Origin of the sequence: Bradyrhizobium sp. CCBAU 45389 (assembly GCF_028128625.1) — a bacterium.
Classification (GTDB): domain Bacteria; phylum Pseudomonadota; class Alphaproteobacteria; order Rhizobiales; family Xanthobacteraceae; genus Bradyrhizobium; species Bradyrhizobium liaoningense_B.
Genome location: NZ_LBIY01000074.1, coordinates 1 through 57,671, shown reverse-complemented (window position 1 = coordinate 57,671; position 57,671 = coordinate 1). Strand labels below are relative to the sequence as shown.

At 64.5% G+C, this 57,671-nt stretch carries 44 protein-coding genes (1 of these 44 running past the window's edge); 23 read left to right on the top strand and 21 right to left on the bottom strand.

Going from position 1 to position 57,671, the window contains the following annotated elements:
• The 7 genes from XH79_RS09340 to XH79_RS09310 form a co-directional block, all read right to left on the bottom strand.
• Nucleotides 1-1,103 carry the 5' portion of a tripartite tricarboxylate transporter permease gene (locus XH79_RS09340; RefSeq protein ID WP_212340516.1) on the bottom strand. It extends 406 nt beyond the left edge of the window, so only the first 1,103 of its 1,509 coding nucleotides appear in the window; its start codon is at nt 1,101-1,103; its stop codon lies beyond the left edge, outside the window.
• A gap of 4 nt (nt 1,104-1,107) precedes the next feature.
• On the bottom strand, nt 1,108-1,593 hold the full coding sequence (locus XH79_RS09335) for a tripartite tricarboxylate transporter TctB family protein (RefSeq protein WP_271581488.1): 486 nt from the start codon (nt 1,591-1,593) through the stop codon (nt 1,108-1,110).
• A gap of 148 nt (nt 1,594-1,741) precedes the next feature.
• The gene (locus tag XH79_RS09330; protein WP_271581487.1) at nt 1,742-2,716 is read right to left on the bottom strand and encodes a tripartite tricarboxylate transporter substrate binding protein; all 975 of its coding nucleotides are present in this window, start codon (nt 2,714-2,716) and stop codon (nt 1,742-1,744) included.
• 194 nt (nt 2,717-2,910) lie between these two features.
• Nucleotides 2,911-5,778, bottom strand: a complete 2,868-nt coding sequence (locus XH79_RS09325; RefSeq protein ID WP_271581486.1) for a PAS-domain containing protein — start codon at nt 5,776-5,778, stop codon at nt 2,911-2,913.
• 206 nt (nt 5,779-5,984) lie between these two features.
• A complete protein-coding gene (locus XH79_RS09320) occupies nt 5,985-6,860 on the bottom strand; it encodes an acyl-CoA acyltransferase (protein ID WP_212340523.1) in 876 nt (291 codons plus the stop codon).
• A 115-nt stretch (nt 6,861-6,975) separates the two neighbouring features.
• Nucleotides 6,976-7,956 carry an amino acid--[acyl-carrier-protein] ligase gene (locus XH79_RS09315; protein WP_271581485.1) on the bottom strand — a complete coding sequence of 327 codons (981 nt, stop codon included), beginning with the start codon at nt 7,954-7,956 and terminating at the stop codon, nt 6,976-6,978.
• A gap of 56 nt (nt 7,957-8,012) precedes the next feature.
• Entirely contained in the window at nt 8,013-9,230 is a 1,218-nt protein-coding gene (locus XH79_RS09310) for an acyl-CoA dehydrogenase family protein (protein WP_212340527.1), read from the bottom strand.
• A 360-nt stretch (nt 9,231-9,590) separates the two neighbouring features.
• On the opposite strand from XH79_RS09310, the gene XH79_RS09305 reads away from it, so the two are divergent.
• The 3 genes from XH79_RS09305 (at nt 9,591) to mtnA (ending at nt 12,144) form a co-directional block, all read left to right on the top strand.
• Nucleotides 9,591-9,863: a phosphopantetheine-binding protein gene (locus tag XH79_RS09305; RefSeq protein ID WP_271581484.1), complete on the top strand. Its 273-nt coding sequence runs from the start codon at nt 9,591-9,593 to the stop codon at nt 9,861-9,863.
• A gap of 280 nt (nt 9,864-10,143) precedes the next feature.
• A complete protein-coding gene (locus XH79_RS09300; RefSeq protein ID WP_212340530.1) occupies nt 10,144-11,019 on the top strand; it encodes an S-methyl-5'-thioadenosine phosphorylase in 876 nt (291 codons plus the stop codon).
• A gap of 18 nt (nt 11,020-11,037) precedes the next feature.
• On the top strand, nt 11,038-12,144 hold the full coding sequence (gene mtnA / locus XH79_RS09295; protein WP_271581483.1) for an S-methyl-5-thioribose-1-phosphate isomerase: 1,107 nt from the start codon (nt 11,038-11,040) through the stop codon (nt 12,142-12,144).
• 135 nt (nt 12,145-12,279) lie between these two features.
• On the opposite strand, the gene XH79_RS09290 is transcribed toward mtnA, so the two are convergent.
• A complete protein-coding gene (locus tag XH79_RS09290; RefSeq protein WP_271581482.1) occupies nt 12,280-12,915 on the bottom strand; it encodes an HAD-IA family hydrolase in 636 nt (211 codons plus the stop codon).
• A 104-nt stretch (nt 12,916-13,019) separates the two neighbouring features.
• Here XH79_RS09290 and XH79_RS09285 point away from each other — a divergent pair, with 104 nt between their 5' ends.
• A complete protein-coding gene (locus XH79_RS09285) occupies nt 13,020-13,775 on the top strand; it encodes a S1 family peptidase (RefSeq protein ID WP_271581481.1) in 756 nt (251 codons plus the stop codon).
• 125 nt (nt 13,776-13,900) lie between these two features.
• A complete protein-coding gene (locus tag XH79_RS09280) occupies nt 13,901-15,403 on the top strand; it encodes a flavin-containing monooxygenase (RefSeq protein ID WP_271581480.1) in 1,503 nt (500 codons plus the stop codon).
• A gap of 341 nt (nt 15,404-15,744) precedes the next feature.
• Here XH79_RS09280 and XH79_RS09275 read toward each other — a convergent pair whose 3' ends face one another.
• Nucleotides 15,745-16,671, bottom strand: coding sequence for a response regulator (locus XH79_RS09275; RefSeq protein ID WP_442869939.1), 927 nt, complete (start codon nt 16,669-16,671; stop codon nt 15,745-15,747).
• Nucleotides 16,655-20,026 (bottom strand): hybrid sensor histidine kinase/response regulator, encoded by a 3,372-nt coding sequence (locus XH79_RS09270; protein WP_271581478.1) that lies wholly within the window; start codon nt 20,024-20,026, stop codon nt 16,655-16,657. The genes XH79_RS09275 and XH79_RS09270 overlap by 17 nt, the downstream gene beginning before the upstream one ends.
• A 171-nt stretch (nt 20,027-20,197) precedes the next feature.
• On the opposite strand from XH79_RS09270, the gene urtA reads away from it, so the two are divergent.
• The 9 genes from urtA (at nt 20,198) to XH79_RS09225 (ending at nt 31,416) form a co-directional block, all read left to right on the top strand.
• Nucleotides 20,198-21,457: an urea ABC transporter substrate-binding protein gene (urtA, locus tag XH79_RS09265; RefSeq protein ID WP_271581477.1), complete on the top strand. Its 1,260-nt coding sequence runs from the start codon at nt 20,198-20,200 to the stop codon at nt 21,455-21,457.
• Nucleotides 21,458-21,587: 130 nt separating this feature from the next.
• Nucleotides 21,588-22,514 carry an urea ABC transporter permease subunit UrtB gene (gene urtB, locus XH79_RS09260; protein ID WP_018644389.1) on the top strand — a complete coding sequence of 309 codons (927 nt, stop codon included), beginning with the start codon at nt 21,588-21,590 and terminating at the stop codon, nt 22,512-22,514.
• Nucleotides 22,515-22,531: 17 nt separating this feature from the next.
• Nucleotides 22,532-23,674 (top strand): urea ABC transporter permease subunit UrtC, encoded by a 1,143-nt coding sequence (gene urtC / locus XH79_RS09255; RefSeq protein ID WP_271581476.1) that lies wholly within the window; start codon nt 22,532-22,534, stop codon nt 23,672-23,674.
• Nucleotides 23,675-23,792: 118 nt separating this feature from the next.
• Nucleotides 23,793-24,548 carry an urea ABC transporter ATP-binding protein UrtD gene (gene urtD, locus XH79_RS09250; RefSeq protein WP_271581475.1) on the top strand — a complete coding sequence of 252 codons (756 nt, stop codon included), beginning with the start codon at nt 23,793-23,795 and terminating at the stop codon, nt 24,546-24,548.
• 10 nt (nt 24,549-24,558) lie between these two features.
• The gene (urtE, locus tag XH79_RS09245; RefSeq protein ID WP_271581474.1) at nt 24,559-25,248 is read left to right on the top strand and encodes an urea ABC transporter ATP-binding subunit UrtE; all 690 of its coding nucleotides are present in this window, start codon (nt 24,559-24,561) and stop codon (nt 25,246-25,248) included.
• 28 nt (nt 25,249-25,276) lie between these two features.
• A complete protein-coding gene (gene fmdA / locus XH79_RS09240; protein ID WP_018644393.1) occupies nt 25,277-26,506 on the top strand; it encodes a formamidase in 1,230 nt (409 codons plus the stop codon).
• 96 nt (nt 26,507-26,602) lie between these two features.
• Nucleotides 26,603-26,980 (top strand): FmdB family zinc ribbon protein, encoded by a 378-nt coding sequence (locus XH79_RS09235; RefSeq protein ID WP_271581473.1) that lies wholly within the window; start codon nt 26,603-26,605, stop codon nt 26,978-26,980.
• A gap of 44 nt (nt 26,981-27,024) precedes the next feature.
• On the top strand, nt 27,025-28,065 hold the full coding sequence (locus XH79_RS09230; RefSeq protein WP_212340548.1) for an aliphatic amidase: 1,041 nt from the start codon (nt 27,025-27,027) through the stop codon (nt 28,063-28,065).
• Nucleotides 28,066-28,341: 276 nt separating this feature from the next.
• Nucleotides 28,342-31,416, top strand: a complete 3,075-nt coding sequence (locus XH79_RS09225; RefSeq protein WP_271581472.1) for an autotransporter outer membrane beta-barrel domain-containing protein — start codon at nt 28,342-28,344, stop codon at nt 31,414-31,416.
• Between the two features lie 196 nt (nt 31,417-31,612).
• Here the strand turns inward: XH79_RS09225 and XH79_RS09220 are convergent, their stop codons facing one another.
• The 4 genes from XH79_RS09220 to XH79_RS09205 all read right to left on the bottom strand — a co-directional run bounded on the left by XH79_RS09220 (nt 31,613) and on the right by XH79_RS09205 (nt 37,873).
• The gene (locus XH79_RS09220; protein ID WP_271581471.1) at nt 31,613-32,434 is read right to left on the bottom strand and encodes an MlaD family protein; all 822 of its coding nucleotides are present in this window, start codon (nt 32,432-32,434) and stop codon (nt 31,613-31,615) included.
• Nucleotides 32,435-32,587: 153 nt separating this feature from the next.
• Nucleotides 32,588-34,804, bottom strand: a complete 2,217-nt coding sequence (locus XH79_RS09215; protein WP_271581470.1) for an acetate--CoA ligase family protein — start codon at nt 34,802-34,804, stop codon at nt 32,588-32,590.
• A gap of 140 nt (nt 34,805-34,944) precedes the next feature.
• Nucleotides 34,945-35,514, bottom strand: a complete 570-nt coding sequence (locus tag XH79_RS09210; protein ID WP_271581469.1) for a class GN sortase — start codon at nt 35,512-35,514, stop codon at nt 34,945-34,947.
• Between the two features lie 94 nt (nt 35,515-35,608).
• Nucleotides 35,609-37,873: a marine proteobacterial sortase target protein gene (locus tag XH79_RS09205; protein WP_271581468.1), complete on the bottom strand. Its 2,265-nt coding sequence runs from the start codon at nt 37,871-37,873 to the stop codon at nt 35,609-35,611.
• 186 nt (nt 37,874-38,059) lie between these two features.
• Here XH79_RS09205 and XH79_RS09200 point away from each other — a divergent pair, with 186 nt between their 5' ends.
• A complete protein-coding gene (locus XH79_RS09200; protein ID WP_212340561.1) occupies nt 38,060-38,821 on the top strand; it encodes a helix-turn-helix transcriptional regulator in 762 nt (253 codons plus the stop codon).
• A 77-nt stretch (nt 38,822-38,898) separates the two neighbouring features.
• Here XH79_RS09200 and XH79_RS09195 read toward each other — a convergent pair whose 3' ends face one another.
• Nucleotides 38,899-40,122 carry an ABC transporter substrate-binding protein gene (locus XH79_RS09195; RefSeq protein WP_271581467.1) on the bottom strand — a complete coding sequence of 408 codons (1,224 nt, stop codon included), beginning with the start codon at nt 40,120-40,122 and terminating at the stop codon, nt 38,899-38,901.
• Between the two features lie 73 nt (nt 40,123-40,195).
• Nucleotides 40,196-41,746: an acyl-CoA synthetase gene (locus XH79_RS09190; RefSeq protein WP_271581466.1), complete on the bottom strand. Its 1,551-nt coding sequence runs from the start codon at nt 41,744-41,746 to the stop codon at nt 40,196-40,198.
• A 266-nt stretch (nt 41,747-42,012) separates the two neighbouring features.
• Here XH79_RS09190 and XH79_RS09185 point away from each other — a divergent pair, with 266 nt between their 5' ends.
• The 8 genes from XH79_RS09185 to XH79_RS09150 all read left to right on the top strand — a co-directional run bounded on the left by XH79_RS09185 (nt 42,013) and on the right by XH79_RS09150 (nt 51,820).
• Nucleotides 42,013-43,149 (top strand): acyl-CoA dehydrogenase family protein, encoded by a 1,137-nt coding sequence (locus tag XH79_RS09185; protein ID WP_271581465.1) that lies wholly within the window; start codon nt 42,013-42,015, stop codon nt 43,147-43,149.
• 12 nt (nt 43,150-43,161) lie between these two features.
• The gene (locus XH79_RS09180; RefSeq protein WP_271581464.1) at nt 43,162-44,325 is read left to right on the top strand and encodes an acyl-CoA dehydrogenase family protein; all 1,164 of its coding nucleotides are present in this window, start codon (nt 43,162-43,164) and stop codon (nt 44,323-44,325) included.
• On the top strand, nt 44,325-44,981 hold the full coding sequence (locus XH79_RS09175) for a glutathione S-transferase family protein (RefSeq protein ID WP_271581463.1): 657 nt from the start codon (nt 44,325-44,327) through the stop codon (nt 44,979-44,981). The genes XH79_RS09180 and XH79_RS09175 overlap by 1 nt, the downstream gene beginning before the upstream one ends.
• A 205-nt stretch (nt 44,982-45,186) precedes the next feature.
• Nucleotides 45,187-45,987, top strand: a complete 801-nt coding sequence (locus XH79_RS09170) for a helix-turn-helix domain-containing protein (RefSeq protein WP_271581462.1) — start codon at nt 45,187-45,189, stop codon at nt 45,985-45,987.
• A 206-nt stretch (nt 45,988-46,193) separates the two neighbouring features.
• A complete protein-coding gene (locus XH79_RS09165) occupies nt 46,194-47,060 on the top strand; it encodes a 3-keto-5-aminohexanoate cleavage protein (protein ID WP_271581461.1) in 867 nt (288 codons plus the stop codon).
• Nucleotides 47,061-47,174: 114 nt separating this feature from the next.
• The gene (locus XH79_RS09160) at nt 47,175-48,791 is read left to right on the top strand and encodes an acyl-CoA carboxylase subunit beta (protein ID WP_271581460.1); all 1,617 of its coding nucleotides are present in this window, start codon (nt 47,175-47,177) and stop codon (nt 48,789-48,791) included.
• Nucleotides 48,788-50,764, top strand: a complete 1,977-nt coding sequence (locus XH79_RS09155) for an acetyl-CoA carboxylase biotin carboxylase subunit (protein WP_271581459.1) — start codon at nt 48,788-48,790, stop codon at nt 50,762-50,764. The genes XH79_RS09160 and XH79_RS09155 overlap by 4 nt, the downstream gene beginning before the upstream one ends.
• 258 nt (nt 50,765-51,022) lie before the next feature.
• On the top strand, nt 51,023-51,820 hold the full coding sequence (locus XH79_RS09150; protein WP_271581458.1) for a hypothetical protein: 798 nt from the start codon (nt 51,023-51,025) through the stop codon (nt 51,818-51,820).
• Between the two features lie 114 nt (nt 51,821-51,934).
• Here XH79_RS09150 and XH79_RS09145 read toward each other — a convergent pair whose 3' ends face one another.
• From XH79_RS09145 to XH79_RS09125, 5 genes are read right to left on the bottom strand one after another with little or no spacing between them, the layout of a single operon-like run.
• The gene (locus tag XH79_RS09145; protein ID WP_212340571.1) at nt 51,935-52,930 is read right to left on the bottom strand and encodes an ABC transporter ATP-binding protein; all 996 of its coding nucleotides are present in this window, start codon (nt 52,928-52,930) and stop codon (nt 51,935-51,937) included.
• Nucleotides 52,927-53,934 (bottom strand): ABC transporter ATP-binding protein, encoded by a 1,008-nt coding sequence (locus XH79_RS09140; protein ID WP_271581457.1) that lies wholly within the window; start codon nt 53,932-53,934, stop codon nt 52,927-52,929. The genes XH79_RS09145 and XH79_RS09140 overlap by 4 nt, the downstream gene beginning before the upstream one ends.
• Nucleotides 53,934-54,827 (bottom strand): ABC transporter permease, encoded by an 894-nt coding sequence (locus tag XH79_RS09135; RefSeq protein WP_271581456.1) that lies wholly within the window; start codon nt 54,825-54,827, stop codon nt 53,934-53,936. Before XH79_RS09135 ends, XH79_RS09140 begins: the two co-directional genes overlap by 1 nt.
• A 9-nt stretch (nt 54,828-54,836) precedes the next feature.
• On the bottom strand, nt 54,837-55,784 hold the full coding sequence (locus tag XH79_RS09130; protein ID WP_212340577.1) for an ABC transporter permease: 948 nt from the start codon (nt 55,782-55,784) through the stop codon (nt 54,837-54,839).
• Between the two features lie 42 nt (nt 55,785-55,826).
• Nucleotides 55,827-57,425, bottom strand: a complete 1,599-nt coding sequence (locus tag XH79_RS09125) for an ABC transporter substrate-binding protein (protein ID WP_212340579.1) — start codon at nt 57,423-57,425, stop codon at nt 55,827-55,829.
• Between the last annotated feature and the right edge of the window lie 246 nt (nt 57,426-57,671).

Here is a 57,671-nt window from a genome sequence, read left to right as displayed (position 1 = left end):
ATCACATTGCCGATATACATGCTGGCGACGATACCCCAGAACAGGCCGGGGTTTTGCGTGATCAGCAGCGGGCCCGGCTGCAGGCCGTGGATGACGAAGGCTCCGAGCAGCAGCGCCATCACCACGTTCGGCGGAATGCCGAGCGTCATCAGCGGAATGAACGCGCCGCCGGCCGCCGCGTTGTTCGCGGACTCCGGTCCCGCGACGCCCTCGATTGCGCCATGGCCAAACCGCTCCGGCGTTTTCGACAGTCGCTTCTCCAGCGCATAGGACGCAAACGAGGCCACCACCGCGCCGCCGCCCGGCAGAATGCCGAGCAGGAAGCCGAGCAGCGTGCCGCGCGCCACGGGGCCGGCGCTCGCCTGCCAGTCCTCTTTGTTAGGCAGAAGCTGGGTGATCTTGGCGTTGATGATGTCGCGCTTGATCGCCTGTTCGGTGTTGAGCAGCACCTCGGCGACGCCGAACAGGCCCATCACGACGGGCACGAGGCCGATGCCGTCGATCAGCTCCATGCGGCCGAAGGTGAGGCGCGGCTGCGCCGTGATGCTGTCGAGCCCGATCAGGCCGAGCACGACGCCGATGCAGGCCATCAGCAGCGCCTTCGGCATCGAACCTTGGGTCAGGAAGGTGAGCACGACGAGGCCGAGCACCATCAGGCTGAAATACTCGGCCGGGCCGAACGCGATCGCGATGCTGGCTAGCTTTGGGGCCACCAGCATCAGGGCGACCAGCGCGAACGTGCCGGCGATGAAGGAGCCGAAGGCGGAGATGCCGAGCGCAGGGCCAGCGCGGCCTCGCTTCGCCATCTGGTGGCCGTCAATACAGGTGACGACGGAGGCCGCCTCGCCTGGTATGTTGACCAGGATCGAGGTGGTCGAGCCGCCATACATCGAGCCGTAGTAAATGCCGGCCATCATGATGATGCCCGATTCCGGCGTGCCCGACAGCGTCACGGGCAACAGCAGTGACATCGCCGAGATCGGCCCGATGCCCGGCAGCACGCCGACCAGCGTGCCGATGAAGACACCGATGAAGCAGTAGAGCAGGTTGATCCCGGTCAGCGCGACGCCGAACCCATGCGCGACATTGGCAAGCGTGTCCATGCGGTCAACCGATCCCGAACAGGCCCGAGGGCAGCTGAATCAACAGCAGGCGCTTGAGCACCCACCACATCCCTGATGGCACCATCACGGCGATCGGGACCGCCAGCGTCCAGCGCACGGGATCGATCAGGCGCAACAGCAGCAGCATCAGCGGGATCGACGACAACAGGAATCCCAGCGGCTCGAGCGCGAAGGAGAACGCGGTGAGGCAGGCAATGACGAGGAGCGGCTTGCTCCAGCGCACGTTCTCCCAGCGCGAGGCCAGGGTCGGGCCGCCCTCGGTGATCGCCGAGATGATGATGGACCCCGCGAACATGCACATCAGGATGCCGGTGTAGAACAGCACATAGCCGGAGCCGGGATCGTTGATGGTGCCGAGCTTGAGCTTCAGTCCCTGCCAGATCACGAAGCCGCCGAGTGCGAGCCCGATCAGCCCGCCCCAGAGCTCGGAATTGGAGAGGCGGAGTTTGATGTTGGTTTGGTCGTTCATTCAAAGCACCTCTCGATCACCGTCACCCTGAGGTGGCCGCTTCTTCAGCGGCCCTCGAAGGGCGGCGGTGCCCCGATCCATCCTTCGAGGCGAGCCGCAAGCGCGGCTCGCACCTCAGGATGACGCCAGCGCGTGTGGCAGCAGAACTTTACTTCTTCGCCAGCCCAAGCGTGTCGATCACCTTGCGCTCGGACTCCGTGACCTCGACGACGAACTTCTTGTAGTCGTCGGTGTTCTTGTAGTTCGGCACCATGTCGTATTTGGCGAGCGTGGCGATCACCGCGGGATCCTCGACCGCCTTCTTGAAGGCGTCGTGCAGCTTGGCGACGATCTTTGGATCCATGCCCTTCGGCCCCGCGATGCCGAACGGGGAATCATAGATCATGGGATAGCCGAGCTCCTTCAGCGTCGGCACATCGGGGTAGTTCGGCGACCGCGCGCCGGTCCACACCATCAGCAGCTTGAGCTTGCCGGCGTCGACCAGCGGCCGCCAGCCCGTCGAATCCGCCTGCAGCATCGTGTGCTGTCCCAGCACGGCAGCGTTGGTCTCGGCGCCGCCCTTGAACGGCACCTGCGTCAGCTTGATGCCGGACATCGCCGCGATCTGCTCCATGCCGATATGGAGCGAGGTGCCGGTGCCGGGCGTCGCATAGGTCACCTTGCCCGGGTTCGCCTTCGCGAACTCGACCACGTCCTTCCAGGACTTGAACTGCGACTCCGCGTTGGTGGTCACGCCGAACGTATAGCCGGTGAGGTGGACGATATAGGTGAAGTCCTTCGCCGGATCCCATGACACCTCCTGCATCAGGGGGAGGCGGAACACGGTGATCGGAATCTGCGAGATGGTGTAGCCGTCCGGCTTCGCTGCGGCGGCCATGGTCGCCGGTCCCACCGTGCCGCCGCCGCCGGCCTTGTTGTCGATCACGATCGGCTGCCCCAGCACCTTCGAGGCGCTGTCGGCGATCGCGCGCATCGAGATGTCGGTCGAGCCGCCGGCCGGCCACGGCACGATCAGCGTGATGGGTTTGCTCGGATACTCCTGCGCGCCGGCCGCGGTCGCGAGCAACGCGCCCACAACATGCATGGCGGCAAAGGCAATCGTCTTCAGCCCGTATCCCGACATCGAAACACCTCCCTCGCAGCGGTCTCGTTGGAACGCCGTTTCTCGTTGTTATGAGGGGATTGTCCTCGAAATCATGAGAGAAGAAAAGCGCATTGAACGGATCGCTCGCATGGGCGAGGCAGCGATCCCGGCGGAAACGAGGTGTGCGACAATTGGTCGTTTGGAGGTGTGCCGAGAGGCGGAATTTGAGGAGGCTACGCCACGCGCCGGACCGCGTTCAGCGTCTCGATGGTACGGCCGACCTCCGCCGCGGGGCACGGCTTGCCGAAATAATAGCCCTGCACCGCGGTGCAGCCGCATTCGCGCACGAAATCGAGCTGCTCCTCGGTCTCCACACCCTCTGCCGTGGTCTCGACCCCGAGCACGGAGCCGAGGCTTGCGATGGTGCGGACGATGGCAACGCTCTCCGGGCTTTCGCCGAGCGTGCCGACGAAGGAGCGGTCGATCTTGATGCGGTCGAACGGAAATTTGCGCAAATAGCTCAGCGAGGAATAGCCGACGCCGAAATCGTCGAGGCTGACGCGGACGCCGAGGGCGCGGAGCTGGTGCAGGATCTCGATCGTCGCCTCGCTGTCATCGAGCAGCGCCGTCTCGGTGACCTCGAGCTCGAGCCGCTGCGGCGGAAGGCCGGCTTCCGCGAGCGCGCTCGTGACCAGCGGCACCAGCCCGCGCGAGCGGAATTGCACCGGTGACAGGTTCACTGCGACGGTGACGTCGGGCCATGACGCCGCGGTGGCGCAGGCGGTGCGCAGCACCCACTCGCCGATCGGAACGATCAGCCCGTTCTCTTCCGCGATCGGAATGAACTCGGCGGGCGAGACCAGGCCGCGCGAGGGATGTCTCCAGCGCAGCAGCGCCTCGAAGCCGGTGAGCTCGGACGAATCGAGCCGCAGTTGCGGCTGGAACACCAGATGGAATTGGCTGGACTCCAGCGCACGGCGCAGGTCGTGCTCCAGCGCGTGCCGGCTGCGCGCCTCTTCCTCCATCTCGGGCTCGAACAGCTGGTAGGCGCCGCGCCCCTTGGCCTTGGCCTGGTACAGCGCAAGGTCGGCGCATTTCATCAGCTCGTCGGCGTCCAAGCCGTGATCGGGCGCGATCGCGATGCCGACGGAGACGCCGACATGGATCGCCTGGCTTTCCAGCGGCGGCGGGTGGCCGATGATCTCGACCAGGCGGCGGGCGAGCTTTTCGGCCGATTGCGGCTGCGGGCCGCGCTGAAGTACGGCGAACTCGTCGCCGCCGAGGCGCGCGACGGTGTCATGCTCGCCGACATTCTCCTTCAGGCGCGCCGCGACCCAGCGCAGCAGCCGGTCGCCGGCGGCGTGGCCGAGGCGGTCATTGACGGTCTTGAAATTGTCGAGGTCGAAGCACAGCACCGCCATTGCCCCGCCGGCGATTGCGACTTGGTTCAGGCCTTCACCCATCTTCTCGCGGAACAGCGTGCGATTGGGCAGATCCGTGAGGGAGTCGTGCCGCGCCATATGCGCGACGCGGGCCTGGGCCTTGTGGCGCTCGGTGACGTCCTCATAGGTGACGACCCAGCCGCCATGCTCCATCCGCTTGTGATTGAGCTTGATGATGCGGCCGTCGCTCAAATGGCGGTGCAGCGTGTGCTCGCCTTCGCGCAGCCGCTCGACATAATCGGCATAGAGCTTGGCCCCGGTCATGTTCGGATGCATGCCGAGCGCGCAACTGTGCTCCATGATCTCGCGCATCGAGATGCCCGGCTTCACCACGTCGGGCGACAGGCCGTACATCTCGATATAGCGGCGGTTACAGACGATCACGCGCAGGCTCGAATCGAGCATGCACAGGCCCTGGCTCATATTGTTCAGGGCCGCATCGAAGCGCCGATACTGCTCGCTCAGCTCCTCGACTGCATGCTCGCGCTCGGTGATGTCCTCGTAGGTGGCGACGAAGCCGCCTTCGGCCAGCGCGCAGTAGCGGACCGAGATCACGGTGTCGTTCGACATGCGCCGGCGCATCGGCGAGCAGTCGCGGCTCGCGATCCGCGCGCGAGCGGATTCCAGGATCTGCTGCGGGCTGTATTCCGAGGCGAACGCGCCGTTCGCGATCGATCGCTCGATCAGCTCGCCGAGATGCGTGCCGGGCCTCGTTTCCTCCGGCGAGAGCAGATAGATCTTGCGATAGGTGGTGTTGCAGACGCGCAAGCGCATGTCGCTGTCGTAGAAGGCGAGCCCGTGCGCCATGTTCTCCAGCGCCGCGTCGAGGATGAAATTCTGCTGCCGCAGCGTCTCCTCGTATTGCAGCCGTTCGGTGACGTCTTCGTGCACCGTCACCCAGCCTCCGTCGGGGAGGAAGCGCGAGACCGCCTGCACCATCCGCCCGTCGTAGCGCATCACCAGCAGGGTCTTCGCCTTCCGGGCACGCACGTCCTGGAGCCTGGTGACGTGGAATTCCTCCGCCGACATGCCCGCCATGTTGCCGCGCGAGAGCCAGTGTTCGATGGCCGTGCTGTGCGCGACGCCGGGCTTCACGATGTCGGAGTCGAGATTGTAGAGCTTCAGGAAGCGCTCGTTGCAGACGACGACGCGGCTGTCGGCGTCATACATGATGAGGCCGTGCGACATGTTGGCGAGCGCATGCTGGCTGCGTTCGGTCTGCACGTGCAATTCTGCTTCGAGCCGGGCGAGGCGGCTGACGTCGTCGCAGATCGTCATCCAGCCGCCGCCGGGAAGCGGCTTGAGCTCCAGCGACATGACGAGGCCGCTCGCCAGCCGCTGCTCGGTCCGGAACGGCTTGCCGCCCGCGATCTGCGCGATCCGCGCCGAATAGAGCGCATCGAGCTCGCTTTCCGGGAAGTTGCCGCGGCTCGCACTGTGCGCGAGCACCTGGCGGTAGCTCGTGCCGATGCGCACGATTTCGGCGGACAGATCGAACAGCGAGAGGTAGCGCCGGTTGACCAGCACGATCCGGTTGTCGGCATCGTAGACGCAGACGCCTTGCTCCATGCGATCGAGCGCAAGCTGGCTCAGCGCGACCAGGGCCTCCGGGCTCTGCTCGCGGGGTGCACCAAGCTCGTTGTCGCAGGTCGATGTCATGGGGTCGGCATGATCTCGGCGGGCAATAGACTTAACGCAACGTAATTCCGCTGCCGAGGGTAGCGAAGAGGCGGGAAAATTCCCTTAAGCGCAGTAGTTTACGGAGGGTGACCGGCGATGAAGAGAACTTGCTTGGTCCGCGAGAGTGCTGAGGCGCTTGCAAGCCAGAGTTGGCCGAGCGCGCAACAATTTCCGCCGCAGTGCCCCTACGGCCCGTAAAGCACGAGCTCGGTATCCGTGAGATCGGCGAGCTGCGGCCGGTGCGGGCCCTTGAAATATTTGCGGCCGCGCCGCTCGGTATAAATACCGGCGAGGCCCGGAATCGGGCCGTTGGCATCGACGGCCACCGAGATCTTGCCGAGCCGCAGCAGCAGCCGGCCGATGCGGCCGGCGCATTCGGCATACTCGGCGGGGCTGCGGCAGTAGATCAGCTTCATTGCGGGCGGCGCGATGAAGCCGCGGCGAATGCGCACCGGTTGCAGGATGAAGGGGAACGTTCCCTTCGGCGTGCGGCAGACGAGGCTGAGGCAATTGTAACGCGCATGCCGCGTCAGGAGCTCGGTCTCGTCCTGGGAGAGCCCGTCGATCGTCTTGGCGTGCTGCGAGATCACCTCGATCTTGCTCCAGCGTGGGGCGCGCGCCAGCGCCGGCACCGAGAAGAAGATGCCGCGGCAATAATTGCGAAAACCCTGGGCCTCGATGATCGGCCAGGTCCACGGCGCCGGGCTGATGTTGAGATAGGTGACGTCCTTGTGCCGCTGCGCGACCTTGGTCAGAAACGGAGCGTAGTTGCGGTAGGCCGGATCGACATACCAGCTCGACAGATTGCACTGGATGGCGGTCTCCTCGCCGTGCTTTCGCGTCGTGTAGATCAGCAGCAGCACGCCGACGGGCTCGCCGTCATTGTCGAGCATGTAGCCGAAGCGCGGATAGCCCTCCGGCACGGGCCGGAAGGCCTGCCGGCGCAGCCCCTGCATCCAGTATTCGCGTGAACGGCCGACGAAGCCGCGCGTCAGCAAGTCCGCGATCTTCTCGACGTCGGACTCGGTGATCTCGCGGCAACGGACCTTGGTATGGATCACGCTCGTCTTGCCCGTGGAAATGGTCGGCCTCGTTGGTCTATCGTTTCTGCATGATCTTTCCGGAAAGCCGCTTCGCGCTTTGCGCTAACGCGGCCCTTCGGGTTCGGATCATGCTCTAGCGCCAGCCCTCGCCATGGGCTTCAGTCGCGCGATGCGGCTGCAGGCCCAGCATGTCCCGCACCTTGGCGGGCCAGGCGGAAAGGTCGGTGCCGTGGGTGTGGAACATGGCGACGGCCAGGCGGTCCATGCCGAAGGCGACGCAGCCGGTGTGGGCCGGCTCGCAATTGGCGTCCTGGATGCCCCAGGTCGCGCCGAAATGCTCGCGGTGATAGTTGAAGCTCATGCAGGCGGTCGGCTGCTCCTCCGAGCGCAGCGGGATCAGCAGCTCGAACTTGAGCTGCTGCTGCTTCTGGCTCACCGCCTTCATCTGGCCGACGCGGCCGAAGAAGGGATCGCTGGCATAATCGACGCGGAAGGTCAGGCCGAGGTCGCGGGCGATCGCCTGCGCGCGCACCATCCAGCGTTCGCGGAAATCGGCGACGTCGTCGGGCGTGCCGATGCAGACATATTCGCGCATCCGGAACGATTGCAGCCGGTCGAGATGTTTCGACGGCTCGCGGCGGAAGCAGTCGGCGGCGACGTCGAAGCGCAGGCCGCCCTTCGGCAACTGGCCGCGGCTCGCCGCGATCGGGTAGACGGGATAGCAGGCCGCCGGCGACAGCACGAGGTCGGCCGGGGACAGTGACGTGGTCCAGTCGCCGCCCGTATCGAAGCGGCTCACCGCGGCGTTGATCTCGCGCTCGGTGCCGTGCAGGCCGCAGACGCAGCCGAGCAGGTTCGGGAAGCTCTTGAGATAGCCTGACTTCTCCAGCTGCGCGCGGCTCATCACCGGCGGGAAGCGCAAGGCTTCGGTGCCGGCTTCACGGTGGCTGGTGATCAGCGCGGCGAGTTTCTCGACGATGCCCTCATAGAGCGCGGTGCGGGCGTAGACGCCATCCGAGCCCATGCGGTGGAACAGCTTGTCGGCGAGGTGATCGAGCGGATCAACGATCTCAGGCGCGGTTTCGGGCGAATTGGGGAGGACGGCAATATTCATGGGTCGATGTCCTGCTATCTCGAAATTGTTCTTGTTGCTCTGGTCGGGAAGGCACGTCAGTCATGAAGGCTCGACGGCACGCCGCTCATCAGCGTCGAGGTGGCGGCGTTGGCCAGAATACGGTCGTTGTTGATCATGATCGGCGACGACAGCACGTCGCGGAGGTGACGGCCCATGGTGAACTCGCCGTCGTTGCGGTAGCCGGAAAGGCCCGCGGTGCGCATCGCATGCATCACGGTCTCGACCGCGAGCTCGGAGGCCTGCACTTTCAGCAGCGTGATCGACGACTGGAAGTCGAGCGAGCCGAGCGCCCGCTCGTCATGCTCGACACGGGAGAAGGCATCGATGTTGGCCGAAATCAGCGCTCGCAGCTTGGCGAGCGACATCTTCGCGGCGGTGAAATGTGCAGCCGCCGGCGGCATCTGCCCGCCGGAGGTGCGGGCAGCCTTGCGGATGAAGGCCTGCGCACGCGTTACCGCTGCGGCCGCAATGCCGGCCCAGGCCGACGACCAGCACAGATGCGCGAACGGCGTCATGGTCTGCGCGTGAATCTTGTCGTAGGCTTCCGGGAAGACGCGGTCGGCGGGGCAATCGACCTTCAGCTCGAAACCGGTCGAGCAGGTGCCGCGCATGCCGAGCGTTTCCCAGCCCTGCGTCTGTTTCAGTGAATAATCGTCCTTGGCGAGCGCCAGCAACACCTGGTCGGAGGCGGCGGCGTCCGTGGCGCGGCGGGCGATGGTGACGAGGCCGTCGGCCTCGGCGCCATAGGAGATCACGGTGGCATCGCGCATCAGCGAGACGGTGTCGCCGGCATGGTCGACGGCGGCGGCGCTGGCGCGGATGTTGCCGCCGTTCTGGCCTTCGGTGGTGGAGGAGGCGAGCAGCCACTGGTCGCGCGCGACCCGGCGCATCATGGTTTCCATCCAGGGAATGCCGTGGCCGTGCCTGACGACACAGGCGACCTTGGTCTGGTGCATCGCGTAGATCATCGCGGTCGAGGCGCAGGCGCGCCCGAGCGTGTAGCAGATGTCGGTGACGTCGTGGATGGAGGCGCCAAAGCCGCCGAATTCGACCGGGATCATCACGCCAAGCAGTTTTTGCTCGCGCGCAACCTCGAAAGCCTTGTGCGGGAAGCGGGCGTCGCGATCGACCGCGTCTGCGTCGGCCGCAGCCGCTGCGGCGGTCCGGACGGCGCGCTCGATGAGGGAGGGACCCTGCTCGAGGAAGCTGGCTTGCGTTTCGTCGACAGTAAGGACTGCTTCACGCACGTTCATACTCGTCCGCCTCCGGTTCGTCGTTCAAGACCGCCGGCATCATTCGCGATGCCGTGTAAAGCGATCCTCCGACCATCTTTGCTTGTGAGACGAGGCTACGGATTTAATTCAAATTCGTCGATGAAATAGAGGGTAAACGAAGTCCAATTCCGAATGGACAGTTAAGGTCCGGTTTTTCGCATCCCCCGGATTTCCGCGCTCGCGTTAGTGAACTGGAAGAGGCATGAATTTCAGACAATCTGAGTCATCGTTTACTAAGAAACGCGAAGTAATGGTGACGCCCATTGCGGGATCGGCCGTGCCTGCCCATCGTACCCGGCAGCCCGGTCCGACCTTTCATAGACAGATGGGAATTTACCGATGCAGGCCTTCGAACCCGAATTGCGCAATCGCATCATCAAGCTGGTGAAGGGCATCCTTGCGCAGAACTCGCTGTCCGCCGACGTCAGCCCGTCGGCCAAGCTCGTCGACGTCGGCCTGACCTCGATGGACATGGTCAATCTCATGCTCGGCGTCGAAGCCGAGTTCGACTTCACCATCCCGCAGTCCGAGATCACGCCGGAGAATTTCCAGTCCGTCGAGACGCTGGAGCGGATGGTCGCGACGCAGCTGCGGCTGGCGACCGCGGCTTAATTGACACGCACAATTGCTTCCCCAACGTCGTCCCGGCGCAGGCCGGGACCCATAACCCCAGGGAGCAGTTTGGCGAAGACTGGTCGTTCGGTACTACGACCGTCCCCACCGATAGATTCCGCGGTATGGGTCCCGGCCTTCGCCGGGACGACACTGAGTGTGTGGCAAGCGCCCGCGCCCCTCACAGCTGCGCCATCACCTCACCACCCCCGTTCCAAAACCGCCGTAAAACTGGCATAGCTTTAACCATGTCGCACGTGGCGAACAGGGTGGAGCGGGTATGACGCAGGCGGTATTGGGCATCATCGGTGGCTCCGGCATCTACGACCTGCCGGGTCTCGAGGGCGCGCGCGAAGAGGTGATCGAGAGCCCCTGGGGCGAGCCATCGGCTCCCTTAAGGCGCGGCTCCATCGCAGGCCTGCCGATCGTGTTCCTGCCGCGGCATGACAAGGGGCACCGGCTGTCGCCATCGGACATCAATTATCGAGCCAACATCGACGTGCTCAAACGGGCTGGGGTCACCGACCTGATCTCGCTCTCGGCCTGCGGCTCTTTCAAGGAGGAACTGCCGCCCGGCACCTTCGTTCTCGTCGACCAGTTCGTCGATCGCACCCACAAGCGCGAGAGCTCGTTCTTTGGCCGCGGCTGCGTCGCGCATGTGTCGATGGCGCATCCGGTCTCGCCGCGGCTGCGCATTCATCTGGCGGCAGCGGCGGAAGCCGAGGGACTCGCGATCGCGCGCGGCGGCACCTATGTCTGCATGGAGGGGCCGCAATTCTCCACCTATGCCGAAAGCATGACTTACAAGACGCTGGGCTATTCGGTCATCGGCATGACCAACATGCCCGAAGCAAAACTCGCGCGCGAAGCCGAGATCTGCTACGCCACAGTCGCGATGGTGACGGATTTCGATTGCTGGCATCCCGACCACGACGCCGTCACCGTGCAGGACATCATCCGCGTGCTGACGTCGAACGCCGACAAGGCCAAGGCGCTGGTGGCGCGGCTGGCGAAGGATTTTCCGCGCGAGCACGAGCCGTGCCCGATCGGTTCGGACCGTGCGCTCGACACCGCGCTGATCACGGCGCCCGAGGCGCGCGATCCCGAGCTCCTGAAGAAGCTCGACGCGGTGGCAGGGCGCGTGCTGCGGGCGTGATACGAAAGGCAGAATGCCATGAAGGTCGACGGCAAGCATTTCCGCAGCATCTGGCGCGAGCGTGACGGCTGGTCGGTCGGCGCGATCGACCAGCGTCGGTTGCCGCATGAGTTCATCGTCGCGCGTCTGACCTCGTGCGAGGACGCGGCGGTGGCCATCCGCGACATGCTGGTGCGCGGCGCGCCGCTGATCGGCGCGACCGCGGCCTACGGTATGGCACTTGCGATGCGCGAGGACGCCTCCGACGCCGGCCTGAAGCGCGCCTACGACACGCTTGTCGTGGCGCGGCCGACCGCGATCAATCTGAAATGGGCGCTGGACGAGATGCGCACCGCGCTCGTTCCGATCGATCCGCTGGAACGGGCGGAAGCAGCCTATGCGCGGGCCGACGAGATCGTCGAGCAGGACGTCGAGATCAACCGTGGCATTGCCGGCAACGGCCTTGCGCTGATTGAGGCGATCGCGGCGAGGAAGCCGGGCGAGGTGGTCAACGTGCTGACCCATTGCAACGCCGGCTGGCTCGCCACCGTCGACTGGGGTACCGCGACCGCGCCGATCTATCTCGCGCATGAGCGCGGCATCAAAGTCCATGTCTGGGTCGACGAGACCCGTCCGCGCAACCAGGGCGCATCTCTCACCGCCTGGGAGCTCGGCCATCACGGCGTGCCGCACACGGTCATCCCCGACAACACCGGCGGGCATCTGATGCAGCACGGCATGGTCGATCTTGCCATCGTCGGCACCGACCGCGTCGCCGCCAATGGCGATGTCTGCAACAAGATCGGCACGTATCTCAAGGCACTGGCCGCGCATGACAACGGCGTGCCGTTCTACGTCGCGCTGCCGTCGCCGACGATCGATTTCGCTGTCCATGACGGCATTCGCGACATTCCGATCGAGCAGCGCAGCGGCGTGGAGGTCACCGACATGACCGGCCGCACCGCGGACGGAAGGCTGGAGACGGTGCGAATCGTGCCCGAGAACTCGCCGGTAGCGAATTATGCGTTCGACGTGACGCCGGCGCGCCTCGTCACGGGTCTCATTACCGAGCGCGGCGTGCTGAAGCCGGATCGAGACTCCCTGGCGGCTGCGTTCCCGGAGCGCACCGCCGCCGCTGCGAAGTAGGCTCTCGTAGGGTGGGCAAAGGCGCGGAAGCGCCGTGCCCACCATCTGCTTGTGGTGGGCACGCTTCCGCCGTCGCTCTTCGAGCTATGGCGGACAAGTCGCTTTGCCCACCCTACGGCTGCGGAATAAATTGCGCTAGCTCAGCTTCAGCCCCGTCGCCGCTTCAAGCTCAGCGATTGCCTGGGCGCCACTCGTCACCTTGATCGTGGTCATGCCCATCTCGCGCGCGGGCTTCAGATTGACGCCGAGGTCATCGAGATAGACGCAAGCCTTCGGATCGACCTTCAGCGTCTCTGTCATCAGCTTGTAAATGCGCGGGTCGGGCTTGCGCAGGCCGATCTTGGCGGATTCGATGACGTGGTCGAACAGCACCATGACTTCGGCGATGTAGAGCGAGCGCCCGGTCATGCTGCCGATGGCGTTCGCCGGCAGATTGTTGGTGATGCAGCCGGTCTTGAATTGCGCCTTGATCCGCTTCAAGGCCTCGACCATTTCGGGCCGCAGATCGCCCTGAAGCAGCGGCAGCACATCGCGGCCGCGCACCTCGGCACCGAGTGCGAGTGATTCCTCGGCGAACAAACGATCGAACGTCTCGATATCGACTTCGGCGCGCTCGAACCTGGCCCAGGCGTTTTCCAGGTGATTGGCGGCGTTGGTGCGCCGGATGATGTCGGCGGGCAGGCCACGCTCGGTCTCGAACCGCGTGAACGCCTCGAACGGCGAGCTCGTCAGCACGCCGCCAAAATCAAAGATCACCGCCTCGATCGCCAATACCCTGCCCTCGTCAATTCCTTTCCAAGAGGGCTAGCATGCGCTATCGGCAAGGGCCAGCCCGAAGCACTCCGCCGCCTCCATCGATGCCGAAGCGTGTTCCCATGAAGAAGCTTGCCGTCCTCATCGCAGCCGCGCTGCTCGCCACCCCCGCTTACGCCATCGTCGGTGGCGGCACGCCGCAGGCCGACGGTGTCGCGCGCGCCGTCGTCACCATCGTCGGCTCGCGCGGCAATTTCTGCACCGGCACGCTGATTGCCCCGAAGGTCGTGCTGACGGTCGCTCACTGCGTCCAGCCCGGTGCCGACTACAAGATCGTCGATCGCGGCGCCGATGGCCAACCGCAATTGCTGAACGTCCGCACCGTCGCGATCCATCCGAGCTTCAACATGCAGGCGATGCAGTCGCATCGCGCCACCGCCGACGTGGCGCTGCTGCAACTGGAAATTCCACTGAAGGGAAAATCGACGGTGCCGGTTGGCATGCCGACTATTCCGATTCAGGTTGGCAGTCGCTTCGTCATTGCCGGTATCGGCGTCACCGTGCGTGGTGACGGCAAGAGCGGCGGCGCCACGCGTGTTGCCGGCCTCATCGCGACAGGTCAGCCCGGCACGTTGCAAATTCGCTTGGTCGATCCCGTAACCAACGGAGTTCGTGACGGAATTGGCGCCTGCACCGGCGATTCCGGCGGTCCTGTGTTCGAGGACAAGCCGAATGGCACGATACTCGTCGGCCTCATCAGTTGGTCCACGGGACCGAACGGTGCCGCCGGCTGCGGCGGCCTGACCGGTGTCACGCCGCTCACGCTCTATCGCGACTGGATCTTGCAGACCGCGCGGAGCTGGGGTGCGGCGCTGTAGTTTGACCGCGACTTGATCTATGTCATTTTGAGGCGGAAGCGCGATGGGCGACCATGCCTGTCGCGGAGGAAACGCGTCGTCCGGTCAAGGACGGCCACAAAAACAAGCAAGGCATAGAAGCAACAATGAATGTCGCTGTACGCAGTCACGCCACCACCAAGCAGGCCTCAGAGCATTTCGACGTGCTGATCGTCGGCGCCGGCATCTCCGGCATCGGCAGCGCCTATCATATCGAAAAGCAGCTGCCGGGTACGAGCTACGTCATCCTCGAAACGCAGGCGACGTTCGGCGGCACCTGGAGCACGCATCGCTATCCCGGCATCCGCTCGGACAGCGACCTCCATACCTTCGGCTACAGCTTCAAACCCTGGGTCGGGCCGCCGATCGCGACCGCCGAGGAGATTCTCTCCTACATGAAAGAGGTGATCGACGACAACGATATCGCTCGCCACATCCGCTACAAGCACCAGATCAATTCCGCGAGCTGGTCGAGCGAGCAGAATCTCTGGACCATCGAGGCGACGACCACCGATACGGGCGAGGCAAGGACCTTCACCGCAAACTTCCTCTGGATGTGCCAGGGCTATTACCGCCATTCGGAAGGCTACACGCCGGAATGGAAAGGCATGGACCGCTTCAAGGGCCGCATCGTCCATCCGCAGACCTGGCCGGACGATATCGACCTCGCCGGCAAGAAGGTCGTTGTGATCGGCTCGGGCGCGACCGCGGCGACGCTGGTGCCGAACATTGCGGACAGCTGCGCGCATGTCACCATGTTGCAGCGTTCGCCGACCTATTTCCGTCTCGGCCGCAACGCTATCGAGATTGCCGAGGAGCTACGCCGGCTTCAGGTCGACGAGGAATGGATCCACGAGATCGTGCGGCGCAAGATTCTGTTCGAGCAGGACGCGTTCACAAAACTCTGTCTGGCCAAGCCCGAGCAGGTGAAGAAAGAACTGATCGGCCAGATCAGTGCGGTGCTCGGTCCCGACTACGACGTCGAGACGCATTTCACCCCGAGCTATCGTCCATGGCGGCAGCGCATCGCCTTCGTGCCGGATGCCGATCTGTTCAAGGGCATTGCCAGCGGCAAGGCCTCCGTCGTCACCGACGAGATCGAATGCTTCGTCGAGAACGGCATCCAGCTCAAATCGGGCAAGCTGCTGGAAGCGGATGTCATCGTCACCGCGACCGGCTTCAATCTCTCGGCGCTCGGCGACATCGCCTTCGAAATCGACGGCAAGCCGCTCGCCTTCGGCGACACCGTCACCTATCGCGGCATGATGTTCACGGGCGTGCCGAACCTGGTCTGGGTGTTCGGCTATTTCCGCGCCAGCTGGACGCTTCGCGTCGACCTCGTCGCCGATTTCGTCTGCCGCCTGCTCGGCCACATGAAGGCCAAGGGCAAGAAGAAGGTCGAGGTGAGCTTGCGCCCCGAAGACCACAACATGCCGATCCTGCCCTGGATCGACCTGGAAAACTTCAACCCCGGCTACATCATGCGCAACATGAATCTGCTGCCCAAGCGCGGCGACAAGCCGGAATGGCAGCACAGCCAGGACTACTGGACCGAGATGAACGAGATTCCGAAAACGGATCTGGATGACACGGCGTTCGTGTACGGGTGAGGGGACGCCGCGCCCTCAAATGTCGTCCCGGCGCAGGCCGGGACCCATAGCCACAGGCAGCCGTTTGGCGAAGATACGTCGTTCGGAACTGCGACTTTCCGGAATAGAGAGATCACGCGGTATGGGTCCCGGCCTTCGCCGGGACGACACCGAATGAGTCGAGACGCCAACCGTCCAATCAATGGTGTCGTCCTGGCGAAAGCCAGGACCCATTACCCCAAGCAGTGGTTGTGACGTGAGCTGGTAACCTCGAGTCTTCGCCAAACCATGCCCTGTGGTAATGGGTCCTGGATCTGCGCTCCGCTTCGCTGCGCGTGTCCAGGACGACGGCTGTGGCGGCGTCACGAATTTCTTTGCGTCGCATTCGTCGCAATCGCCGCCGCTGCCGTCCGGTTCTCGACGCCGAGCTTGGCGTAGATCTGCTCCAGATGCTTGTCGACCGTGCGCGGGCTGAGGCCCAAAATCTGCGCGATGTCGCGGTTGGTCTTGCCCTTGCTGAGCCAGGCCAGCACCTCGCCTTCGCGCGTGGTGAGGCCGAGCTCGCTGGTGAATTCCGGCGGCAGCGCCGTGCCGGCTTCCTTGGAGAGCCGCAGCAGGAATTCGTTCGGCGCGGTCTCGCCCATGTAGTAGAAGCGGAGCTGCGGATTGTCGGGCAGGGAGGCGGCTTGCGATTTCGCGCTGCCCTTGCTTTTGACCTGCTCCAGCCATTGCAGCAGAGACGGCGGCAGGACGAAGTCGTCGGCCTGCGCGCCGTGGTGATCGGCCAGGAGCTTCTGTGCCTGCGGCGTTGCCCAGAGCAAATGGCCCTGCCGGTTGACTGCGAACAGGAAGCGGCCGGAGACGTCGAGCGCGGCGCGCGCGCTCTGGGTCAGCCTTGCATTGCCGAGATGAACCCGGATGCGCGCCAGCATCTCCTCGATCACGATCGGCTTGGTCACATAGTCGACGCCGCCGGCGTCCAGCCCGCGCACGATGTGCTCGGTTTCGGCAAGGCCCGTCATGAAGATCACGGGAACATTGGCGAGGCCCGCATCGCGCTTGAGGCGGCGGCAGGTCTCGAACCCGTCGATGCCCGGCATCACGGCATCGAGCAGCACGATGTCGGGCGTGATCTGGTCGACGATGCGCATCGCGCTCGCGCCGTCGAGCGCCACCATGACCGTCATGCCGGCGCCGTCCAGCGCATCGGTGAGCAGCCGCAGCGTCTCGGGCGAGTCATCGACAACGAGCGCGACGTCGCGCTTCTTTGGTTCAATGCTCATAAGCATGCAACGTCTTCAATGTGGCCATGTACTGGTCGAGATCGAAGCGATCGACCAGCGACCGCATCTGCGCGACGAAGTCGGCATGCTCCGGATGCTCGCTGCCGATCTCATCCAGCTTCAGCTGGATGCCCTTGACGTATCCGATCTGGCCGAGCCCGATCAACGCCTCGATATGCCGCGCCGGCGGCCGTGAGCCGCTCTCGGGCCGCCAGAACGGCACCGCGATCTCGTCCGAGCCGTACTGCCATTCGATCTTGAGGAGCTGGCGGATCGTCTCCAGCAGCCGCGGAATGTCGATCGGCTTCATCAGGTAGCCGTCATGGAACGGCTGCGCCAGCGGCGTGCCGTGCGCTTCCAGCGCACTCGCCGAGACCATCAGGATGCGCGCCTGATGATGGCCGCTGGCGCGCAAGGCTTCTGCAACGGCCCAGCCGTCCATGGCCGGCATGGAGATGTCGAGCAGGAACAGATCGGGACGGCAATGTTGCGCGAGTGCCAGGCATCCCGCGCCGTCGGGCGCGCTGAGCAGGATGAAGCCGAGCGGCGTCAGCACCTCGCGCAGGAGGTCGCGATGCACGGGGTCGTCGTCGGTGATCAGGATGGTCTTGCGCGCACCGTGATAGCCGGAGACCGGCGCCTCCACCGGCGCGATGCGCTGGGGATTGGTCACCTCCGACAGCAAGATCTTGACCTTGAACGTCGAGCCGGTGCCGACCGTGCTCATCACCTTGATGTCGCCGCCCATGACACCGGCGAGCAGCCGGCTGATGGTGAGCCCCAGGCCCGTGCCGGTTTGCGGCTGTGCCACACCAAGCGCGCCGCGCTCGAACGGCGCAAAAATGCGCTCGAGATCGTCGCCCTGGATGCCGGGGCCGGTGTCAATCACCTCGAACTCGGCAACGGGGCTGCGATAGTGCACGACGAACTGCACGCTTCCGGTCTGGGTGAATTTGATGGCGTTGGAGATCAGGTTGATCAGCACCTGGCGCAGCCGCTTCTCGTCGGCATAGACGACGGCCGGCAGATGCGCGGGACGCCTGAACACGAAGTCGATGCCTTTGGCGGCGGCCTGGAGACGGAACATGCCGACGAGCTGGTCCAGAAATTCGCTGAGCCGCACCTCGTCGCGCGACAGATACAGCCGCCCCGCCTCGATCTTGGAGATATCAAGAATGCCGTCGATCAGGCCGGAGAGGTGATCGGCGCTGCGGCGGACGACGCGAACCTGGTCGCGCGGCTTGGTATTCAGCGTCGCATCCTGCTCCAGCAGCTGCGCATAGCCGCTGATCGCGTTCAGCGGCGAGCGCAGCTCGTGGCTGAGGCCGACGACGTAGCGGCTCTTGGCGAGATTGGCGGATTCGGCGACCTCCTTGGCGCGCTGGAGCTCGGCGTCGGTGCGCTTGTGCGCGTCGATCTCCTGGATCAGCAGCGCGGTCTGCCGCCGCGTCTCCGCTTCCGCCGCGCGGCGGCTCTGCTGCGCCAGCACGAACAGCCAGGCGACCACGCCGATGATGATGCTGAGCGAGAAGAACACTTTCCACAGCACGTTGGAGACCAGCATGTTCTCGCCGTGCACGCTCGCCGAGGTCTGCAGATAGATCAGCCCGAGCACAAGTGCCACGAGGCCGGCGGAGACCACGAAGACGCCGATGTAATGGCCGAATTGAGAGTTGATCCGCTGATAGATCGGCTGCGGCAGGATCTTGCCGAGCGCCTCGGCAAACTGCACCTGCGCCCGCGCATGCGGCTTGCAGAGATCGTGGCAGCGGGCGTCGAGCGAGCAGCACAGCGAGCAGATCGGGCCGGCATAAGCGGGGCAGGAGGTGGTGTCCTCCGGCTCGAAACTGTGCTCGCAGATACAGCACTGAATCGCCTCGATATTGGCCCAGCTCCGCTTCGGCTTGCGCGCGATGTAGAATTTTCCGTCCGTCAGCCAGGCGATCACAGGCGCGGTGACGAAGGCGACCGTCAGCGCGACGAAGGCGGCCAGCGCCTTCATGGTCGGGCCGAACAGGCCGTAGAACGCCGCGATGGAGACGATGATCGCGAGCGTCATGGCGCCGACACCGACCGGATTGATGTCGTAGAGATGCGCCCGCTTGAACTCCATCTGCGGCGGACGTAGGCCGAGCGGCTTGTTGATGACGAGGTCGGACACCAGCGCGCCCACCCAGGCGATGGCGACGTTGGAGTAGAGCGCCAGCGTCTGCTCCAGCGCCTTGTAGACGCCGATCTCCATCAGCAGCAGCGCCACCATCACGTTGAACACCAGCCAGACCACGCGGCCGGGGTGGCTATGGGTCAGGCGCGAGAAGAAATTCGACCACGCGATCGAGCCGGCATAGGCGTTGGTGACGTTGATCTTGATCTGCGACAGCACCACGAAGATGCCGGTCAGCGCCAATGCGAGGTCCGGTTCGGACAGCACATACCGAAACGCGACGAGATACATATGCGCGGGCTCGGCGGCCTCTTCGGGCGGCACGCCGTGGCTCAGCGCAAAGAACGCGAGGAACGAGCCGGCCAGGAGCTTCAGCGCGCCGAGCACGATCCAGCCCGGCCCCGCGCTCATCAGCGCGATCCACCAAGATGCCTTGGAGGCACGACGATCCCGCGGCAGAAACCTGAGGAAGTCGACCTGCTCGCCGATCTGCGCCACCAGCGAGAACACCACGGACGAGGCGACGCCGAACAGCAGCAGATCGAAATGCCCGTTGAGGTCGCCGTGCTCGCCGGAGAATTTCCGCCACTCCGTGAAGGAGTGCGGGTTGGCCCAGGCGATCGCGACAAAGGGCAGGATGTGCAGGACGACCCAGACCGGCTGGGTCCAGAGCTGGAAGCGGCTGATCAGCGTGATGCCGTAGGTCACGAGCGGTATGATCGCCACCGCGCTGATGAGATAGCCGATCGGGCGCGGGATGCCCAAGCACATCTCCAGCGCGGTCGCCAGGATCACCGCCTCGACCGCGAAGAAGATGAAGGTGAAGGAGGCGTAGATCAGCGACGTCACGGTCGAGCCGATATAGCCGAAGCCGGCGCCGCGGGTGAGGAGGTCGATGTCGATGCCGCATTTGGCGGCATGATAGGCGATCGGCACGCCGCAGCAGAAGATGATGGTGGAGACGACGAGGATCGCGGCCGCGGCGTTGGTGACGCCGTAATTGAGGGTGATGGTGCCGCCGATCGCCTCGAGCACCAGGAAGGAGATCGCGCCGATCGCGGTGTTGGCGACGCGGGCGGCGGACCATCGCCGCGCGCTCTTGGCGGTGAAGCGCAGCGCGTAGTCTTCCAGCGTCTGGTTGGCGACCCATTGGTTGTACTGGCGCCTGACGCGGTCTATTCGCTGCCGCCCTGCCACTCTTTACCCCACTCCCGATACGGACCCGGAGCCCTCGCAAATCCCGTACCAAAAGCCTACGTCGGTATTTTGCGGTGCAGTATACGCGATCTTGCGTATGCTTGCGCTGCACAAATTCGAGCCATCCTCACGGCACCAATCGCGTGTCCTCGAACAAAAAGTGGGGTGCTCATGTCAGACGAAGCAAACAAGGGCCTTTTGTCGCCGCTCCGGCGCAAACTATTGATGGGAATGGCGGCTGTGCCCGCCCTCACGATGCTGCCGCGGGCGTCTTTCGCGCAGACCCCGGCGACCTCGGCGGTCAACACCACGGGTCTTGCCGTCACCGACACCGAGGTCACCGTCGGCATCCTGCACTCGGCCACCGGCACCATGGCCATCTCCGAGACCGGCTCGATCGAGGCCGAGAAGCTCGCCATCGAGCAGATCAACGCCATGGGCGGCGTGCTCGGCCGCAAGATCAAGTTCATCCAGGAAGACGGCGCCAGCGACTGGCCGACCTTCGCCGAGAAGGCCAAGAAGCTGCTGGTCAACGACAAGGTCGCGGCGATCATGGGCTGCTGGACCTCGGCCTCCCGCAAGGCCGTGCTGCCGGTGATGGAGCAGTACAACGGCATGCTCTACTACCCGACCTTCTATGAAGGCCTCGAGCAGTCCAAGAACGTCATCTACACCGGCCAGGAGGCGACCCAGCAGATTCTCGCCGGCCTGAACTGGATCGCCAAGGAGAAGGGCGCCAAGACCTTCTTCTTCATCGGCTCCGACTATATCTGGCCGCGCACCTCGAACAAGATCGCGCGCAAGCATGTCGAGAACGTGCTGAAGGGCAAGGTCGTCGGCGAGGAGTACTATGCGCTCGGCTCGACCCAGTTCAACTCGGTCATCAACAAGATCAAGCTGACCAAGCCCGACGTGATCTTCACCGACGTCGTCGGCGGCTCCAACGTCGCCTTCTACAAGCAGCTCAAGGCCGCCGGCATCGACCTCGCCAAGCAGCCGCTGCTGACCATCTCGGTCACCGAGGACGAGATCGACGGCATCGGCGGTGAGAACATCGCGGGCGCCTATGCCTGCATGAAGTACTTCCAGTCGCTCGACAATGCCAACAACAAGACCTTCGTGCCCGCGTTCAAGAAGATGTGGGGCGAGAAGACCGTGATCGGAGACGTCACCCAGGCTGCCTATCTCGGCCCGTGGCTGTGGAAGTTGACGGTGGAGAAGGCCGGCTCCTTCGACGTCGACAAGATCGCGGCGGCTTCGCCGGGCGTCGAGTTCAAGGGCGCGCCGGAAGGCTATGTGCGCATCCACGAGAACCATCACCTCTGGTCGAAGACCCGGGTGGGCCGCGCCAAGCTCGATGGCCAGTTCGAGCTGATCTACGAGACCGCCGACCTCGTCGAGCCGGATCCGTTCCCGAAGGGCTACCAGTAAGTAGCGACATCACTCGCGCTTTCCTCAAGTTCAAGCCTCTCCCTGGCGTGGATCGCAAGTCCATGCCCAAGACCCCCGCGTCGCGACTCTGCATCGCGACGCGGGACCCTTTCCCCGACGGAGGACATCGATGTTCGGCGACTACTCGCTTGGTGACCTTGGCTCCATCTTCGTCATGCAGGGCTTTGCAGGACTGATCCTGTTCTCGGTCTACGTCCTGATGGCGCTCGGTCTTGCGATCATCTTCGGCCAGATGGGCGTCATCAACATGGCCCATGGCGAGTTCATGATCCTCGGGGCCTACGTCACCTGGATGACCTCCAACCTGTTTCAGACCTACATGCCGAGCCTGTTCGGCGGCTACTTCTTCCTCGCGATGATCCTGGCCTTCCTCGCATCCGGTGCGCTGGGAATGCTGGTCGAATGGGTGCTCATACGGCATCTCTACAAGCGCCCGCTCGACACGCTGCTCGCGACCTGGGGCCTCAGCCTGATGCTGCAACAGGCCTATCGCTCCGTGTTCGGCGCGCGTGAGGTGGGCGTCGAGCTGCCGCAGTGGATGCTCGGCTCGCTGCACGTCACCGACAGCATCGAAGTGCCGATCAACGGCGTCTTCGTGATGTGCCTCACCGTCCTGATCACCGTCGGCGTCGCCTATGTGATGTACAAGTCGCGCTGGGGCCGCCAGGTGCGCGCCGTGGTGCAGAACCGCATCATGGCCGGTGCCGTCGGCATCAACACCGAAAAAGTCGATCGCTACACCTACGGTCTCGGCTGCGGCATCGCCGGCATCGCGGGCAGCGCCTTCACCATGATCGGCTCGACGGGGCCGACCTCTGGACAGCTCTACATCGTCGACACGTTCCTGGTGGTCGTGTTCGGCGGCGCCGCGAGCCTGCTCGGCACCATCGCCTCGGCCTTCTCGATCTCGCAGACGCAATCCACCCTCGAGTTCTTCATGTCGGGCTCGATGGCCAAGGTGCTGACGCTGCTCGCCGTTGTCGGAATCCTGATGCTGCGGCCGCAGGGGCTGTTCGCCCTCAAGGTCCGCAAGTGAGAAATGGGGCTGATGCAATGACCGACAGTCGGTTCTTCAATCGATCGGAGCTCATCGGAATTCTGGTGCTCGCGGTCTTCCTGGTGGTGGTCCTGCCGCTCTCGCTCGATGTCTTCAGGCTCAACCTGGTCGCAAAGTACCTGACCTACGCCTTCGTCGCGCTCGGCCTCGTGATCTGCTGGGGCTATGGCGGCATCCTGAGCCTGGGCCAGGGCGTCTTCTTCGGGCTCGGCGGCTACTGCATGGCGATGTTTCTCAAGCTCGAGGCATCGAGCGTGGAGAACACCAAGATCCAGTCCACCCCCGGCATCCCCGACTTCATGGACTGGAATCAGATCACGGCGCTGCCGTTCTTCTGGAAGCCGTTCAACAGCCTCACCTTCACCATCGCCGCCATCATCCTCGTCCCCGGCATCTTCGCCTGGATCATCGGCACAGCGATGTTCAAGCGCCGCGTCGGCGGCACCTACTTCGCCATCATCACCCAGGCGGTCGCAGCCATCATGACGATCCTGATCGTGGGACAGCAGGGCTACACCGGCGGCATCAACGGCATGACCGACCTGCGCACGCTGAAGGGATGGGACATCCGGCCCGACCACGCCAAAATCGTGCTGTACTTCTTCGAGGTCGGATGCCTGTTCGTCTGCATCATGATCGCGCAGTTCGTCCGGCACTCCAAGCTCGGGCGCATCCTGGTGGCGATGCGGGAGAAGGAGGACCGCGTCCGCTTCTCCGGCTACAGCGTCGCGAACTTCAAGATCTTCGCTTTCTGCATCGCCGCCGTCTTCGCCGCGATCGGCGGCGCCATGTTCGCGCTCAATGTCGGCTTCATGTCGCCGTCCTTCGTCGGCATCGTGCCGTCGATCGAGATGGTGATCTACACCGCGGTCGGCGGCCGGCTGTCGATCCTAGGCGCGATCTACGGCACGCTGCTGGTCAATTTCGCCAAGACCAGTCTGTCGGAAACCTTCCCCGAATTGTGGCTGTTCGGCCTCGGCGGCCTGTTCATCGCCGTGGTGCTGGCCTTCCCGAACGGCCTTGCCGGGATCTGGGGCGACTATGTGCAGCCGCGCATCGATCGCCTGATCACCTCGCGCAAATCGAAACCCGACGGCTGGACCGACAGCTCGGTCGCCGACGGCGCCCCGGCGGAGTGAGGAGATCATCATGCTCGTAGGTCATCACGATGCCGATGCCACGCTGGTAGTGAGGAGATAGGTCATGCTCGTCGGTCATCACGATGCCGATGCCACGCTGGTAGTGAGGAGATAGGTCATGCTCGTCGGTCATCAGCCCAAGGAATTCCTGCTCGCCGTCGAAGCGCTCACCGTGTCGTTCGACGGGTTCAAGGCGGTCAACGATCTCTCCTTCTATGTCGACGAGAACGAGATCCGCGTCATCATCGGCCCCAACGGCGCCGGCAAGACCACCGTGCTCGACCTGATCTGCGGCAAGACCAAAGCCACATCAGGCTCGATCCAGTTCCGCGGCAAGGAGCTGACGCGGATGAAGGAGAACGAGATCGTCAAGACCGGGGTGGGGCGCAAGTTCCAGAACCCGTCCATCTACGACGATCTCACCGTGTTCGAGAATCTCGAGATCTCGTATCCGCGCGGCCGCTCCGTGTTCGGCGCGCTGACCTTCACCCGCGATGCCGCCGTGCGCGACCGCGTGCACGAGGTCGCCGAAATGATCTTCCTGAAGGATCGGCTCAACATGAACGCCGATCTACTCAGCCACGGCCAGAAGCAATGGCTCGAGATCGGCATGCTGCTGATCCAGGACCCGGACCTCCTGATGCTGGACGAGCCCGTCGCCGGCATGAGCGTGTCCGAGCGCGCCAAGACTGCCGAGCTGCTCAACCGCATCATCAAGAACCGCTCGGTGCTGGTGATCGAGCACGACATGAAATTCGTCGAGGACATCGCGCACAAGGTCACCGTGCTTCACCAGGGCCAGATCCTCTCGGAGGGCACCATGGAGAAGGTGAAGAACGATCCGAAGGTCGTTGAAGTTTATCTGGGTCATTGAGGAGCGTGTGATGCTGGCAATTTCAGACCTCCACGTCGCCTACGGCCAGAGCGAGGTGCTGCACGGGCTCAACGTCAAGGTCGCGGCGAACGAGATCGTCGCGATCATGGGCCGCAACGGCATGGGCAAGACCACGCTGATGAAATCGCTGATGGGCATCCTGCCGACCAAGAGCGGCTCGGTGACCATGGGCGGCACCGAGCTCGGCTCCTTGCCGAGCTATGAGCGTGTCGCCAAGGGCCTCGCCTATGTGCCGCAGGGGCGCATGATCTTCTCGACCATGACGGTGAAGGAGAACATCGAGACCGGTCTCGTCGTCTCCGGCGGATCCGAGGTGCCTGAAGATATCTACGAATTGTTTCCGGTGCTGCTGGAGATGAAGGGCCGCCGCGGCGGCAATCTCTCAGGCGGTCAGCAGCAGCAGCTCGCGATCGCCCGCGCACTGGCGACCAAGCCGAAGGTGCTGCTGCTGGACGAGCCGACCGAAGGCATCCAGCCGTCGATCATCAAGGAGATGGCGCGCACCTTGAAGCGCATCCGCGACGAGAAGGGGCTCTCGATCGTCGTGTCCGAGCAGGTCTTGAGCTTCGCGCTCGATATCGCCGACCGGGTGCTGGTGATCGAGAACGGCGAGATCGTGCGCGACGATCCGCGCGATGCCGTCGATGCCGCGCAGGTCTCGAAATATCTGTCCGTCTAACCAACCGTAGTAAAAGGGGAGCATCTCGATGCCAGAGACACTGATCAAGGTCGATCTCACCAAGTCGGCTTACGAAAATGACATGGTGCACAACCGCTGGCACCCCGACATCCCGATCGTGGCCTGGGTCAATCCCGGCGACGATTTCATCATCGAGACCTACGACTGGACCGGCGGATTCATCAAGAACAACGATTCCGCCGACGATGTGCGCGACATCGACCTGTCGATCGTGCACTTCCTGTCCGGCCCGATCGGCGTCAAGGGCGCCGAGCCCGGCGATCTCCTGGTCGTCGACCTGCTCGACGTCGGCCCGCTCAAGGAGAGCCTGTGGGGCTTCAACGGCTTCTTCTCCAAGCAGAATGGCGGCGGCTTCCTCACCGATCATTTCCCGTTGGCGCAGAAGTCGATCTGGGACATCAAGGGTCTCTATACCTCGTCGCGCCACGTGCCCGGCGTCAACTTTGCCGGCCTCATTCATCCCGGCCTGATCGGCTGTCTGCCCGATCCGAAGATGTTGGAGACCTGGAACAAGCGCGAGGCCGAGCTGATCTCGACCAACCCGACCCGCGTGCCCGGCCTTGCCAACCCGCCATTCGCACCGACCGCCCATGGCGGTCGCGCCAAGGGTGATGCCAAGGCCAAGATCGGCGCGGAAGGCGCGCGCACCGTGCCGCCGCGCGAGCACGGCGGCAATTGCGACATCAAGGATCTCTCGCGCGGCTCGAAGATCTACTTCCCGGTCTATGTGCCCGGTGCCGGTCTCTCGATGGGCGACCTGCACTTCAGCCAGGGCGATGGCGAGATCACCTTCTGCGGCGCGATCGAGATGGCCGGCTGGCTCCATCTCAAGGTCGAGGTGATCAAGGACGGCATGTCGAAATACGGCATCAAGAACCCGATCTTCAAGCCGTCGCCGATCACGCCGAACTACAAGGACTATCTGATCTTCGAAGGCATCTCGGTGGATGAAGCCGGCAAGCAGCATTACCTCGACGTCCACATCGCCTATCGCCAGGCTTGCCTCAACGCCATCGAGTACCTGAAGAAGTTCGGCTACTCCGGCGCCCAGGCCTATTCGATCCTCGGCACCGCGCCGTGCCAGGGCCACATCTCCGGCGTGGTCGACGTGCCCAACGCCTGCGCCACGCTATGGCTGCCGACCGAGATCTTCGACTTCGACGTGATGCCGTCGGCGGCAGGACCCATCAAGCACATCACCGGCGATATCCAGATGCCGATCTCGCCGGACAAATGATCCCTGCGCGACGGGATGCGGGACGGTCGGCGTTCCTGGCCGCCCCGCATCCGCCGCCAGGTGTGTTGAACAGGCAAAATGCGTGGGGATGATGCGATGCCGGTCTATGAATATCTCTGTGACGACTGCGGTCCCTTCAAGGACCTCCGCCCGATGGCGGAATGCGACGATCCGCAAAACTGTCCGCATTGCGAGACGATGGCGCCGCGGGTGATCCTGACCGCGCCGAATTTCTTCTGCATGCCGGCTGAGAAGCGCAAGGCGCACGCCGTCAACGAGCGCAGCACACACGCGCCGCAGACGCTGGCGCAGTACAAGGCTTCGCATGGCCCCGGCTGCGGCTGCTGCTCCTCGGGCAAGACCGTGAAGGACAAGAACGGGGCCGACAAGAAGAAGCCGGCACGGCTGATGACGCAGAGCAAGAGCGGCGCCAAGGGCTTTCCGACGGCGCGGCCCTGGATGATCAGCCACTAACCCACGCGATGACTTCAAACGAATAAAGAACAGGAGCGCTCAAAATGCTTCACGGCGATATCTCCAGCAGCAACGACACGGTCGGCGTCGCGGTGGTCAACTACAAGATGCCCCGCCTGCACACCAAGGCCGAGGTGCTCGACAACGCCCGCAAGATCGCCGACATGATCGTCGGCATGAAGGTCGGCCTGCCCGGCATGGACCTCGTGATCTTCCCGGAATATTCCACGCAAGGGATCATGTACGATTCCAAGGAGATGTACGAGACAGCCTCGGTGGTGCCGGGCGAGGAAACCGCGATCTTCGCCGAGGCCTGCCGCAAGGCGAAAGTGTGGGGCGTGTTTTCGCTGACCGGCGAACGCCACGAGGAGCATCCGCACAAGGCGCCCTACAACACCCTGATCCTGATGAACGACAAGGGCGAGATCGTGCAGAAGTACCGCAAGATCATGCCGTGGGTGCCGATTGAAGGCTGGTATCCCGGCAATTGCACCTATGTCTCCGACGGCCCGAAGGGCCTCAAGGTCAGCCTGATCATTTGCGACGACGGCAATTATCCGGAGATCTGGCGCGACTGCGCCATGAAAGGCGCCGAGCTGATCGTACGCTGCCAGGGCTACATGTATCCGGCCAAGGAGCAGCAGGTCATGATTTCCAAGGCGATGGCCTGGGCCAACAACGTCTATGTCGCGGTCGCCAACGCCGCCGGCTTCGACGGCGTCTATTCCTATTTCGGGCATTCGGCGATCATCGGCTTCGACGGCCGCACCCTCGGCGAGTGCGGCGAAGAGGATTACGGCATCCAGTACGCGCAGCTGTCGAAACATCTGATCCGCGATGCGCGCCGCAACGGCCAGTCGCAGAACCATCTCTACAAGCTGGTCCATCGCGGCTACACCGGCATGATCAATTCCGGCGACAGCCCGCGCGGCGTCGCGGCTTGCCCGTATGACTTCTACAAGAACTGGATCAGGGATCCCGAAGGCACGCGCGACATGGTCGAGGCGATGACCCGCTCGACGCCGGGCACCGACGAGTGCCCGATCGAGGGCATCCCCAATGAGGCGGCGGCCAGCAATTACTGAACCGTCTCGGATGTCGTAGGGGCGACAGGCGCGATCCCGGTCATGCGCGGAATGAGACGATTGGCCGCGCAAAACCGTTGCGCGGTTGCAACATGACGCTCGGATTCTGCTTCGGTTGTGGTCCAAACGGACGCATTCCGGCACCGCCGTAGTTCTACGGAGCCTCGTCATGGCCTAAGTTCCCGGCGGAATTGCTGGGAATGGGGGTGTGGCGTGCAAGGCGAGGGGCCAGGGAGGCGGCAGGGTCGACTGCGCCGTGCCGTTGCTGCGTCGCTTGTGGGCGTACCGGCGGTCTTCGTCGGCCTCAGCCTTTGCACGACGCCCGCCAACGCGCTCTGCGCGCCCGATCCCGCCACCAGCGGCCAGACCGTCACCTGTAGCGGCACGGATGCCGACGGCTTTCAGGCCGGTGCCGGGATCGACAGCCTCAATGTCAACGTGCTGTCCGGCGCGACCGTGAACGACAACGGCACGCTCTCGATCGGCGTCAACGATTCCAACACCGTCACCAACAACGGAACCGTGTCGGCGGCCTCCGGCCTCACCGGCATTGCCGTTGGAAATTCCAACACCGTGATCAACAACAGCACCATCTCGGTGCTCGACAACGGCCTCGGCATCCAGGCGATCGATCACAATGTCATCACCAATGCCGGAACGATCACCACCGGCGACAGTGGCGCTGCGATTTCGGTCGGCGACAACAACGTGGTCACCAACAGCGGTGCGCTGTCGATCGGTGCGTCGGGCGTAGGTGTCTTCGCCGGCCAGAACAACACCATTACGAACACCGCGACGGCCACGATCACCGGCGTCGACGATTCGACCGGAATCTTTGCGTTCGGCAGCGTGACCGTGACCAATGCCGGCGCGATCACGGTCGGCGCTTCCAGCGGCTTCACCGGCGGCATTCTGGCGATCAGCAACAACAACACGGTCACCAACACCGCCACCGGCAGGATCACGGTCGGGCAGAACGCCGCCGGCATCTTCATGCAAGGCGATTTCCAGACCGCCAGCAATTTCGGCTCGATCACGGCCGGCGATTTGGGCGTCGGTATTGCCGTGTTGGGCGATGACTCGAAGGTCACCAATGGCGGCACGATCGCGGTGGGGGACAACGGAACGGCCGGCATTTCGATCCAGGGGGACAGAGCCACGATCAGCCAAAGCGGTACGATCACTGTCGGCCAGGCCGCCTGGGGCATCCTCTATAGCGGCTCGTCCTCCACGATCACAAACAGCGGGCGGATCACGGGCGGCGATTCGACCGAAGGCATCTTCGCGGTCGGTGACTCCAACACCATCACCAATAGCGGCACGATTGCCGTCGGCGCGTTCGGCGTCGGTATCGACGTCAGCTCTTTCAGCACGACCAACCAGATCGTCAACACCGGCACCATCACAGTCGGCGCCAACGGCACTGCCATCATGTTGAGCGGCGGGGGCAGCGTCTTCAACTCCGGCACCATCGACGCCGGCGCGTCGGGGGCTATTGCGATCGATTTCTGCGGCTGCGGCAACAATACGCTCACCCTCGGCCCCGGCAGCGTCATCAACGGCCAGGTGCTTGCATCCGGCACCGACACGTTCCAGCTCGGCGGCACCGGCAAGGATACATTCAAGCTCGACCTGATCGGCGTCGGGCTCCAGTACGACGGCTTCTCGACCTTCAACAAGGTCGACAGCTCGACCTGGACCGTGACCGGCACCGGCAATCAGGACTGGAATGTGCTCGGCGGCACGCTTCTGCTCGCCGGCACCATCAACGGCACCGTGACCGTCGCGAGCGGCGGCACGTTCGGCGGCGTCGGCACGGTCGGCACGACCACCATCAATGGCGGCACGCTGGCGCCGGGCAATCCGACCGGCACGCTCACCGTGTCCGGCGACCTCACCTTCACATCGGCGTCGAGCTACATGGTGCAGGTCTCGGGCGCCAGCAACGGCCTTGCGGTCGTGACGGGAACGGCGACGCTCGGCGGCGCCACCGTCGTCGTCGTCCCGACCGGCTCGATCGCGAAGCACTACACGATCCTGAATGCGACAACGCTCCCCGATTCCTTCAATCCGGTCGTCGCCGGGCTCTCGTCAAACCTGAAGGCTGTGCTGAGCTACGACCCGCACAACGTCTTCCTCGATCTTTCGCTGAGCTACGGCACTGGCCTCAACGTCAACCAGCAGAACGTCGCCAACGCGCTGACGAATTATTTTAACAGCACCGGCAGCCTTCCCGTGGCGCTCGCCAACCTCTCGCCGGCCGGCCTCACACAGGCTTCCGGCGAATCGGGCACGGCATCGCAGCAGACGACCTTCAACGCGATGAACCAGTTCATCAATCTGTTGACCGACGTGTTCGGTTCGGGACGCAGCGGTGCGCCTGGCGCGACACCGTTCGCCGACGAGCCGGGCGCGAATGCCTATGCTGCAACCGGCAAGAGTGCACGTGACAGAAGCGGGCGCGACGCCTTCGCCTCGATCTACCGCAAGGCGCCGCCTGCGACATTCGAGCAGCGCTGGGACGTGTGGGCCGCTGGCTATGGCGGCTCGCAGACCACCGACGGCAACACTGCCCTCGGCTCGAACAATACCAGCAGCAGCATCTACGGCACGGCCGTCGGCCTCGACTACCGCTTCTCGCCGTCGACGATCGCCGGTTTCGCGCTGGCCGGCGGCGGCACCGGCTTCAACGTCAACGGGCTCGGCTGGGGCCGCTCCGACCTGTTCCAGGCCGGCGCCTTCGTGCGGCACACGGCGGGACCAGCCTATATCACCGCAGCGCTTGCCTATGGCTGGCAGGACGTCACGACGAACCGCATCGTCACCATTGCCGGTACCGATCAATTGCGGGCGCAGTTCAATGCCAATGCCGTCTCAGGTCGCGTCGAGGGTGGTTACCGCTACGCCACGCAGTGGATTGGCCTGACGCCCTACGCTGCGGCCCAGGCCACCCTGTTCAGCCTGCCGAACTATTCGGAGTTCGCGGTGGTCGGCAACAACACCTTTGCGCTCAATTACGCCGCCAAGGACGTCACCAGCACCCGCACCGAGCTCGGCCTGCGTGCGGACAAGTCGTTTGCGGCGGCCGGCGGCTTGATGACCCTGCGCGGCCGGCTCGCCTGGGCGCATGACTTCAATCCGGACCGTAGCGTCGGTGCGGTGTTCCAGACGCTGCCGGGCGCGGCCTTCGTCGTGAACGGCGCCGCGCAGGCGCGCGATTCCGCGCTGACCACGGCGTCGCTGCAGATGAACTGGATGAACGGCTGGTCCGCCTCGGCAACCTTCGAAGGCGAGTCCTCGAACGTCACGCGATCCTACGCCGGCAAAGGTGTCGTGCGCTACGCGTGGTAGGGACGCATCGCTAGATCTGCCGGGACTGCCACCCTCCCCTGGAGGGGGAGGGTCGATCGCGCGAAGCGCGAGCGGGGTGGGGTGATCTCTCCACTCGGGCACTGTCGGACGTGGAGAGACCGTCACCCCACCCCGTCTCACATTCCGCTGCGCTTCATGTGAGCCGACCCTCCCCCTCCAGGGGAGGGTCAGAAAGCTACCGCTTCTTCTGGTCGGGCTGGCGCGGTGGTCGCGGCGGCAGGGGCGTGCCGGCCATCTTGTTGGCGGTCTCGCTGACGTCGAGCAGCGAGCGGCGAATGTCCTCGATGTAGCTCGCCGACTTCTTCCTCATCATGTCCGCGAGCTCGTGCAGGCCCTGCACCTTCTCGAACAGCTCGTCGGCCTTGCCGTCGACGAAGCCGGGCACCACGCCCTCGATCTTGGTGACCGCCTTGTCGAATCCCGCAAAGGCGCTGTCGACCTTGGCCATCACCGAATCGATCTCGCCGCCCTTGCTTCTGAGATCGGCGGTGTTGGTCTCGAATGTGCGGAGCCCCTCCTTGATCCCAGGGGCGTTGCTCACGATGGTGCGATCGACGCTGTGCAGTGTGTCGACGATGGATTCGGCGTCGCTGAGGTCGGCGGTCAGCACGGGGATGCCGTCCGTATCCAGCGGCACCGGCGGCGCGGAGGGCGCGCCTCCGATCAGCGAGATCGCGGCAACGCCGGTGAGCCCCTGGAACTCGATGCCCGCGACGGTGTCCTTGCGGATCGGTGCGGCGTTGTCGAGCATCACCAGCGCCACGATCCTGCGCGGACTGTCCAGCTTGATCGACAGGATCTGGCCGGCGGGCACACCATCGAAATTGACCGGGCCGCCGCGGCGCAGGCCGCTGGCGGAACCGCCCTCGAACACCACGCGCAACTGGCTGCGGCTCTGGATGGTGCGCCATTTCTGCACGCCGAGCAGGCCGCCGAACGCCACGGCGATCGCCGCCAGCGTCACTGTTCCGATCACAAGATTGCTCGCGCGTGCCATGAGGCTGAGTCTACGGCCAAAGCGGGGAAGTTGGAAGAAGGCCACGATCCTACGTAGCGTGGGTTAGCGAAGCGTAACCCACCGTTTCTGTTCGCCCGCCACGTGAATTGGTGGATTACGCTGCGCTAATCCACCCTACGGTCCTACGCGACATCAATGTCCCGCCGCACGCTTTGCCGCAGCGTTGTTCAGCACGATCAGGGCATCGACGGCGACACCGGTCCTGGCATTGATCAGGAACGGGTTGATGTCGATCGAGGCGATCCGGTCGCCGGCATCCGCGATCAGATTGGACAGGCCGACCAGCGCCTTCACCGTGGAGGTCTCGTGCAGGGCCGGCTTGCCGCGATAACCGCGCATCTTGATGCCGGCCTTGGTGCGGCCGATCAGGAGCCGCGCCTCGGCCTCGTCCAGCGGCGCGCCGGCGAGCGCGACGTCCTTCATCAGCTCGATGTCGATGCCGCCGGTGCCGAACAGCACGACCGGACCCATCTCCGCGTCGAGCGAGGCGCCGACGACGAGCTCGAGATCGGCCTTGACCTGCTGCGCGATCAGGATGCCGTCGAGCTTCGGCTTGCCTCTGAGCTTCGCGACCCGCGCGGTGATGTCGGTGAACGCCTTCTTCACGTCGGCCGCGCTGTTGAGGTTCAGCACCACGCCGCCGATGTCGGACTTGTGCAGGATCTCGGCACTGACGACTTTTGCCACGACCGGAAAACCGATCTGCTTCGCGATCTTCACCGCCTCCGCCGCCGTCTGCGCGATCGCCTCCTTCGAGATCGGGATGCCATAGGCCTTCAGCAGCTTCTTCGAGGCGACCTCGTCGAGCGCGGCACCGTTTGCAGACTTCAGTGCCTTTTCCAGCACGGCACGTGCGGTGGACTTCGAGCTCGAGGCGATGTCGGGCACCTCCTTCCGCAGCTTCGCATAGGCCAGCAGCGACTTGATCGCGGTCACCGCGCGGTCCATGCCCTGCATGACAGCGAGATGCGGCAGCGATTTGCGCAAGGTCTTGGTGAACTCGGTGAAGCCGATCGACATTGCGCTGATGTAGATCACGGGCTTTGAAGCCTTACTCGCCATCTCGTTCACGATGCGCAGATTGCGCTCTCGCAGCTCGTGCGGTGCCTTCGGCAGCTCGGCATCGATGATGACGATGTCGATGTCGGGGTCGTCGATCATTAGCTTGATCGACTTCATGTAGACGGACGGGTCGACCACCGCGGCAAAGCCGGCGTCGAGCGGGTTGCCGACGATCGAGCCGGGCCCGAGCATCTTCGCCAGCTCCGTACTGACATGCGGACTCAGCGACGCAAAATTCAGGCCCTCCTTGTAGAAAGCGTCGATCAGCATGCCGCGCTTGCCGCCGGACAGCGTGACGGCGGCAAGCCGGTCGCCCTTGGGCACGGCCGCATGGACGAAGCATTCGGTGGTCTCGATCAGCTCGTCGAGCCCGCCGACGCGGATCACCCCTTCGCGCGTGGCGATCGCGTCGAACGTCTCGATCGAGCCTGCGAGCGCACCGGTATGGGCCATCGCCGCGGCGCGGCCGCCCTCGGACGCGCCGAGCTTGAGCGCGATCACGGGCTTGCTGGCCGCACGCGCCGCCTTGCAGGCATCGCGGAACGCCTTGGTGTTGCGCACGCCTTCGAGGTAGACGACGATCACCTTGATGCTCGGATCCTCGGCGAAATAGCGCATCAAATCCGGCGTCTCGAGCCCAGCCTCGTTGCCGGTCGTCACCATGTAGCCGACCCCGACGCCACGATCCTCCAGCGCCTGGCGGATCGCCATGACGATGGCACCGGATTGGCCGGCGATCGCCACCGCGCCCTGTTCCATGGTGACGATGCGATCGTCGATATTGGTGAAGAGTTTTTCGCCGGCGCTCAAATTGCCGAGGCAGTTCGGGCCAGTGACCGCAAGTCCGGTCTCGCGCACCGCCGCCTGCAATTCGGCGGCGAGCCTCTGGCTCTCGTCATCCTGCAACTCGCTGAAGCCCGAGGTGACGATGGTGGCCGAACGCGCGCCGGCTGCCGCGGCGTCGCGGATCACCTGCACCGCGAAGCGCGCGGGCACCAGCACCAGCACGTGATCAGGCTTCTCCGGGAGGCTGGCAAAATCCTTGTAGCAGGGGACGCCCCAGATGCTCTCGCGCTTGGCGTTGACCGGATAGAGCCCGCCCTCGAAACCGTATTTGACCAGGTTGTTCCAGATGCGCTCGGCATAATTGCCGGGTTTGTCGGTCGCGCCCACCAGCACGATGTTGTGCGGGTGCAGCATGGCGTGGATACGTTTGACGATGTCGCTGGCATCGGGTGGCGGAGACCATGGACGGAACGCGGATGCTGCAGACACACGGGCTTCCATGGCGTGACCTCACCTGTTGTTCTTATTTGGTGGCGCGTCACTCTGTTCTATGGCGAGTCCTTCGGAGTGGCAACCGTGTGGCTGGTATGCCGTGTGGTGGAATGAAGTGCGCATCGGTGCGTGTCATTCCGATCGGCGATCTATCTGTCGGCTCCAATCAATGTCGCATGCAGGATGTAGCGATCGGGGCCGGAGGTGACGGCATCGAATGGCCAGCAGGTCGCGAGGACAAGCTCGAATCCCCCTGCCGTGGCGTCGATACCTGATTCATCGAAGCGAACCACGGCGGAGGAATCTGCGCGATAGCGAAAATGTTGGCCGTCGCTGCGCGTGACATCGATGACGTCACCCATGGCAACATTGCGCAGGAAGCGGAAATGGGTGTCGCGATGCGCGGCATAGACGGCAATCCCGCGTTCGCCCGCATCGGCCGTGTGCTGGATATGGCCGGGTCCGAAAGCGAGCGCCTGTCCGCTCGCGCCTTCCAGCACGATGGCGCTGGCGCCGATCCGCGTCACCTCGATCCGCGCGACCGGCCAGGTGTCGGCCCACGTCCACGGCTTGACCGCCTGTCCCGTCGCAATGCTTCGGTCGAATGCGCGCTCCAGCAACACCTGCGCCAGCCATGCCTTGGCGTGGATGTAGGCACCGTCGCCGAACAGGATGAGGCCGACGAGTGCCAGAACCAGAGGAGAGATGAGGCGGGGCATTGTTTCCATGCTCTTCCAAAAAAGGCGCGCGCGGCCGTTTGTACGGGACGGGCAGCCGCGCGCGCTAACAGAGGAGTTCGGGGATGCTCCTCTCTCAAGCGGCGTCGGTGAGCAAGGGCCGACGCCGGTTGAACACGAACAGGATCAGGGCGAGCACGATCAGGATGAACCCTGCGATCATCTTCAGCTCGGCCGAGGTCGCAGTCTTGGGCAGGCGGATGGCGTCCGGCGCGGCAGGTGTCGGCCGCCGCGTCGCCGGCTGGTTGCGCGCATCGGCATGGCGCTCGCGCAACTGTGTCGGCGTCAGATGCGGCCGTTCGCCAAAGACCTTCTCGAAATCCCAGCCGGCCGGCAGATTGATCGGCAGGTCGGCGAGCTTGAGCGGTTCGCCCTCGGGCCGGCTCGGCGTCTTGTCGACGGCGACGAGGCTGGTGAGCCGCGTGACGAGCTGATGGTCGAGCGCCAGCGCCAGGATCGCCTTGTCGGTCTCATCAGGCGTCATCTCGCGCAGGGTGCGCGCCACCTCGGCATCGCCGATCTTGCGCCTCGCCCAGAGCTTTGACAGGCCCTTGCCTTCGGCCGCGTTCTGCAGCGGCAGCGTCACCGACCACGGGCGGTCGCCGACGCGGCCCTTGATCTCGAGCGAACCGGCGAGCTTGTCGAGCCTCGCCGCCAGCACCAGCGGCTCGTCGCGATAGACGTCGGGAATGATTGCCGGCGTGACATCGGCCTTGGCGTCGGAGAATTTTGCGCTGAGGCCGGTCACGGCCGGGTTCTCCAGCTTGGCGAACAGGCCGCGCATGCGCTCCTCGACCTGCTCGACCGAGCCGATATGGGTGAAAGCGCCGCGGCCGAGCTCGGCGGCGCGGGTCATCAGATAGGTGTTGGGCGCAGAGCCGATGCCGACCATGAACACGCGCGAGCGGCCGCGCATCGCGGTGATGGTCTCGAACAATTGCTGCTCGTTGCCGATCGCGCCGTCGGTCAGGAACACGACCTGGCGAACCATGTTGCTGTCACTGACCTTGTCGGTGAGCGCCGCGCGCATCGCCGGCACCATCTCGGTGCCGCCGCGCGCCTGCAATCCATTCACGAAACCGAGTGCTTCGCCGAGATGCGCGGCGTCCGCCGGCACGGAGGTCGGAAACAGCACGTCCATGGTGTCGTCGAAACGGATGACGTTGAAGCGGTCATTCGGCTGCAGGCGGCCGAGGGCATAGAGCAGGCTTGCCTTGGCCTGGACGATCGAGGTGCCGCCCATCGAACCGGAATTGTCGATCACGAACACCACCTCGCGCGGCAGCGGCTTCTGCGTCGCCTGTTCGGCGCTCGGCGGGGTGACGAAGGCGAGCAGATAATCGGCATCGCCGACATGCTCACGGAACAGGCCGACTGAAGGTGCCTTCTCGGCGGCCGGCTTCCAGGTCAGCTCGAAATCGCGATCCGCGGGCACCGTGCCGTCGGCGAGCGTGATGATGCGCGTCGTCTTGTCCGGGCTCTCGATCTTGACGTTATGGTGGTGGCTTTTGACCTCGCCGAGCGCAAAGCCGGCCTTCAGGCGCACCGTGATGCTGGTCGGATTGACCGGCGCATTCTTCGCGGGATCGAGCACAGGCGGCGAGATGCGGTCGCGATCCGGCACGGGATTCGAGGTCGTCGCGCCCCAGCCGGAACCGTCCTGGCGGAAGTCGACGCTCTGCACGATCGGCGCCGGATTGTAGCGCGGGGCGACCACCAGCGGCAGGCGCAGCGAATATTCATTGCCGGATTGGTGCACCGGCTCCTGGTATTCGATCTGCACCAGCACGGTCTCGCCGGGGCCGATATTGGCGACCGAGTTGGTGAAGATGTTGGGCCGCTCCTGCTCGGTCAGCGCGGCCTTCTGGCCGGCGCTACGCGCCTGCTCGTAGATCACGCGGGCCTGCTGCCGCTCCTTGATGTCGCCGACGATGACGCGGTCGCCGACCACCATCTTCAGCGTATCGACCGCGCCGTTGGTCGCGAGCGGATAGACATAGGTGGCCTCGACCCAGTCCTTGGTCGGATTGCGAAACACCTGCGTGACGCGTGCGCGCAGCGTCGGGCCGGATACCGTGATGTCGATGTCGGTGCCGAGACGGATCGCCTCGGTAGTGGCGCCGTCCTCCTTCAGCAGCAGGCTGCCCGATCGCGCCTCGCCGGGCTGGAGCAGGCTGGCCTGTTCGGTCGTCGCCGACCAGCCCGTCCCGAAGCTTACCAGCAGGGCCACGAAGGCGACCAGCATCACCGCGATGCTCTGTGCGAGAAGAAACAATCCGACCTTGATCAGCCGGCTCAACAGGGGGTGTTCGTCGCCCTCGGCTGTGTCGTAGGTGCTCATTTGGCCTGCTCCCGAAGCATGTTTGCTGGCCTTCAGCATTCGCCGGGAGGGTGTGATTTCGCGAGCAGAATGATCGGCAATGTTCCGCCGCCGCCAGCCGGACGGGCCCGCCGCCGGGGCGGCCATGTGCGGTTTTGTGCTGGTTTGTCCGCCCTGCTAGAATGGGATTCCAAGGCAGGGTTCACGATGCAGACGCAGGCCGACAAGCAGCTTTCGGACGAGCAGAGCCGCGAGATCGCGGAAACCATTCGCGAGGAGCTGGCCAGACGCCGGATTTCGCGGCAGGCGCTGGCCGAGCAGGCCAAGCTTAGTCTGTCGACGCTGGAGAAGGTTCTGGGCGGCCGACGGCCGTTCACACTGGCAACGACAGTCCGGCTGGAGCAGGCGCTCGGCGTGTCCCTGCGCAAGAGCGCCGCCGTGGCGACGCCTCCGGCCGCAAACGACGTCGCGCCCGACAACCTCGGCTCCTATGCGCATCGGGCGGTGACCTGGCTCGAGGACGTCTACATCACCTTGCGGCCGTCCTTCGGCGACAAGGACGCGATCTTCGCCTACCGCACCGAGATTGTCTGGGAGCCGAAGGTCTCCTCGCTGGTCTTCCGCGAGGGCGAGCGGACCGACACCGCCTATGAGCACACCGGTGAAGTCGCCGTTCCCCATCAGTCCGGCTTCATCTATCTCGTCATCATCAAGCACGGCCAGCATCGCGTGATCACGGTGTCACGGCCGACGGTCGCGGGCGAGATGTACGGCATCATCTCGACGCTCCGCGCCGGCCCCGGCTCGCAGCTGACGCCGATCGCCGCGCCCATCGCCTATGTGCCGATCAGGAATATTCCGAAGCCGTCTTTGGGACGGGTTGCGCCCAGCGACGCCAACTATGAGCTGTACCGAAAGCACCTGCGCCGCACGGTGGAAGAGCCGTTCGCGCTGTTCCTGCCGGCATAGGTTCACCTCGAGGGGAATGGATAAAGAGATGGCGGCCCGCGGCCGCCATCTGCCATGCACAGGCCGTTCGCCGCGAGCTAGCCGCTCGGCTCGGCGCTGATGATGTCGCCGAACAGCTCCCACTGGCCCTTCTTGAAACGCCACATCTTGAGCTGCTCGATCGGCGCGAAGTCCGTGGCGGAGGTGTTGATCTTGATCCCCGGGATCAGCGTGTCGGGGACGAAGTCCTTCAGGCTGGCGGCCTGCTTCATGACGTTCTCGCGGGTCAGATTGTCGCCCGCCTGCTTCAGCACCTGAACCATCGTCTGGGCCGCCGCATAGGCGTAAACCAGATTGGCATCCGAGATGTTCGCGCCGGGCATGTACTTGTCGATGAAGGTCATGAACTTCTTCATGCCCTCGTCGTCCTTCCACTGCGGATCCGACGCATCCTTGAGATAACCGGCCGACAGCACGCCTTCGGATGCCTCGAGGCCGGCCGGCTTCATCACCGCGCCGATCGACACCGAGACGTCGGTCATCAGGTGCATCGGCTTCCATTCCAGCTCCGCGATCTTCTTGATCGCCTGCGCCGCGAATTTCGGCGTCGAGATGTTGACGAAGACGTCGGCGCCGGTGCCCTTGAGCTTGACGATATGGGCGTCGATCGACGGCTCCGAGGTCTCGTAGCTCTCTTCGGCCACGATCAGCTTCGAGGCCTTATCGCCGAACACGTCCTTGATGCCGGCGAGGTAGTCCTTGCCGAAATCGTCGTTGGCATAGAAGATCGCGACCTTCGCGTCCGGCTTCTCCTTCAGGATGTATTTTGCGAAGATCTGGGCCTCGACCCGGTAGCTGGGCTGGAAGCCCATGGTCCATGGAAAATTCTTCGGGTCGTTCCACTTGCTGGCGCCGGTGGCAAGGAACAGCTGCGGCACCTTCTTGGTGTTGTGATATTTCTGCACGGCGGTCTGGGTCGGCGTGCCCAGCGCGTTGAACACCAGGAACACCTCGTCGCTCTCGATCAGCTTGCGGACCTGCTCCACGGTCTTCGGCGGCGAGTAGCCGTCGTCATAAGAGATCCAGTTGATCTTGCGGCCATTGATGCCACCCTGGTCGTTGATCATCTTGAAATAGGCTTCCTCGGTCTTGCCGATGATGCCGTAGGCGGAGGCAGGACCCGAATAAGCCTCGACATTGCCGATCTTGATCTCGGTGTCGGTGACGCCGGTGTCGTATTTCTTCTGCGCCTGGGCGCCCTGGACCGAGAGCAATGTCAGGGCGGCAGCCGCGGCGAGCAGGGAGAGTTTCTTGTTCTTCATGGAAATTCCTTGGGGTTTCTTGTTGGCTGGGGCAGGCACTTCAAAACAAAAGCGCCCGCAAGGGGCGCTTCGATCAGGCGTTGGCGACTTTCCTGTCGACCTCCGAGGCGACGGAGAACTCTTTCCGCAGCGTCGGCTTGTGGATCTTGCCAGTGGCGTTGCGCGGCAACGCATCGACGAAGCGGATCTGGCGCGGACATTTGAAGCGCGCCAGATTGGCCGCGCAATGCGCGAACACATCCGCCTCGGTCAGCCGCTGGCCCTGCTTGACCGCGACGATGGCAAGGCCCACCTCGCCCCATTGCGCGTCGGGGATGCCGATCACGGCGGCTTCCGCGATGGCGGTAAGCTGGTGCAGGACGTTCTCGACCTCGGCCGGATAAACGTTCTCGCCGCCGGAGATGTACATGTCCTTCCAGCGGTCGACGATGTAGTAGAAGCCCTCCTCGTCGACGCGCGTCGCATCGCCGGTGTGCAGCCAGCCGTCGGTGAAGGAGGTCTTGTTCGCTTCCGGCCTGTTCCAGTAGCCGGGCGTGATGTTCGGCCCCCGAACCCAGAGCTCTCCGAGCTCGCCGACATCGGCATCGCTGCCATCGGGCCGCACGATGCGCACCTCGGTGTGCAGCACCGGCTTGCCGGCCGAGCCTGCCTTGCGCGCCGCATCCTCGCGGTCGAGCACCAGCACGGCCGGCGAGGTCTCGGTCATGCCGTAACCCTGCTGCAGCGCGACGCCGCGCGCCTCCCACACTTTCAGGAGCGCCACCGGCATCGGTGCGCCGCCGACGCCGCCGACGATCAGCCGGCTGAGGTCGGTCGTCGCGAAGGCCGGATGCTGCGCCATGAACTGGTAGATCGCGGGCACACCGAAGAACACGTTGATGCCCTGCGCGGGATCGTTGATCAGGCCGAGCGCCGTGCCGGGATCGAACGCGCGCATGATCATGACGGTGCCGCCGGCATGCAGCACCGGATTGGTGTAGCAATTCAGCCCGCCGGTGTGGAACAGCGGCAGCACGGTGAGCAGCACCGAGGACGGCCCGATGCAGGCGGGGCCGCCGAGATTGACGCAATTCCAGAAGGTCATGCCATGGGTGATGGTCGCGCCCTTCGGATGGCCCGTCGTGCCCGACGTGTACATGATGGTCGAGACATCATCGAGCGTGACCTCCTCGATTGCCTCGAGCGGCTTTGCAGCGGCGATGCCGGCCTCATAGGTGCCGTTCGGGCCAAGCATCAGGCTGGTCGCAATATTGCAGAGCTTTGCGACGCTGAGCGCGGTCTCGGCCAGTTCGGTGTCGTGGATCATCACCTTCGGCGCGCAGTCGGCGGTGATGAACTGGAGCTCGGGGACGGTGAGGCGGGTGTTCAGCGGTACGAAGATGGCGCCCAGCCGGCCGCAGGCGAACTGCACCTCCAGCGTATCGGTCGTGTTCAGCGCCAGCACCGCGACGCGGTCGCCGCGCGAGACTTTCAGGGTGTGACGCAGGAACGAGGCGAGGCGCGAGACGCGGGTGTCGAGCTGCGAATAGCTGAAGCGGCGCCCGCTCGCGAGGTCGATGAGCGCGACTTTGCTCGGCGTGCGGCGGCCATGGTGGGCGATCCAGTCGTAGTAACGAACGGCCAAAAATCCCTCCCTCGGCGGTCTTGTGCCGCCTGTATCCTCGTGCCGGGCACCATGCCCGGCGTGGCCGCGAGGGCCAGCCGGAGTTTGTGCACCAGGTCTTTTTTGATTTGGAGTTGGCCTGCGAGGAGCGAAAATCGTCTTGCGTTGAGTTGCTAGGACATACTCTGCTCCAGAGCGGTTCCTCCGGTCAGCCACTCTGCGCAAGTGAACGGCGATTGTTCCGGCCATGGTGGACGCGACGAATCCGCCAACAGGGCGAGACTGCGATGAAGAGCCCGTTCTATACCGCCGAGCACGACGCCTTCCGCGATGTCATGCACCGCTTCGTCGAGAAGGAGATCGCCCCGTTCGCCCATGAATGGGACGAAGCCGGCGAATTCCCGCGCGCGCTCTATCGCAAGGCCGCCGAAATTGGCCTGTTGGGGCTCGGATTCCCCGAGGAATATGGCGGCATCGCCGCCGACCAGTTCATGAAGATCATCGCCAGCCAGGAATTGGCGCGGGCCGGCGCCGGCGGTATCAGCGCCAGCCTGATGAGCCACACCATCGGCTCGCCCCCGATCGCGCGCGCCGCGCGTCCCGAGGTGAAGGCGCGCGTGCTGCCGCAGGTGCTGTCAGGCGAAAAGATTTCCGCGCTCGCGATCACCGAGCCGGGCGGCGGCTCCGACGTTGCAAACCTCCGCACCAGGGCGCGGCGCGACGGCGATCACTACGTCGTGAGCGGCGAAAAGACCTTCATCACCTCGGGCGTGCGCGCCGATTACCTGACTGTTGCCGTGCGCACCGGCGGCGAGGGCGCCGGTGGCGTCAGCCTGCTCCTGATCGAGGGCGACACGCCCGGCCTGTCGCGAACGAAGCTGAAGAAAATGGGCTGGTGGGCCTCCGATACCGCGACGCTGCATTTCGACGAATGCCGCGTGCCGGCCGAAAACCTGATCGGCGAGGAGGGGCAGGGCTTCAAGATCATCATGCAGAACTTCAACAGCGAGCGCATGGGCATGGCGGCGAGCTGCACTGCTTTTGCCCGCGTCTGCCTCGACGAGGCGATCGCCTACGCCAAAGAACGCAAGACGTTCGGCAAGCCGCTCGCCCAGCACCAGGTCATCCGCCACAAGATCGTCGACATGGCGCAGAAGGTGGCGGCTAGCCAGGCGATGCTGGAGATGCTGGCCTGGCGGCTCGAGCAGGGCGAGAGCCCGGTCGCCGAAATCTGCATGATGAAGAACCAGGCGACGCAGACCATGGCGTTCTGCGCCTCGGAAGCCGTGCAGATTTTCGGCGGCGCCGGCTTCATGCGCGGCATCAAGGCCGAGCGCATCTACCGCGAGGTCAAGGTCAACGCCATCGGTGGCGGCACCGAGGAGATCATGAAGGATCTGGCGTCGCGGCAGATGGGGTTGTGACGAGAGGACAAAATGCTATTCACCGCCGACCACGACGACATCCGCCGTTCCTTGCAAAAATTCATCGCCAACGAGATCAATCCTCATGTCGATGAATGGGAGAAGGCCGACATCTTCCCGGCGCACGAGCTGTTCAAGAAGATGGGCAGCCTCGGCTTCCTCGGCCTGAACAAGCCGGTCGAGTTCGGCGGCTCGGGCCTCGACTATTCCTACGCGCTGATGATGGCGGAGGAGCTGGGCGCCATCACCTGCGGCGGCGTGCCGATGGCGATCGGGGTGCAGACCGACATGGCGACGCCGGCGCTGGCGCGGTTCGGCTCGGACGAGGTGCGGCGCGAATTTCTGGCGCCATCGATCTCCGGCGATTACATCGCCTGCATCGGCGTCTCCGAGCCCGGCGCGGGCTCCGACGTCGCCTCGATCAAGACCAATGCGCGCGCCGACGGCGACGATTACGTCATCAACGGCGGCAAGATGTGGATCACCAACGGCACCCAGGCCGACTGGATCTGTCTGCTCGCCAACACCGGCGATGGGCCCGTTCATCGCAACAAGTCGCTGATCTGCGTGCCCATGAAGAGCACCGGCGTCACCGTGGCGCGAAAGCTCGACAAGATGGGCATGCGCTCGTCCGACACCGCGCAGATCTTCTTCGACAATGTCCGCGTGCCCAAGCGCAACCGGATCGGCGAGGAGGGCAAGGGTTTTACCTACCAGATGATCCAGTTCCAGGAGGAGCGGCTCTGGGGTGCGGCCGCCTGCCTGAAGGCGCACGAATACATCATCGACCAGACCATCGAATACACCCGCAACCGCAAAGCGTTCGGCAAGTCGATCCTCGACAACCAGGTCGTGCACTTCAAGCTGGCGGAGATGCAGACCGAGGTCGAGCTGCTGCGCGCGCTGATCTATCGCGCTGCCGAGCAGCTGGTCGCCGGCGAGGATGTGACGCGCCTTGCGACCATGGCCAAGCTGAAAGCGGGGCGCCTCGGCCGCGAGCTCACCGACGCCTGCTTGCAATATTGGGGCGGAATGGGCTTTACCAACGAGACGCCGGTCAGCCGTGCCTATCGCGACAGCCGCCTGACCTCGATCGGCGGCGGAGCCGACGAGGTCATGCTGATGGTCCTGTGCAAGATGATGGGCACGCTGCCGGGTAGTAAGGGAAACGCCTGATGATCACGCTCTATCACTGCGACGCCGCGCGCTCGTTCCGCCCGCTCTGGATGCTGGAGGAGATGGGGCTGCCATATGAACTGAAGATGCTGCCGTTCCCGCCGCGCGTCTTCGCCAAGGACTATCTCGCGCTCAATCCGCTCGGCACCATTCCCTTCATGATCGACGGCGAGACCAGGATGACGGAATCCTCCGGCATCTGCCATTACCTTGGCACCAGATATGCCCCGACGCCTTTGATGGTCGGGTCTGAGGATCCCGCCTATGGCGCGTTCCTGAACTGGATGTATTTTTCCGACGCCACGTTAACCTTCCCGCAGACGCTGGTGCTCCGATACACCCAGCTCGAGCCGGAGGAGCGCCGCAATCCGCAGGTTGCTACCGACTATGCAAGGTGGTTCCTGGGACGGCTGCGCGCCGTTGAGGCAGCGGCCGCGAATGCCGAAACCTTGTGCGCCAGCCGCTTCACCGCCGCTGACATTGTCATTGGTTATGCGCTGCGCCTCGCCGACAGTATCGGCCTCGCCAAGGACTTCGGGCCAAATGTCGCAGCCTATTGGGCGCGTTTGCAGCAGCGCGACGGCTTCAAGCGTGCCGTTGCTGCGGAGCAAAAGGCAGGCGTCGAGCAGAATGTTGCGCCGAGGGTGAGGGCGTAAGGGAGGCTGTCGTTCCGGGGCGCGCAATAGCGCGAACCCGGAATCTCGAAGTTGCGGCGCGCGGTTCCGGGTCCGCCCTTCGGTCGTCCCGGAACGACGATTTTTTGCGCGCTCTGACAGCGCTATCCCGTCGTGACAGCGCCCAAATTTCCGCTAAGGTGACCTCCGTCCGCAGCGGCCAGAGAGCCGCGCGAGGAGGAGCCCAATGGAATATAGCGGTCGCGAATCCGACCATCTGATGCTGATCACGCCGGAGCGGGTGTTCTATGCGGGCCTGCTCGGTCGCCCCCGCAAGCGGACCCCGGGCTGTTGCCATGTCTATGTGGCGGTGAAGGGCAATCTGCACCTGACCATCGACGACGTCTTCGCGACCGGCGAGCTGTTCGTCACCCTGCCGAATCAGCGGCATTCCATTGCCAGCGACTATCGCACCGCGATCAGCGTGACGCTTGAGCCCGAGAGCATGCCGGATGGTGTCATCGAGGCCCTGGCCGAGCGGCTGACCGGACCCGATCGGGCCGTCTATGCCCGTAAGATCCTTGCCGCCTACGCGCTGCTGCGCCAGCGCCGCTACGGCGACATCACCACCGCCGAGTTCGACGAGATGTGTTTTGGCGAGGCGCTGCCGCGCCGCGTGCTCGACCCGCGCGTGACGCGTGCGGTCGCCCGCATCGAGCGCTTCTCCGGCGAGCCGGTGACGGCGGATACCTGCGCCACTGAGGCGGGCCTCTCCGCTTCACGCTTCCTGCATCTGTTCAAGGAGGAGACCGGAATCTCCTTCCGCTCCTTCCGCGCCTGGAAGCGCGCGCGGCATCTGCTGCACTTCGCCAACCAGGACCTCAACCTCGCCCATCTCGCGCAGGATATCGGCTATCCCGATTCCACGCATTTCAGCCACTCGATCCGCCGCTTCTACGGATTGAAGCCCCGCGCGATCTTCGTCGGCTCGCGGGATCTTGCGATCTACCGCAGCACCGAGACGGTGCGGATGGCGGAGGCTTCGTAGGGTGGGTTAGCCGAGCAGATGCGCGAAGCGCATCTGCTCGGCGTAACCCACCACTTCTGTCTCCGCGGAAACTAAAATGGTGGGTTACGCCTTCGGCTAACCCACCCTACGACACCTTCTTTCCCAGCTTCTCCGCGCAAGAAGCCGCATGTCGCGCGTCACATGATCGCAAGCGTTGAATTCTCAACGTGCGAGATATTTTTGGCATGAGCGACAAGGCTGTCATCACCTGCGCGCTGAACGGCGTGCTCACCGACCCGAAGCAGCACAACGTGCCCGTCACGCCCGAGCAGATGGCGCGCGAGGCCAAGGCTGCCTTCGATGCCGGCGCGTCCATCATGCACATCCACCTGCGCCAGCAGGCGCCGGGCAAGGGGCATCTGCCGTCCTGGGAGGTAGCGGTCAGCAAGGAGATCCAGCAGGCGATCCGCGAAGCCTGCCCGGGCGTCATCATCAACCACACCTCGGGCGTGTCGGGGCCGAACTACTCCGGCGCGCTCGACTGCATCCGCGAGACCAGGCCGGAGATCGCCGCCTGCAACGCCGGCTCGCTGAATTATTTGAAGGTGAAGGCCGACAATACCTGGGCCTGGCCGCCGATGATGTTCGACAACGCGGTCGAGAAGGTGAAGGACTATCTCGACGTCATGAACGCCGTCGGCACCATTCCCGAGTTCGAATGCTTTGACGTCGGCATCGTCCGCTGCGTCGGCATGTACCACCAGGTCGGCATGTACAAGGGGCCGCTCGAATATAACTTTGTCATGGGCGTCGCCTCCGGCATGCCCGCCGATCCTGAATTGCTGCCGATCCTGATCAAGCTGAAGCGCCTAGAGGCGCACTTCCAGGTCACCGCCATCGGCCGGGAAGAGATCTGGCCGCTGCACCAGCGCTGCGCCGAGCTCGGCGGTCACTTGCGCACCGGTCTGGAGGACACCTTCTATCTCGCCGACGGCACGAAGGTGACCTCGAACGGCCAGCTGATCGAAGCCGTCGCCGCCTGCGCAAGGCGCGCCGGCCGCGAGATTGCGAGTCCTGCCGAGGCGCGGAAGATCTTTGGGACGAACAGGTAAGGTATCGCCTCACCCGTCATTGCGAGCGAAGCGAAGCAATCCAGAATCTCTCCGCGGAAACAGTCTGGATTGCTTCGTCGCTTCGCTCCTCGCAATGACGAGCAGGATTGAGTGATGTCCATTCTCGAAAACACCATTTCCCCCGGCAGCGCCAGCTACCACACCAACCGAGACGGCATGCTCGCGCTGATCGACCGCATGCGCGCGCTGGAAGAGCGCACGCGTGCGGCGTCGGCGGCGGCAAAAGACCGCTTCCACAAGCGCGGCCAGCTGCTGCCGCGCGAGCGCGTCGCGCTGGTGCTCGATCCCGGTGCGCCCTTCATCGAGCTGTCGACGCTCGCCGGCTACATGTTCGACGTGCCTGATCCGAACAAGAGCGTACCCGGCGGCGGCGTTATCGCCGGCATCGGCTTCGTCTCGGGCATCCGCTGCATGGTCAGCGCCAGTGATTCAGGCATCGACGCCGGCGCGCTGCAGCCTTATGGCCTCGACAAGACGCTGCGGGTGCAGGAGCTCGCGCTGGAGAACAAGCTGCCTTATGTCCAGCTCGTCGAAAGCGCCGGCGCCAATCTCTTGCGCTACCGCGTCGAGGATTTCGTCCGCGGCGGCAACATCTTTCGTAATCTCGCGCGGCTCTCCGCCGCGGGCCTGCCGGTCGTCACCGTGACGCATGGTTCGTCCACCGCGGGCGGCGCCTATCAGACCGGCCTTTCCGACTACATCGTCATGGTGCGCGGCCGCACCCGCGCCTTCCTCGCCGGCCCGCCACTGCTGAAGGCCGCCACCGGCGAGATCGCGACCGAGGAAGAGCTCGGTGGCGCCGAGATGCACACGCAGATCTCCGGCCTCGGCGATTATCTCGCCGAGGACGATCGCGACGCGCTTCGCATCGCGCGCGAGATCATGGCGGCGATGGAATGGGAGCGGCCGGGCCGGGCCGCTCCAGAGTTCAAGCCGCCGCGCTACGACCAGGACGAGCTGCTCGGCATCATGCCGATGGACCACAAGCGTCCCGTCGACATGAAGCAGGTGATCGCCCGCATCGTCGACGATTCCGACTTCACCGAGATGGCGCCGAACTACGGCCCGGCCACCGTTTGCGGTCATGCCCGCATCGAGGGTCAGGCCATCGGCATCATCACCAACAACGGACCGCTCGATCCCGCCGGGGCCAACAAGGCGACGCATTTCATCCAGGCCTGCTGCCAGACCCGTACGCCGATCCTCTATCTCAACAACACTACCGGCTACATGGTCGGCAAGGCCTATGAAGAAGCCGGCATGATCAAGCACGGCTCGAAGATGATCCAGGCGGTGACCTCGGCGACGGTGCCGCAGATCACCATCTATTGCGGCGCCTCGTTCGGCGCCGGCAATTACGGCATGTGCGGCCGCGGTTTCCATCCGCGCTTCTGCTTCTCCTGGCCTAACGCCAAGACCGCCGTGATGGGCGGCGAGCAGGCCGCCGAGACCATGGCGATCGTGACCGAGGCTGCCGCCGCGCGCCGCGGCAAGCCGATCGAGAAGGACAAGTTAGAGGCCATGAAGGCGCAGATCGTCGGCGTGTTCGATGGGCAGATGGACGTGTTCTCGACCAGCGCCCGTGTGCTCGACGACGGCGTGATCGATCCGCGCGATACCCGCGCGGTGCTGTCGGAGGTGCTCGCGATCTGCCGCGAGGGCGATGCGCGCTCGCCCCAGCGCATGCAATTCTCGGTGGCCCGCCCATGAGGAACGGATCAGTGCATCACCGGCCGTTCTTCAAGGTTCTGGTCGCCAATCGCGGCGAGATCGCACTGCGTGTAATGCGCAGCGCGCGGCAACTCGGCCTCGGCGTCGTCGCAGTCTATTCGGATGCGGATCGCGATGCGCTCCACGTCAAGCAGGCCGATCAGGCCGTGCGGATCGGCGAAGCCTTGCCGGCCCAGTCCTATCTCAACATTCCCGCGATCATTGCCGCGGCCAAAGCCAGCGGTGCGGACGCCGTGCATCCCGGCTACGGTTTCCTCGCCGAGAACGAGGAGTTTGCGAGAGCCTGCAACGATGCCGGCCTCGTCTTCACCGGCCCGTCGCCGCAGGCGATCGAGGCGATGGGCAACAAGGCCGGCGCCAAGGAGATCATGAAAAAGGCCGGCGTGCCCTGCGTTCCAGGCTATCAAGGTGCCGACCAAAGCGACGAGGTCATGCTCGCGGAGGCCAAAAAGATCGGCTTCCCCGTGATGATCAAGGCGGTGGCCGGCGGCGGCGGTCGCGGCATGCGGCTCGTCACCGACGCGGCGTCGTTTCCCGATGCGCTGCGCAGCGCGCGGTCGGAGGCGAAGGCGGCGTTCGGCGATCCCACCGTGATCCTCGAACGCGCCATCCAGAATCCCCGCCACATCGAGATCCAGGTGTTCGGCGACAGCCACGGCAATGCCATCCATCTCGGCGAGCGCGACTGCTCGGTGCAGCGCCGGCACCAGAAGCTGATCGAGGAGGCGCCGTCACCCGCGGTCACGCCGGAACTGCGGGCGAGAATGGGCGAGGTCGCGGTCGCTGCGGTGAAGGCGTTGCGCTATGAGGGCGCCGGCACGCTGGAGTTCCTGCTCGACGAAAGCGGCGAGTTCTACTTCATGGAGATGAATACGCGGCTCCAGGTCGAGCATCCCGTGACCGAGGCGATCACCGGGCTCGATCTCGTCGAGCTGCAGCTGCGCGTGGCGCGCGGCGAGCCATTGCCGGTGAAGCAGCAGGACATCAAGTTCTCCGGCCATGCGATCGAGGTGCGACTGTGCTCGGAGGATGCCGCGCAGGATTTCATGCCGCAGTCCGGCCGCATGGCGCGCTGGCAGGTGCCTGACGGCATCCGCGTCGAGCATGCGCTGCAATCGGGCTCGGAGATTCCGCCGTTCTACGATTCCATGATCGCAAAAGTGATCAGCCATGGCGCTTCTCGCGAAGAGGCGAGGGGGCGGCTGATCGTCGGCCTGGAGCAGCTCACGGCTTTCGGCGTGACCACCAACCAGGCGTTCCTGATGTCCTGCCTGCGCCATCCCGGCTTCGCCAAAGGCGAGGCGACGACGGCCTTCATCGGCACGCATCGCGACGAACTGCTGGCGCCGCGTGCGAACGCCGCATTCGACATGGCGCTGGCGGGCCTGCTGCTCTACGTCACCAATCCGCGCGCGCCGTCATGGCAAAGTGGCCGCAGCCTGTCGGCAACGTTTCCGCTGCCCGCGAAGATCGGGATCGCCGGGCACGCGCACGAGCTCGAAATCACCCGCGAGCGCGACGGCAGTTACACCGTCGTCACCGAAGGCCGTCAGGACAAGTTCGAGATCGACCAGCTCGATGCCGACGCAATCCGCTTCCGCCACGACGGCGTGATGGACAGCGCAAAATTTCTCCGCGACGGCGATCGGCTCTACCTCCAGCACCGCGGCATTCCGCTCGTCGTCACCGATCTCACCCTAGCCGCGCCGAAAGCGGCGGCAACGAATGGCGGCGACGGCAAGGTCCGCGCCGCCATGAACGGCCGCGTCGTCGCCGTCCTCGTCAAGCCGGGCGACCGCGTCACCGCCGGCCAGCCGGTGCTGACGCTGGAAGCGATGAAGATGGAGCACGTCCACAAGGCCGGCATCGACGGCGTGATCGCCGCGATCGACGTCGCCGAGGGCGAGCAGGTGACGACGGGACGGATCGTCGCGGAGATCGGGGCCGGGTAGCGCGGCGCAAACGCAGTCTCGTAGGGTGGGCAAAGGCGCGTAGCGCCGTGCCCACGAACCGGCGATTACATTATTGAGGGATGGTGGGCACGCTTCGCTTTGCCCACCCTACGGCACCTGTAATCTGGTCGACGGCTTAAAAGCATAACACTATCAATATGATGTTCGTCGAGATGCGTCGCGCGCAATCTCCATTGAACATAGTTCATTTTTAAGTTACATATATTGAACAAGGTTCAATATATGTGGAGGTTCCAGGTGCACGCTGATCACCACGTCCAAGCGACCGATCCCATACTCCCGTCAGTGCACCGCCGATGCTCGCTCGCGCCACCGCAGACCCGCGAAAAATACCTGATCGGCGCGCTCGCGCTCCTCACCCTGGCGGCACTCTTCGCACCCGCGCTGCCCGCCGCGGCGTGGCACATCCCGCACTTCGTCGACACCCGCCCCTGGCTGGGTGTCCCCAACGCCGGCGACGTGCTGAGCAATCTCGCCTTCCTCGCGATGGGCGTCTGGGGCTCGGAGCGGCTGCGCGGCCGCAACGATGCGCCCGTAGGCGCGAGCTGGTTCTTCGTGGGACTGATCCTCACTTGCCTGGGCTCAGGCTTCTATCATCTCGATCCGGACGCGCCGCAGCGGCTCGTGGCCGATCGTCTCGGCATGGCGGTGGCGTTCGCAGGCTTTCTGGGCATCGCGGCCAGCGAGCGCATCAGCACGCGTGCAGGCGAGGCGGTGCTGGTGCTGATGATGGTTGCGGGCCTGCTCGCGGCCTGGGTGGCGCGCGAGAATCTCACGCCATGGGTGGCCGTGCAGTTCGGCGGCATGGCGCTCGCCGTGGGACTGGCGTTGACGCGGCCCCGGCCCGGTGCGGTGGGCGTGCCGCTTGGCGGCGTGATTGTCTTTTATGTGCTGGCGAAGCTCTTCGAGCTCGGCGACGCGACTATCTTCGAAGCGACCGGACACATTGTCTCGGGCCATACGCTCAAGCATCTCGCCGCCGCGCTGGCGGCCTGGCCGGTGATCCGGGCGTTGCGCGATCGTAGGGTGGGTTAGCCCCGGGCCGCGCGAAGCGCCGGCGTAACCCACCACTTCTGTCACCGCGGAGGCCAAAGAGGTGGGTTACGCGCTGCGGCCTGCGCTTCGCACAGTCCGCTTCGCTAACCCACCCTACGCAGTCGCGTTGCTCCGACCAGTCCCTTCATTCAGCAAACACGCCACCTGATGCACATCGCCTGCGTCCACCAGCGCCGGCCGCTCCGTCTTGCATCGCTCCATCGCGAATCGGCAGCGCGTGTGAAACGCGCAGCCGGAGGGCGGATTGACCGGACTTGGCACGTCGCCGTCGACCAGCGGCGCGAGCTTCTTCGCCAACGGGTTCGCGATCGGCACCGAGGCGAGCAGGGCCTGCGTATAGGGATGCCTGGGATTGCGGAACAGCTCGTTCTTGTCGGCGATCTCGACGATGCGCCCCAGATACATCACCGCGACGCGGTGGCTGATATGGGCGACCACGGCAAGATCGTGCGCGATGAAGAGATAGGAGAAGCCGTGCTGGCGCTGCAGGTCGATCAGGAGGTTGATGACCTGCGCCTGGATCGAGACGTCGAGCGCGGACACCGGCTCGTCGCAGACGATCAGGCGCGGCCCGAGCGCGAGCGCGCGTGCGATGCAGATGCGCTGGCGCTGGCCGCCTGAAAATTGATGCGGGAAATTGCCCATCTGGTCTGGCCGCAAGCCCACTTGCTCGAACAGCTTGGCGACCCGATCCTCCAGCTCCTTGCCGGTTGCGAGCCCGTGCACGGCGAGCGGCTCGCCGACGATGTCGCCCGCGGTCATGCGCGGATTGAGCGAGGCGAACGGGTCCTGGAACACGATCTGCATCGAGCGGCGGTGCGGGCGCAGTGCCGTCTTCGAGAGGTGCGTGATGTCCTCGCCGTCGAGACGGATCTGGCCCGAGGTCGGCTCGACCAGCCGCAGCACGCTGCGCGCCACCGTCGACTTGCCGCAGCCGGATTCGCCGACGAGGCCCAGCGTCTCGCCGGCGCCAAGCGAGAACGAGACGCCATCCACCGCATGCACGGTGCCGACCTGCCGGCGCAGCACGCCGGCGCGCACCGGGTAGTGCTTCTTGAGTTCGGTGACTTCGAGCAGCGCCTCGGTCATGCCACCTCCGCCACTTCTTCCGCGCGCCAGCACGCCGCGAGATGGCCGCCGCCCCAATCCGCGAGCGGTGGATATTCGGCCTCACAACGCTTGATCGCGAGCTTGCAGCGCGGCGCGAAGGCGCAGCCCTGCGGCAGCCGCACCAGCGAGGGCACGGTGCCCGGAATTTCGTTCAGCCGCGCCTGTGCAGGGGCGCCGGAGGCCGGCACGGCCGGGATCGAGGCCATCAGGCCGCGCGTGTAGGGATGCTTCGGAGCTGCGAACAGCGCCTCGACGCTGGCTTCCTCGACCTTTCGGCCGGCGTACATCACGATTACGCGCTGCGCGGTCTGCGCGACCACGCCGAGATCATGCGTGATGAGGACGAGGCCAGTGCCGAGCTCCTTCTGCAGATCGAGGATCAGCGCCAGGATCTGCGCCTGAATGGTGACGTCGAGCGCGGTGGTCGGCTCGTCCGCGATCAGCAGCGCCGGACGGCACGCCAGCGCCATCGCGATCATCGCGCGCTGGCGCATGCCGCCGGAGAGCTGGTGCGGATATTCGCGCGCACGCCGAGCTGGTTCGGGGATGCGCACCAGCCGCAGCATCTCGATCGCGATGTTGTGCGCCTCCTTCGACGAGATGTTCCGGTGCAGCCGTACGGCCTCGACGATCTGGTCGCCAATCCGCATCACCGGATTGAGCGAGGTCATCGGTTCCTGGAAGATCATGGAGATGCGGTTGCCCCTGACCGCGCGCATCTGCGCTTCATCCAGAGCCAACAGGTCGGTGCCTTCGAGCGTCACGGAGCCGCCGACGATGCGGCCGGGCGGATCGGGCACGAGGCGCATCAGGGACAGCGCGGTGACGCTCTTGCCGCAGCCGGATTCGCCGACGATCGCCAGCGTCTCGCCGCGCTTCACGCTGAAGGAGACGTCGTCGACGGCCTTGAACAGGCCGGAGTTGGTGAAGAACACCGTCTTCAGGTTCTTCACTTCGAGCACGAGATCGGATTTTTGTGCCATCAGCCGCGCTGCCGGGGATCGAGGATGTCGCGCAGGGCGTCGCCGAACAAATTGGCGCCGAACACGGCGAGGCTGATCGCGATGCCGGGGAAGATCACCAGCCACGGCGCCGTGCGGACGTATTCGGCGGCGGATTCGGAGAGCATGCGGCCCCATGACGGATAAGGCTCGGGAATGCCGAGGCCGAGGAAGGAGAGCGAGGCTTCGGTGAGGATGGTCGAGCCGAGCTGGGCGGTGGCAAGCACGATCAGCGGCGCCAGCGTGTTCGGCAGCACGTGGCGGAGCGCGATGCGCATCTCGCTCATGCCGATCGACTTGGCGGCCTCGACGAAGGGCTGCTCGCGCAGCGCCAGCGTGTTGGCGCGGATGACGCGCGACACGGTCGGGATCAGCGGAATGGCGATGGCGATGATGACGTTCGGCAGTGTAGGGCCGAGGGCCGCCGTCATGATCAGGGCCAGCACCAGCAGCGGCAGCGCCTGGAGCACGTCGGAGACGCGCTGGAACACGAGATCGACCCAGCCGGAGAGATAACCGGAGGTGAGGCCGACGATGACGCCGATCGTGCCGCCGAGCGCGGTCGAGCCGATGCCGACCGCCAGCGAAATCCGTGCACCGTGGATGATGCGGCTGAACACGTCGCGGCCGAACGAGTCCGTTCCCATCCAGTGCGCGAGACTCGGGCGCGCCAGCGCGCGGGCGGAATCGACCGTGAGGGGATCATAGCGCGCGATGAAATCGGCAAAGATCGCGGTGAGCACGAACGCCGCCATGATGACGAGCCCGGCCGCGCCCAGCACATGCCGCTGCGCCATGAACAGCACGCGCCGCCACCCGCCGGGGGCATGCGCTCCGGCCCGCCTCAGTTCAACCTCGAAATCGATCGCGGCCAAGCTGATCTCCTAATCCGTGTACCTGATCCGCGGATCGAACACCGCGTAGAGCATGTCGACGGTGAAATTCGCGAACACCACCACGACGGCAATGAACATCACGAGGTTCTGCACGATCGGATAGTCGCGCCAGCGGATCGCCTCGACCAGGAAACGCGCGACGCCGGGGATGTTGAACACGGTCTCGGTGACGATCAGGCCGCCGATCAGGAACGCCGCCTCGATGCCGATCACGGTGATGACGGGCAGGATCGCGTTCTTGAGCGCGTGGTGATAATTCACGGCGGCATCGGAGGCGCCCTTGGCGCGCGCGGTGCGGATATAATCCTGCCGCAGCACCTCCAGCATCGAGGAGCGCGTGATGCGCATGGTCAGCGCCGCGCTGCGGAAGCCAACGGCCGCGGCCGGTACCGCGTAGGTCGCGAACGCTTCGAGCCAGGTCTTGGGATTGGGATTGAAGATCGGTATCTGGCCGAACATCGCCACCGCCGCGGTGAGGATGAGCAGGCCAAGCCAGAACGAGGGCAGCGACAATCCGCTGAGGCTGACGACGCGCAGCGCGTAGTCGAGCCGCGTGCCTTGCTTCACCGCGCTGATGACGCCGAGCGGAATGCCAATGGACGCAGAGAACAACAGCGCGAGGCCAGCGAGCCGGGCCGTGATCGGGATCCGCGGCAGGATTTCCTGGAGCGCCGGCTTCTCCGAGACGTAGGAGTAGCCGAAATCACCGCGCAGAAAACCGCTGATCCAGTGCCAATATTGCACGATCAGCGGCTGGTCGATTCCGAGCTCTTTCTCCAGATTGGCCTTGTCGGCAGGATCGACATAGCCGGCTGCGGCAAACAGGATGTCGACGATGTTGCCGGGCACGATGCGCAGCAGGAAGAAGATGACGACCGAGATCCCGAACAGGGTCACGAGCATCAGGAACAGGCGCCGTACCAGATAGGCAAACATCCTTCGCCTCCTGCCGAACCCGTCAGCCGCCCGCGGCCTGCGCTACTTGTCCAGCCACAGGTCCTCGTAACGATAGCCATTATAGGAGCTGTTCGTCATGATCGTCACGCCCTTGACGTAAGGCTGCCAGCAACTGCCCATACGGCTGTGGAAGATGATCGGACGGGCGACGTCCTCCTGAAGCTTCTTGTCGATGTCCCAGACCAGTTTCTTGCGCTTCTCGACATTGGTCTCCTGCGACTGCTCGTCGAACAGTTTCTCGATCTCCTTGTTGCAGTAGTTGGTGTAGTTGCGCTCGGACCCGCAGGAATAGTTCTCGTAGAAGGACTGGTCGGGATCGTCCACCGCATTGCCGGTGAGGTTGAGCCCGATCATGTAGTCCTTGCGCGCAACCTTCGGGAACCAGTTCGCGGTCTCGACCACGTCGAGCTCGCCGTCGATATAGATGCTCTTGAGCTGGTCGATCAGGATCACCGCGGGATCGCGGTAGACCGGAATGTTGCGGGTTGAGACCTTGACGGCGAGATGCTTGTCGGGTCCGTAACCCGCCTTCTCCATCAGCTTCTTGGCGGCATCGCGATTGGCCTTCACGTCGGGCCCATAGCCTGGAATGGTCTCCAGCATCTCCTTGGGCATGCCCCAGAGGCCGTTCGGCGGCGGCAGCATGGTGCCGCCGACGTCGCCCTGTCCCTCGAACATGATCGAGATGAAGGCCTTGCGGTCGAGCGCCAGCGCCATGGCGCGGCGGATGTCGGCGTTGTCGAACGGCGCTGCCGTCGAATTGACGATGATGTTGGTCGCAACATTGGTCGGCGCGATCTCGCAGACCGCGTTCGGCGCCTGCGATTTCACATCTTTCAGGAGCGGGATGCTCACCTCGGTCGGGAAGGCCATGTCGAATTTGCCGGCGACGAAGGCGAGGATCGCGGTCGAGCGGTTCGGGATGATGGTGAACTCGATGCCGTCGAGATAGGGCCGGCCCTCGCGCCAGTAATCCGGATTGCGCGTCAGCTTGATCGATTCATTGGCCTTGAACTCGACGAATTTGAACGGGCCAGTGCCGATCGGGTGCGTGCGCATGTCGCCGGGCGAGACGTGGCAGGGATAGACCGGCGTATAGCCGGAGGCGAGCAGTGCCAGCAGCGAGGGCTGCGGCCGCTTCAGGTTGAACGAGACCTCGAAATCGCCGTTGGTCGAGATGTCGCTGACCTGCTCGTACCAGGTCTTGCGCGGGTTCTGCCGGAACTTCTGCTGCGCCTTGCCCATCAGCATGTCGAAGGTGCATTTGACGTCCGCCGAGGTGAACGGCTTGCCGTCGTGCCATTTCACGCCCTGGCGCAGCTTGAAGGTCAGGGTCTTGTTGTCGTTCACCCAGGCCCAGCTCTCGGCGAGTTCCGGAATGATGTTGTCCATCCGGTTCTGCGCCTCGTCCTGCTTGTAGATGACGAGGTTGTTGAACACGGGCATGAAGGGAACATTGAGCGAGTAGGTCGCGCCTTCATGGATCGAGGCATTGCCGGGGCTGTCCCGGTGATACATCCGCAGGATTCCGCCCTGCTTGGGCTGGCCGGCGAATGCAATGGTCGAAAACGCCAGCAAAGATAGCGCCGCCGTCGCGGCGAGCGCCCGCACGCTCCGCATCCTCGTCCTCCCTGGACTTTAGTCTTTTGGGCCTTTTCCGGCCTGTTTGTCAGGACGATAGCGGGGCAGGTGCAGCGAAGCAACGGCCAAGGGCAGCCGCGCTCTCGGCAATTCGGATGACGCAAGGCCGCGGGGGCTTTCTCTCACCATGTGAGAGTGGTTCCTCCGGCGTCGTCCTGGCGAAAGCCAGGAGGTGGATTCACACTCGAAGTGCAACACTTGGGAGAAGGCCTCTGCCGGGGTCCT

Coding starts and splice junctions, on each gene's coding strand:
- XH79_RS09130 (WP_212340577.1), bottom strand. CDS start 55,784: ATGTTTGCCTATCTGGTACGGCGCCTGTTCCTGATGCTCGTGACCCTG.
- XH79_RS09285 (WP_271581481.1), top strand. CDS start 13,020: ATGAAGAAGCTTGCCGTCCTCATCGCAGCCGCGCTGCTCGCCACCCCC.
- fmdA (WP_018644393.1), top strand. CDS start 25,277: ATGCCAGAGACACTGATCAAGGTCGATCTCACCAAGTCGGCTTACGAA.
- urtB (WP_018644389.1), top strand. CDS start 21,588: ATGTTCGGCGACTACTCGCTTGGTGACCTTGGCTCCATCTTCGTCATG.
- urtC (WP_271581476.1), top strand. CDS start 22,532: ATGACCGACAGTCGGTTCTTCAATCGATCGGAGCTCATCGGAATTCTG.
- XH79_RS09205 (WP_271581468.1), bottom strand. CDS start 37,873: ATGAGCACCTACGACACAGCCGAGGGCGACGAACACCCCCTGTTGAGC.
- XH79_RS09325 (WP_271581486.1), bottom strand. CDS start 5,778: ATGACATCGACCTGCGACAACGAGCTTGGTGCACCCCGCGAGCAGAGC.
- XH79_RS09220 (WP_271581471.1), bottom strand. CDS start 32,434: ATGGCACGCGCGAGCAATCTTGTGATCGGAACAGTGACGCTGGCGGCG.
- XH79_RS09155 (WP_271581459.1), top strand. CDS start 48,788: ATGAGGAACGGATCAGTGCATCACCGGCCGTTCTTCAAGGTTCTGGTC.
- mtnA (WP_271581483.1), top strand. CDS start 11,038: ATGAAGGTCGACGGCAAGCATTTCCGCAGCATCTGGCGCGAGCGTGAC.
- XH79_RS09195 (WP_271581467.1), bottom strand. CDS start 40,122: ATGAAGAACAAGAAACTCTCCCTGCTCGCCGCGGCTGCCGCCCTGACA.
- XH79_RS09315 (WP_271581485.1), bottom strand. CDS start 7,956: ATGAATATTGCCGTCCTCCCCAATTCGCCCGAAACCGCGCCTGAGATC.
- XH79_RS09125 (WP_212340579.1), bottom strand. CDS start 57,425: ATGCGGAGCGTGCGGGCGCTCGCCGCGACGGCGGCGCTATCTTTGCTG.
- XH79_RS09145 (WP_212340571.1), bottom strand. CDS start 52,930: ATGACCGAGGCGCTGCTCGAAGTCACCGAACTCAAGAAGCACTACCCG.
- urtD (WP_271581475.1), top strand. CDS start 23,793: ATGCTCGTCGGTCATCAGCCCAAGGAATTCCTGCTCGCCGTCGAAGCG.
- XH79_RS09185 (WP_271581465.1), top strand. CDS start 42,013: ATGAAGAGCCCGTTCTATACCGCCGAGCACGACGCCTTCCGCGATGTC.
- XH79_RS09310 (WP_212340527.1), bottom strand. CDS start 9,230: ATGAACGTGCGTGAAGCAGTCCTTACTGTCGACGAAACGCAAGCCAGC.
- XH79_RS09335 (WP_271581488.1), bottom strand. CDS start 1,593: ATGAACGACCAAACCAACATCAAACTCCGCCTCTCCAATTCCGAGCTC.
- XH79_RS09275 (WP_442869939.1), bottom strand. CDS start 16,671: ATGCTTATGAGCATTGAACCAAAGAAGCGCGACGTCGCGCTCGTTGTC.
- XH79_RS09305 (WP_271581484.1), top strand. CDS start 9,591: ATGCAGGCCTTCGAACCCGAATTGCGCAATCGCATCATCAAGCTGGTG.
- XH79_RS09280 (WP_271581480.1), top strand. CDS start 13,901: ATGAATGTCGCTGTACGCAGTCACGCCACCACCAAGCAGGCCTCAGAG.
- XH79_RS09235 (WP_271581473.1), top strand. CDS start 26,603: ATGCCGGTCTATGAATATCTCTGTGACGACTGCGGTCCCTTCAAGGAC.
- XH79_RS09160 (WP_271581460.1), top strand. CDS start 47,175: ATGTCCATTCTCGAAAACACCATTTCCCCCGGCAGCGCCAGCTACCAC.
- XH79_RS09140 (WP_271581457.1), bottom strand. CDS start 53,934: ATGGCACAAAAATCCGATCTCGTGCTCGAAGTGAAGAACCTGAAGACG.
- XH79_RS09330 (WP_271581487.1), bottom strand. CDS start 2,716: ATGTCGGGATACGGGCTGAAGACGATTGCCTTTGCCGCCATGCATGTT.
- XH79_RS09210 (WP_271581469.1), bottom strand. CDS start 35,514: ATGCCCCGCCTCATCTCTCCTCTGGTTCTGGCACTCGTCGGCCTCATC.
- XH79_RS09170 (WP_271581462.1), top strand. CDS start 45,187: ATGGAATATAGCGGTCGCGAATCCGACCATCTGATGCTGATCACGCCG.
- XH79_RS09230 (WP_212340548.1), top strand. CDS start 27,025: ATGCTTCACGGCGATATCTCCAGCAGCAACGACACGGTCGGCGTCGCG.
- XH79_RS09200 (WP_212340561.1), top strand. CDS start 38,060: ATGCAGACGCAGGCCGACAAGCAGCTTTCGGACGAGCAGAGCCGCGAG.
- XH79_RS09215 (WP_271581470.1), bottom strand. CDS start 34,804: ATGGAAGCCCGTGTGTCTGCAGCATCCGCGTTCCGTCCATGGTCTCCG.
- urtE (WP_271581474.1), top strand. CDS start 24,559: ATGCTGGCAATTTCAGACCTCCACGTCGCCTACGGCCAGAGCGAGGTG.
- XH79_RS09300 (WP_212340530.1), top strand. CDS start 10,144: ATGACGCAGGCGGTATTGGGCATCATCGGTGGCTCCGGCATCTACGAC.
- XH79_RS09180 (WP_271581464.1), top strand. CDS start 43,162: ATGCTATTCACCGCCGACCACGACGACATCCGCCGTTCCTTGCAAAAA.
- XH79_RS09165 (WP_271581461.1), top strand. CDS start 46,194: ATGAGCGACAAGGCTGTCATCACCTGCGCGCTGAACGGCGTGCTCACC.
- XH79_RS09175 (WP_271581463.1), top strand. CDS start 44,325: ATGATCACGCTCTATCACTGCGACGCCGCGCGCTCGTTCCGCCCGCTC.
- urtA (WP_271581477.1), top strand. CDS start 20,198: ATGTCAGACGAAGCAAACAAGGGCCTTTTGTCGCCGCTCCGGCGCAAA.